The following is a 55,421-nucleotide window of genomic DNA, read 5'->3' on the forward strand; positions in this document are numbered from 1 at the left end:
GCGCGTTGGTGGCGAGCGTCGTGCCGTGGATGACGATCCCGATGTCGGACGCGGCGATCTTGGCGTCGCGGACGACGATCTCGATGCCGTCGAGGATCGCCTGTTCGGGCGCGGTGTAGTTGGTGAGGACCTTCGTCGAGAAGACCGTGCCGCGCACGTCGAGCGCGATGTCGGTGAAGGTGCCGCCGATGTCGGCGCCAAGGCGGATGTCGTCCGATCCTGCGGTCATGCGTCGGCCTTCCGGGCGTTGAGCGCTGCGGTGCGCATTTGGGTGAGGGTCTGGCGGGGCGTGATCGCCTCCGGCGAGACCACGAGTTCGAGAACGGCGCCGGTCGGGGAGGCGAGGGCGCGGCGGAAGGCTGCGGCGAAGCCTTCCGTGGCCTCGACCTTCTCGGCATGGAAGCCGTAGGACCTGGCGAGGCCCACGAAGTCCGGGTTCTCAAGCGTCGTCCCCGATACGCGCTCGGGGTAGTGACGCTCCTGGTGGGCGCGGATCGTCCCGTAGATCCCGTTGTTCAGGATCAGGACGATCGGCTGGGCTCCGGCTTGCATGGCGGTGCCGAGCTCCTGGCAGTTCATCTGGAAGTCGCCGTCCCCGGCGAAGCAGACCACGGTGCGCGAGGGCATAGCTGCCTTGGCGGCGATCGCGGCCGGCACGCCGTAGCCCATCGCTCCGGACTGGGGCGCCAGGAGCCGTGCCTTGCTTCCGAAGCGGAAGAACTTGTTCGGCCAGACGGTGAAGTTGCCCGCGCCGTTCGTGAGGATGACGTCCTCGGGAAGGGTCTCGCGCAGCCACGCGGTGACCGCGACCATGTCGACCGGCCCCGGCTGGGCGGGAGCGTCGAAGCTCGCCTCGTAGGCGGCCCGCGCGTCCTCGCGCCATCCTGCCCAATCACCCTGGACGGGTTCGAGCGTCTCCGCGAAGGCGTTGGGTCCTGCCTGGATGCCGAGCGCAGGCACGTAGACCTTCCCGATCTCGCGGTCGGACGGGTGGACATGGATCAGCGTCTGGCGGGGCTGCGGCACGGACAGGAGCGTATAGCCGTTCGTCGTCATCTCGCCGAAGCGCACGTTCACCGCCAGGATCGTATCGGCCTGCTCGATGAGGGCGCGGACGTGAGGCGGCATGCCCACCCCGGCCTCGCCGACGAAGACGGGAGAATGGTTGTCGAACTGATCCTGGTAGCGGAAAGCGGCCACGACGGGGATGCCGGACGTCTCGGCGAACCGCTGAAGCGCCAGGCGGCCCTTTTCGGTCCAGTTCGTCCCGCCGAGGAGGAGGACCGGGCGCTTCGAGCCGGCTAGGAGGTCGTGTGTCGCTGCAACCGCGGCGGACGACGGAGCCGCCTCGTAGAGTTTCGGGGCTGCCGCCAAGGGAGGCACGTCGGTCTCGTCGGTCAGCATGTCCTCGGGCAGGGCGACGACGACGGGCCCCGGTCGCCCGGACACGGCGGTCGTCCAGGCCCTCGCCATGATCTCGGGGATCCTGTCGACCTGATCGATCTCCACCGCCCACTTGGCGAGGGGGCCGAATACGGCGCGGTAGTCAACCTCCTGGAAGGCCTCGCGGCCCTTCATGTCGGTGCCGACCTGGCCGACGAAGAGGATCATCGGCGAGGAGTCCTGCATCGCGGTGTGGACGCCGATGGAAGCGTTGGTGGCTCCGGGGCCGCGGGTGACGAAGCAGAGGCCCGGATTGCCAGTGAGCTTGCCGTAGGCCGCCGCCATGAAGGACGCGCCGCCCTCGTTCCGGCACAGGACGTAATCGAGCCGGCCGCGCGTGTCGTGCAGGGCATCGAGCACCGCGAGGTAGCTCTCTCCCGGTACACCGAAACCCTTGTTCGCGCCGAGGGCCAGCAGGCACTCCACCAACAACTGGCCACCGTTTCGCGCCATGGTCCTGACTCCTTGAATCCGATCCGGGAAGCTCGCGCGCCCGCCGATTGCATCCTGTGTGTTTCGACGCCCAAGCCTCGATATGGATGCGCTTTGAGTGAAACCTGCCCCTTGGCCGCCGCCGGCGAAATCAAGAAATCCGGTTCATTAGAAAGTTCTGCTTTACCGCCGAGGCCCGACCAAAACGCCGGGATTGAGGACGTGCCCGGGATCCAGGGCGTCCTTGACGCTCGACATCAGCGATCGCTCCACGACGCCTCTGAAGGCTGTCGCCAGCGCGACCTTTGCCCGTCCAAGCCCGTGCTCGGCCGCGAAGCTCCCGCCCATCTCGGTCGCCAAGCCGACCAGGGCGCGGCCGAGTTCCGAGTTCATCCCGGAGAAGTCCGTGGCGCCCGGCGGGGGAGACAGATTGCAGTGAATGTTGCCGTCGGCGAGGTGCCCGAAGGCGTTCACCCTGACGCCGGGCACGAGATCCTCGCAAAGGCTCGAGCCGGCATCGACGAACTCGGCGATCCGACCCGGCGGTACCGAGATGTCGTGCTTGAGTTGGGCGCCTTCCAGCCGCTGACCTTCCGGCTGTTCCTCGCGGAGTTTCCAGAACCTGTCACGGTGAGCCTGGGACATTGCGACGGCCCCATCGACTACGAAGCCCGCCTCCATGCCCCACGTGAGTTCGTCTTCGAGGATCGCGTCGAGCGGTACGCGGCGGGAGGAAGAGGTCAACTCGACCAGGACGTAGGCCGGAGCCCGCGTCTCAAGTGGGAAACCGATGTCGGGCAGGTGGCGCAGCACGAGATCCAGCCCGATGTCGGTAAAGAACTCGAGCCCCGAGAGAAACTCGCTGGCTTCGCTGCGCACATGGTTTCCGAACGCGACAGCGGCCGAAAGATCGGCCAGGGCGACGAGGGCGGTCGAGCGTTGCTTGGGCGCCGGATGCAGTCGAAGAACCGCGCGGGTGACGACGCCCAGCGTACCCTCCGACCCACAGAACAGCTTGCGGAGCTGGTAGCCGGCGTTGTCCTTCTGCACCTCGCGAAGGCCGTTCCAGACGGTGCCGTCGGCCAGAACGACCTCGAGGCCGAGAACGAGGTCGGACATCATCCCGTATCGAAAGGCATGGCTGCCCCCGGCATTCGTTCCGATGAGGCCCCCGATCCTCGCACTGCCTTCCGCCCCGAGATGCATAGGGAAGATGAGGTCCCGGCGTGCCATTTCCTCGTGGACCGTCGCCAGGATGGCCCCGGCCTCCACGGTGACGCTTCCCCCGCCGCCGTGAGGCTCACCGATCGCCGACATGCGCGACAGGGACAGGATGACCGCTTCCTCGCGGTCGGCCACGCTGGCTCCGCAGAGGCCCGTGTTGCCCCCTTGCGGTACGACCGCGAGGCCAGCGTCGTTGCACATCCGCACCGTGGCCGCGACTTCATCGGTATTCTTCGGGCGCGCGACCCCCACAGGCTGCACACCGAAACGGTCGAGCCAATCGCGGGTATGGGCGGCAGCGTCCGGGCCCGTCAGCCAACCCGAGGGGCCAAGAAGCGTAGACAGGGCTGAAGCGATCATCGGCGTGTCCGACTGAAGAGGCCAGGCTGGCGGCGGTCGTCGACGCCGTGGCTCAGTGTCCAAGGATCTGCGACAGGAACTTCTTGGTTCGCTCGTTGCGCGGGTTCGTGAAGAAGGCCTCGGGCGGTGCGTCCTCGACGATCTCGCCCCGGTCCATGAAGATCACCCGGTCCGCCACCCGCCGGGCGAAACCCATTTCATGCGTGACGCAGATCATCGTCATGCCCTCCGCCGCGAGCGTGACCATGACGTCGAGCACCTCGGAGATCATCTCCGGGTCCAGCGCCGACGTCGGCTCGTCGAACAGCATGATGTGCGGCTGCATGCAGAGCGAACGCGCGATGGCGACTCGCTGTTGCTGGCCGCCCGAAAGCTGGCCGGGATACTTCTCCGCCTGCTCGGGGATACGGACCTTCTCGAGATAGCGCCGGGCGATCGCCTCGGCCTCGGCGCGGGGCATCTTGCGCACTCGCATCGGCGCCAGCGTGCAGTTCTCCAGGACGGTCATGTGCGGGAAGAGGTTGAAGTGCTGGAACACCATGCCGACCTCGCGGCGGATCTCGTCGATGTTGCCGATGTCGTCGTCGAGCTCGGTACCGAGTACGACGATGCGGCCGTCGTCGTGCTCCTCAAGGCGGTTGATGCAGCGGATCATCGTCGACTTGCCGGATCCGGAGGGGCCGCAAACCACGATCTTCTCACCGCGCTTCACCGTGAGGTTGATGTTGTCGAGCGCCTTGAAGTTTCCGTAGTGCTTGCCGAGCCCGATGAGCTGGACGGCCGGCGTGTCGGACGTGGTGGACTGTGTCATCTGAGGGGTCCTTACCGCTGGCCGACCGACATGCGGCGCTCGAGGAACGCGCCGTAGCGGGAAAGGCTGAAGACGAAGGCGAAGTAGATGAGGGCGATGAAGGCGTAGACCTCGACATAGGCGAAGCGCCATTCGCCGGTGCCGTAGGCGGCGTTGCCGGAGGCGAGGATCTCGAAGAAGCCGACGATGATGACGAGCGAGGTTTCCTTGAAGGAGATCACGACCTGGTTGATCGTCGCGGGCAGCGCGTTGCGCATGGCCTGGGGCAGGAGGATGCGCCCCGTGCGTTCCCAGTAGCCGAGGCCGAGGGATTTCGCGGCCTCGTCCTGGCCCGAGGCGACGCCCTGCATGCCGCCGCGCACGATCTCTGCCTGGTAGGCGGCGAAGAACAGCGCGAAGCCGACGATCACGCGGTAGAGCTTGTCGCCTTGGAGCCAGTCGGGAAGCGCGAAGGGGAGGACGATCGCGAAGGTGAAGAGAATCGAGATCAGCGGCAGCGAACGGACGGCGTCGATGATCATGCCCGTGGTGCGGGAGATCCAAGGCAGCTCCGATCGGCGCATCAGGGCCAGCACGATTGCCAGCGGAAAGCCGATGAGGCAGGTCGAGACGAAGATGAACAGGGTCAGGGCGAGGCCGCCCCACTGCTCCTCGCCGACGTGAGGAAGGCCGAGGATGCCGCCCTTCATCAGGACGTAGAAGGTGGCGACGCCGATGAGCCAGACGGCGGCGATGCGGCGCCCGGTCCAGAAGGCCGGGATGCAGCTCAGCACGACCATGATCACGACGGTCAGGCAGGCGAGGCCGGAGCGCCATTGCTCGTCGTAGGGGAACAGCCCGAAGAAGATGATGCGCCAGCGCGCCGCGATCACCGACCAGCAGGCCCCGGATGCTGCCTCGCACGCCGCCGGACCGCCGCTTGCCGTGAACACGGCGGAGAGGACCGCCCAGTCCAGGAGTTTCCAGACGACGGTGACGAGGATCGCGACGGACACGACCGACACGACAGCTTGCACAGGCGTGGAGAAGAAGCGTTTGCGAAGCGTCCGGCGGCCGCGGGGCATGGGTAGGGCTGTGGCGGTCATCTGTTACCCTCTCAACTGGTTGCCTTTGAGGGCGATGGCTTTGTTGATGCGGTTGAAGATCGCCGCGATTGACAGGTTGATGGCGAGGAAGCCGCCCATCAGGATCGCGATGGCCTCAATGGTCTGGCCGGAATGGTTGATTGTCAGCGCGACGATCATGAAGAAGTCGGTGAAGCCGACCGTGATGCCGAGCGTCGTCGCCTTGATGAGCCAGACATACTGGTTGGCGAGGATCGGCAGCATGGCGCGCATGGCGAGCGGCAGGCGGACATAGATGAAGGTCTGCCAGCCCGAGAGGCCGACCGAGCGAGCCGCCTCGACCTGTCCACGACCCACGGACTGGAAGCCGCCGCGCACGATCTCGGCAATGTAGGAGCCGCCATAGATCGCGATGGCGATCGTCAGCGCTTGGAACTCGGGCGGCACGCGCAGGCCGCCGCGGATGTTGAGGCCCTGAAGGGCGGGCACGTCGAGGAACGGGCTGTCGCCCAAGCGCCCGACGAGGAGGCACACGACGCCGACGGCGAGAAGCGCGAGGGGGCCTGCCCAGCGGGCCGTGCGCAGGGCGCGTGCGGCGTGCTTCGGAACTTCGGCAAGACTGCAGACGACGAAGAGGACGAAGGCGAGAAGGCAGGCGACGAGGAACGCTACGAAGGCCCATGTCTCGACGTTGAGCGCGGGCATGTAGAGGCCGCGGTTGGTGAGCGCCATGCCCCAGGCCTCGTGCGCCTCGCGGGGCGTCGGCAAGCGCGTGATCAGCGCGTACCAGAAGAAGACCTGAAGGATGAGCGGGATGTTGCGGAAGATGTCGACATAGGTCCGGCCGAGAAGCGCGGCGAGCTCGTTCGACGAGGTGCGCGCGAGGCCGACGACCATGCCGACCACCGTCGCGCAGACGAGGCCGATCGTGCCGAGAAACAGGGTGTTGGTGATGCCAATCAGGAAGTACCACCAGTAGGGATCGGTGGAGGAGGCGGGCAGCAGCGAGAAGTTGACGTTCCAGCCGGTGGACTTCTCCAGGAAGCCGAAGCCCGAGGTGATGCCCTGCGCGTCGAGGTTTTGCCTGGCGATCACCACCGCCGAGACGACCAGGGCGACCAGGACCCCGACGAAGGCAAACTGGAGGAGCGCGGCGCGCGTCCTGCGATTTCTCAAGAGGCGACCCATCGCGCGGCTCCCTGGTGACGGTTGGGAGGCTCCGCCGCGCAGGGCGGCGGAGCCGTTGCGACGTCAGTCGATGACCATGGGGTAGAGCACGCCGCCGGCGTTCCACAGATTGGTCAGCTCGCGCTCCATCTTGTAGGGCGAGTCCTTGCCGAGGTTCCGGTCGAAGACCTCGGCGTAGTTGCCGACGTTCTTGATCACGTTGTAGGCCCAGTCGTCCGACAGCCCGAGGCCCTTGCCCATGCCCGGCGTCTTGCCGAGGAACTTCGACATCTGCGGCGAGGTTGGGTTGTCACGCATCTGGTCGACGTTCTGCGAGGTGATGCCCGACTGCTCGGCGAAGAGCATGGTCGAAAGGGTCCAGTTGGCGATGTCGACCCAGTTGTCGTCGCCCTGTCGCATGATCATGACTTCCGGCTCGACGTCGAGTACGTCGGACAGGATGACGTGGTCGTCGACGTTGCCCTTTGCGGCGCGTGCGATGGCCAGCACCGGACCCCATTGGGCGTACAGGTCGCAGCGGCCGGAGAAGTAGGCCTGCTCCAGTTCCTCGGTCTTCTCGATGATGACGGGCTCCAGCTTGATGCCGAGCTTGGAGGCGTAGGCCGCGACCTGCGGCTCCTGCGAGGTGCCGGCGGGGATGCAGATCGTGCCGCCGTCGGCGTCCTTCAGCGAGGCGAGGTTCAGCTCCTTGTGCGCCATCACCTTGGTGGTGCCGAGGTAGTAGGAGCTGGAGAACTGAAGTCCGAGTTCCGTGTCACGGCCGAGCGTGGCGCCGGACGCCTTGATGATGATGTCGACGTCGCCGGACTGGAGCGATGGCCAACGCTGCGCCCAACTGATCGGAATAATCTTCAGCTTGGCCGGGTCGCCGAAGACGGCGGTGGCAACGGCCCGGCAGAGGTCGATGTCCATTCCCTTCCAGGCGCCCTTGTCGTCGACTTCGGCGAAGCCGAGATAGGAGCCGTCGTGTCCGGTGCAGTTGAGGACGCCGCGCGCCTTCACGTCTTCCAGCGTCTTGCCGCCGGCGGCCTGCGCCGGGGTGACGAACGGCACGAGGCCGAGGGCCAGCATGGCCATACCTGCTTTGGCAAACTTCATGTCGCTCTCCAGTTCATGTCAGGTTGATCTGCATTGCACTGCACGTCGGACCGCATGCGCGCCGAGCCCCGCCGGGGTGCCGTCAGCCGAGATACGGAGCCGATTTCGGGAGGGGCGCGACAAGGTCGGCGCGCCAGTCTTGTTCGAGGAGCCATCGATGGAGGGCCGCCAGGGCCTTCACCCTCAAGTGTCCGCGGGGCACCACGAGGTGGAAACCAGGGATTTCTTCCGGCGGCATGCCGGCCAGCGCGTCGAGGCCGAGAGGCGCCACCAGCGTGCCGAGCCTGAGGTCCTCCTCAGCGTCGATCAACGACACGAGGCCGACGCCGATGCCCTGCATCGTGGCGCGGCGCATCGTCGCCGCGTCGTCGAAGCCGACGCTGCGGTTGCCGCGCGGCAGGTCCACCCCGAGATGGCGCAGGATGTCCGACCAGAGGCGTTTCGACTTCACGAGGTCGAGCAGCGTGAAGGCGGCGAGATCGGCGGGGGTGCGGATGCGCTCGCCGATGGCCGGCGTGCAGCAGATCACCTTCGGGTCCGGGACGAGAAGTGCCGTCTCGTAGTCGCTCCAGTCGCCGTAACCCCATTGCACCGAGAGGTCGATGTCGTCTCGCGCGAAGTCGGGCAGGTCGATCATCGTCGTCAGTCGCAGGTCGAGGCTCGGCATGATGTCGCGGAACAGCGAGAGCCGAGGCAGGAGGTAGTGGGTCGCGAAGTAGGGGCTGGCGTTGAGATTGATGCGCTCGCGGCTCGCCGAGTGGGTGACGCGGCGTACGCCTTCGGCGAACTCCTCCATGCCGGCCTTGACGTAATGCGACAGTAGGATCGCCGCTTCGGTCGGCTCGATTGACCGCCCCTTGCGCTCAAACAGCGTGACCTGGAGCGTGTCCTCCAAGAGTTTGATCTGTTGGCCAACGGCCTGGGGTGTGACGAGAAGTTCGTCGGCTGCCTGTCGGATGCTGCGGTGCTGCGCCACCACGTGGAAGACACGCAGGGCGTTGAGGGACGGCAGCCGGAGCTTTCCGTTCATCGTCGAAACCTCCTTCTCGTCCACTCGCCTGCGGCGGTCGGTCAAAGGGAAGGCGAGCGGGCCGAAGGCCCGCTCGCCTGGGATCATGCGTAGATGTAGCCACCCGAGACGATGATGTTCTCGCCGGTCATGAACGTGTTCTTCGGGCCTCCGGCCATCAGTACCCATTCGGCGATCTCCGGCGGCTTGGCGCCGCGCCCGAGCGGGCTGGCCTTGGTGAGTTCGGCCAGGAAGCCCGAGGCGACCGCCTTCTCCGTGGCCATGCCCGCGGGCGCCACCGAGTTGACGAGGATGTTGTCGGGCGCCACGAGATGGGCGAAGGACCGCGTCAGGCTGACGACGGCGGCCTTCGTCGCGGCGTAGTGCATGTTCTGCGGATGCGCCTTGAAGGCATCGACGGACGTCAGGTTGACGATCCGCCCGCGAACCTCCTCCTTCGGCTCCTGCGCCTGCATGTGCCGGACCGCCGCCACCATCATATGGTAGGTACCCTTGATGTTTATGCCGTTCGAGGCGTCCCATTCCGCGTCGGTGATCTCCAGCGGAGGCCGCCGGGGGTAGATGGCCGCGCAGTTGATGACCGTGTCGACGCGTCCGAGCTTGGCGACCATCGCCTCGAAGGCCGAATGGCACTCCGGTCCGATCTGGATGTCGCAGCGCGCCGTCGCCGTCGGCAGACCCTTGGCGCGTGCCGCGCCGAGAGCGGCCTCTGCGGCCTCCGTGTTGATGTCGATGATGCCAACGGCGCTGGCGCCCTCGGCAACCACCCGCTCGGCCAGGAGCGCGCCGAGGCCGGAGCCTCCGCCGACGATGACTACGGACAAATCCTTCATTTCTTCGATCCTTGGGTGGTGCCGCTGGGCGTCGTGGGGCGGGTGGGCATGATGTCGAAGCGCGTGACGTCGGCCCGCTCGGGAAGGGCAAGCACGGCGACGATCATCGCTGCGACGTCCTCGGGCTGGAGCGCGACGCCGCCCGCGTACATCGCAGCGCGTGACTCTTCATCGAGGATGGACTTGTAGAGCTGCGTCTCGACCCGGCCCGGCACGATCTCGGTCACGCGGATGCCGAAGCCCGACACGTCGACGCGAAGGGCCTGCGCGAACCCCGCGATGGCTGCCTTCGTTGCCGAATAGACCGCAACGTTGGGGAAGGCGGCGTGGGCTGCCGACGATCCGACGAACAGCACATGGCCCGAGCCCCGGGCGCGCATGCCCCCGATCACCGCCCGCGTAAGGAGGATGGCGGAGCTGACGTTGACTTCGAGCGCCGTGTCGATGTCCGCGAGAGCCATGTCGGCGAAGTTGCCGAGCGGCGGCATGACACCCGCATTGTTGATGAGCACGTCGATCCGGAGGTCCGCGACGATCGACTCCATCGCCTCCCGATCGGAGACGTCGGCCGCCAGCGGGCGGATGGACGGGTGTTCGTCACGAAGGGCATCCAGCGACGCGGCGTTCCGGCCGGTGGCGTAGATCTCGTAGCCAGCTTGTGCGAGAGCGATGGCCGTTGCCCGACCGATGCCGCTCGTTGCGCCCGTGATGAATGCAGTCTTCACATCGGCACTCCAGATTTCCCGGCCTCACTCTTGCGCGCTGGCGGCCCATGGAAAATCAAGAAAATGCGTAAACACGAAAGTTCAGATTTCTAGTTCCCAATTGCGATATAGGCGCATGATGCAAAAACAGGCGCCGAAACATAGTCCCAGGCCCGTCCGGCGGCGGATATCCAAAAGGTTCATCTGCCAAGGCGGTAGATGCTGAAACTTTAGGCAGAAAAGCGGCGTTTTGCAGCGCGAAAGAATTTTGGCGATGCGTCAACGCGCGGCTGTGGAGAGCGGCGGGGTCGGTTGCGTGAGTTCGGCGAAGAGTAGAGCTGCCGCCGCTTTCTGTTCCTCGTCCCCTTGGTCGATCCCTGATGCCAAAGCCAGGGCCCTGACGCGCTCCAGGCTGTTCGATAGGTGCCGGCGCATGTTCATGCGGGCAGCGTCCACGTCCTGCTCGACGATGGATGTTACGATGTCGGTGTGTTCGGAGTGGATGCGGGCGTAGTAGGCATGCTTGAGCTCGGGCATGACGACGAGCGCGAGCTGGAACCGCGGAACGATGATCGGGCGCAGGTAGGTCAGGAAGCCGTGGATGAACTCGTTGCGGGTGGCTTGCGCGATCGCGAGGTGGAAGGCGTAGTCGTAGTGGATCTCGATGGAGGAAGGGTCCTCCTGTCGCGCGTCGATCTCGTCCATGATGGCGACTATGGCGCGGGCTTCCTCGTCCGTCCGTCTTTCGGCACACAGGCCCGCCGCCTCGGTCTCGACGCTGAGGCGCAGTTCGAGGAGCGAGATCGTCTCCGGCAGCGTCTTCAACGACTCCGCGGAGATCGAGAAGTTGCGGGGGGCGGGCGCCTCGCTGACGAACATGCCGCGCCCCTGCTCCGGTATGATCAATCCTTCCGAGCGCAACCGGGCCACTGCCTCGCGGATCACCGTGCGGCTGACCTCGTACGCGGCACAGAGTTCTGCCTCGGTGGGCAACTGGGCGCCGGGCGCCAACTTGCCCGACCGAATCTGCTCCAGAAGGTCCTCCGCGACGACGGTGGAAAGGGGCTTTCGCCTCGCCATGCTGTCCGCTCCCTTCCTCCGCCCGCGCGGGTTTGCCGCTAGACCGCGGCCGTCACGATCAGCTCGACCAGCATGCCCGCCTTCGCCATGCGGCCCTGGCCCGAGGAGCGCGCGGGGGCGTGCTCCTTCGGCATCCAGGCGTCCCAGACCGTGTTCACCTCGTCGAAGTCCCGTACATCATCAAGCCACATCTGGACATGGAGGATGCGGGTCTTGTCCGTGCCGGCCTTGGCGAGGAGATCGTCGATCTTGGCAAGGACCTCACGCATCTGGTCGGCCGCGGACCGGCCGGGCTGCGCCACCTGTCCCGTCAGGTAGACCGTGCCGTTGTGGATCACGCCGTGGTGGATGCGGGTGTCGAAGTCGAAGCGGTGGATGTCGCTCATGGTGTGGTCCTCAAAGCGCCGCGTCGTCGCGGATCGGGTTGCCCTGGAGATACTGGGCGTAAGGGGCCTGGACGAGCCAGCCGGCGTCCACCGGCAGCGTGACCCCGGTGATGGAGGCGGCGCGCTCGCCGCACAGGAACAGCGCGGCCTCGGCGACGTCGTTCGGCTCCACGAAGCGGCGGAGCGCCGTGGAGGCGGTGATCGCCTCCGGGTTCCGCTCGCCGCGAGCGATCTTGGCCTTGAGGCCGTCGGACAGGGTGTAGCCCGGGGCGACCGCGTTGACCCTGACCCCCTTCGGGCCGAGCTCGGCCGCGAGGATCTGCGTCAGCGCCAGCACCGCGTGCTTGCCGGGTGTGTATGCCGGCAACGAGAGCGGCGCGAACGAGGCAAGGGAGCCGACGTTCAGGATCGCTCCGCGCCCGGCCGCTGCCATGCGACGCCCGAAGACTTGGCACCCGATCAGCGTGCCGCGATAGTTGACGCGCCACAGGCGTTCGTCCTCGTCGAGGTCCTGCGCCAGCACGCGCTTGCCGCTCTGGAGGATGCCGGCGCAGTTGACGAGGACGTGCGGGGCGCCGAACGCCTCGTCGCCGGCGCGGGCGAGTCCCTCGACCGACGCTTCGTCGGCGACGTCCACTGGCACGAAGCGAGCGTCCGGTGCTCCGGCGGTGCGGCAGTCGGTGGCGGTCGCCTCACCGCGATCCCGATCCCGGCCCGCGACAACCACGCGGTCGCCCTCCTGTGCGAAGCGCAGTGCGATGGCTCGCCCGATTCCGGATGTTCCGCCGGTGACGACGACGGTGCGCGCTTCAGCCATTCGAGCGATCCTTGCGCTCGATGTCGAAGAACTCCGACATGCCCCTGACCTGGAAGTCCATCATCGGACGTCCGGCCTGGACCTTGCAGCCAACCTCGCGCGCGGCCTTCAGGAGCGGCGTCTCGGCCGGCTCCATGATGATGTCCATCACCGTCATGTCGGCGGTCAGCTTGGTGGTGTCGAGCGGCAGCGGATCGCTGGCCTTCAGTCCCATGGGCGTAGCGTTGACCACGAGTTCCATACCCGTGGGGTCTGGATCGCCGACCTGTATGGCACAGTTCGGGAAGGCCTCCGAGACCAGGTTGGCGAGGCGCTTGGCCCGTTCACGGTCAACATCTGCCAACCGGATCTGGGTCGCGCCCTCCTCGGCGAGACAATAGCAGAGGGACGCACCCGCGCCGCCCGCCCCGACGAGGAGCACACGCTTGCCGGCGATCGGGTGGCCGCTGTCCTTCAGGGCATTGACGAAGCCAACGCCGTCGAAGTTGTCGGCATACCAGGTGCCGTCGGGCAGACGACGGACCGAGTTCGCGCTCTCGACGCGCGAGGCACGTTCGTGTGCCGACGCACACTTTTGGTAGGCCGCCGCCTTGTAGGGCACCGAGACGATGACGCCTCGGACGTTTTCCGTCGCGGTGACGCCTGCCCAGAAGGCATCGAAGTCGTCCGGCTTGCAGGACACCGGGACCATGAGGCTGTCGAGGCCCTTCGCCTCAAAGATCTCGTTGAACACACCGGGGCTCTTCGCGTGGCCCACGGGATGGGCGAGCATGTAGAAGACGTCGGCCTTGCCTGATCCACGCATGTACATCATGCCTTTCCGTTGGAGAGTTCGTGATCGGCGAGGCGCTCCAGCGCCCGCACGAGCGAGGAGTGGTCGGCCTCCGCGCCGCCGTCCAGAGCGGCGCAGGCGCTCATGAGCTGCTGGGTCGAGGCGGTGTTGGGCAGCGCGACGCCGAGCGCGCGGGCGCTGTCGAGCGCCAGGGCCAGATCCTTCTGGTGAAGGCGGATGCGGAAGCCCGGCGTGAACGTGCGGTTGATCATCCGCTCGCCGTGGACCTCCAGGATCCGCGACGCCGCGAAGCCGCCCATCAGGGCCGAGCGGACCTTCGCGGGGTCGCATCCGGCCTTGGACGCGAAGACAAGAGCTTCGCCGACTGCCTCGATCGTCAGGGCGACGACGATCTGGTTGGCGATCTTGCAGGTCTGGCCTGCGCCGTTGGCCTCGCCGACGAGCGTGATGTTCTTGCCGAGCGTCTCCAATAGCGGCCGGGCGCGCTCGAACTCCTCCACCGGACCGCCGACCATGATCGTCAGCGTCGCGGCCTTGGCGCCGACCTCGCCGCCCGAGACCGGGGCGTCGAGATAGCCGGCGCCTTTCTCGCGGAAGGCTTCGGCGAAGCGCTGCGTCGCGATCGGGCTGATCGAGCTCATGTCGATGACGAGGGAGCCGGACTGTATACCCTCGATCACACCGTTCGCGCCCAGAAGAACCCGCTCGACGTCCGGGGTGTCCGGCAGCATGAGGATGACGACGTCGGATGCTGCGGCCACCGCGGCTGGCGTATCGAGAACGGTCGCCCGAAACCCATCCGGCAGGGGAGAGCGGTTCAGCACGGTCGAGATCGCGTGGCCAGCCGCCGCGAGGTGCGCCGCCATCGGCGCCCCCATCACGCCCAACCCAATGAAACCGATGTTCATGCGTTCAAATCTCCTGTCCGTTCGAACTCACTTGCGGGACATTCTACGGCGATGTTATATGACGTCGTACAAATTTCAATCCCGATGTCGGTGAGGAAGCGAATGATCGAGCGTCGGAATGCGCTTAAGGCGGCCATGGCCGAAGGGCGGCCTTCCATCGGCGTATGGTGCTCGCTGGCATCGGCGCTGACCACGGAAGTCGTCGCGGGCTCAAGTGCGGGCTGGGTGCTGATCGACGGCGAGCACAGCCCGAACGACCTGCGCACGATCATGGCGCAGCTTCAGGTGCTCGGCGGCCATTCCTGCGAAGGCGTCGTGCGTTCGCCGTCCGACGATCCCAACCTGATCAAGCAGTTGATGGATGTCGGCGCGCGGAGCCTGATGATCCCGAATGTGCGTACGGCGGAGCAGGCCCGCGAGATCGTGGCGGCGGCGACATACGCGCCGGCCGGGCGCCGGGGCTTCTCGGTGTCGCATCGCGCGAACGCCTTCGGCCGCATCGCCGACTATCATGCCAACGCCACGAGCGAGCGGTTGCTCGTCCTTCAGATCGAGTGCGAGACGGGCGTCGCCAACGCGCGGGAGATCGCCGCGGTCGAGGGCGTCGACGTCCTGTTCGTCGGGCCGGGCGACCTGTCCACGAACATGCGCGCGATGGGACGGCCGAACGATTCGGCCGTCCAAACCGCGATTGCCTCGGTGCTGCGCGATACGTCGGCCGCGGGCAAGGCTTCGGGCATCCTTGCCCCGGCGAAGGCCGACGCCGACCGCTATCTCGATGATGGCTTCACCATGGTCGCCGTCGGTTCCGACCTCGGGCTGCTGGCGCGCGGCTCCGACGCACTTGTCGCATCCTTCCAACGCTGACCCGCGAGGCCAAGGCCATGCCCATTCCCGCCTACAAGGCCCCGTCCAGGGATCGCTACGACATCGTCATCGTCGGCGGCGCCGCGGTCGGCTCCTCCGTCGCCTACTGGCTCTCCCGGGCGCTCGGCGACACCGCCTCGATCCTCGTGGTGGAACGCGACAGCTCCTACGCCTTCTCGTCGACGGCTCTCTCGACCAGCGCCATCCGCCAGCAGTACTCCAACCCGATCAACGTCAAGATCAGCCAGTTCGGCGTCGAGATCATCCGCTCCTTCGCCGAGCGCATGAAACCCTTCTATCCCGACGAGCCGTCGCCCGATCTCGGCTTCAAGGAATACGGCTACCTCTACTGCTTCTCGCCGGACGGCGTCGATGCCGCCAGGGCACGCGTCGAACTCCAGCGACGCCTCGGCGCGCACACCGTGTTCCTGGATCAGGATGCGATCCGGGAGCGCTTTCCCTACGTGAACGTCGAGGATCTCGGTGGTGCGTCGTGGGGAGCGGAAGCCGAGGGCTGGTTCGACTCGATGGGCCTCCTCAACGGCTTTCGCCGGGCGGCGCGCCGCTCGGGAGTCGAGTACATCGACAACGCCGTTACGGGGTTGACCGTTGAAAACGGTCGCGTGGTCTCTGCGTCGCTCAGCACGGGCGAGACGGTGTCCTGCGGCACGCTCGTCAACGCGGCGGGGCCGCGCGCGCAGATGATCGCCGGCATGGCAGGGCTGTCGATCCCGGTCGAGCCGCGCAAGCGCCACAGCTTCGTCTTTTCCAGCGCAACGCCGATCCCCGGCCGCATGCCCAATGTCATCGACCTCACCGGCACCTTCGTACGCCCCGAGGGCGAGCTATTCCTCACCGGCAACACGCCGAGCGACGACGGACCCGCCGCTTACGAGGACTTCGAGACGCTGCATGCCGAGTTCGAAGACTATATCTGGCCCGCGCTCTGGCACCGCATCCCGTCCTTCGACGCGCTGAAGGTGCAGCAAAGCTGGACGGGGCACTACGAGTACAACACGCTCGACCACAACGGCATCGTCGGCTTCCACCCGGAGGTGACGAACTTCATGTTCGCCAACGGCTTCTCCGGCCATGGCCTGCAACAGTCGCCGGCCGTCGGGCGCGCCGTGTCCGAGCTGATCATCCACGGCGCGTTCCAGACGCTGGACCTCACGCCGTTCCAGTACGAGCGGATCCCGCGAAACGAGCCGTTCATGGAGGAGGCGGTCATCTGATCGCCTTCGCCATCATCCGTCCCTCCATGTCCCGATTTTGAGCTGAGTCCATGAAGATCCTCGTCTGCGTGAAGCGTGTCGTCGATTACAACGTGAAGGTCCGAGTGAAGGCGGACGGGACGGGCGTCGAGCTCGCCAACGTGAAGATGTCGATGAACCCGTTCGACGAGATCGCGGTGGAGGAGGCGCTGCGGCTGAAGGAGAAGGGCGGGGCCACCGAGATCGTGGTCGTGTCGGCCGGTCCGGCCCAAGCGCAGGAGACGATCCGCACCGCGCTCGCCATGGGCGCCGACCGAGGCATCCTCGTCAAGGCCGAAGGGCGCCTGGAGCCGCTGGCCGTCGCCAAGCTCCTGAAAGGCGTCGTCGAGGCCGAGACGCCCGACCTCGTCATCCTCGGCAAGCAGGCGATCGACGACGACTGCAACCAGACCGGCCAGATGCTGGCGGGGCTTCTGGGCTGGGCGCAAGGGACCTTCGCCTCCAAGGTCGAGGTGGCGGACGGCGCGCTGAACGTTACTCGCGAGGTGGACGGCGGCCTGCAGACGGTGGGTCTCACCCTGCCGGCGATCGTCACCACGGACCTTCGCCTCAACGAGCCGCGCTATGCGTCGCTCCCCAACATCATGAAGGCGAAGAAGAAGCCGCTGGAGGAGCGGGACGCGGCGGAGTTCGGCGTCGACCTGAAGCCCCGCCTCGAGGTCGTGAAGGTCGCCGAGCCGAAGGGCCGTCAGGCGGGCGTCAAGGTCGGCTCGGTGGACGAGCTGGTCTCCGCCCTCAAGGGTGCCGGGCTCGTCTGAGCCGGATCACCCGAGCCATCCCGTTTCATTCCGTTCGCGAGACCCATTCCATGACCACGCTTCTGATCGCCGAGCATGACAACACGACGCTCTCGGGTGAGACCGCGAAGGCGCTGACTGCAGCATCCCAGATTGGCGGCGAGGTGCATGTCCTCGTCGCGGGCGAGAGCTCCGCTTCTGTCGCCGAGGCCGCCGCCAAGCTGTCGGGCGTCGCCAAGGTGCTGCATGCCGACGCTGCCGGCCTCGGCCATCACCTCGCCGAGCCGCTGGCCGCCCTCGTTGTGCAGCTTGCCCCCTCCTATGACGCGATCGTCGCGCCCGCGACGGCCTCCCTGAAGAACGCCCTGCCGCGCGCGGCAGCGCTTCTCGACGTGATGCAGGTGTCGGACGTCATCGCGGTGCACGGCACGGATACGTTCGAGCGCCCGATCTATGCCGGCAACGCGGTGGAGACGGTGCGCTCGGGTGACCGGATCAAGGTGCTCACCATCCGCACGGCGGCCTTCGCGGCGGCAGACGCGGCGGGCGGCTCGGCCTCCGTCGAGAGCGTTGGTGCCGCCGCCGATCCGGCCGTCTCGAAGTTCGTCTCCGAGGCGGTCGTCCATTCCGAGCGCCCCGAACTGTCGGGCGCCAAGATCATCGTCTCAGGCGGCCGGGCGCTCGGCTCCAAGGAGAAGTTCGAGGAGGTCATGCTGCCGCTGGCCGACAAGCTCGGTGCGGCGGTGGGCGCATCCCGCGCGGCGGTGGACGCGGGCTATGCGCCCAACGACTGGCAGGTCGGCCAGACGGGCAAGGTGGTGGCGCCGGACCTTTATGTGGCCTGCGGCATCTCGGGGGCGATCCAGCATCTCGCCGGCATGAAGGATTCGAAGGTCATCGTCGCCATCAACAAGGACGAGGACGCCCCCATCTTCCAGGTCGCCGACCACGGCCTCGTCGGCGACATCTTCCAGGTTATTCCCGAGATCACCTCCAAGATATGAACCAACTCGCCGGCGGTGCCCGCGCCAGCCGCCGTTCCTTGCCGGACCGCACGGTACATCCCGATCCGGCGCTGCCACATCCCGGAACAGTCATGACCGCCACGACCGAGCTGCCCGAACGCGAATCCATGGAGTTCGACGTCGTCATTGTCGGCGCGGGGCCGGCGGGCCTAGCCGCGGCGATCCGCCTGAAGCAGCTCGACCCGGACCTTTCGGTCGTCGTCCTGGAGAAAGGCTCGGAGGTCGGCGCGCACATCCTGTCCGGCAACGTGCTGGACCCGTCCGCCCTCGACGCGCTCCTGCCTGAGTGGCGCGGCGAGGAGACGCCGATCAAGCAGCCCGTCCTAGACGACCGCTTCTACCTGCTCGGTGCCTCCGGTTCGGTCCGCCTGCCGAACGCGCTCATGCCGAAGCTCATGGGCAACCACGGCAACTTCATCGTCTCGCTTGGGCTCGTCTGCAAGTACCTCGCCGGAAAGGCCGAGGCGCTGGGCGTCGAGATCTATCCCGGTTTCTCCGCCGCCCATCTCATCCGCGACGACGCAAACCGCGTCGTCGGCGTGGCGACCGGCGACATGGGCATCACGCGGGAAGGGGTTCCCGGCCCGGTGCACCAGCGTGGCATGGCGCTCATGGGCAAGTACGTCCTCTTCGGCGAGGGCGTCCGCGGGTCGCTCGCCAAGGAGCTGATCCGCGACTACGACCTTTCGCGGGACCGTGAGCCGGGGAAGTTCGGACTCGGCATGAAAGAGCTGTGGGAGTTGCCGGAAGGGCGCGCCCAGCCCGGCCTCGTGCAGCATTCCTTCGGCTGGCCCCTGAAGGGCAACACGGGCGGCGGGTCGTTCATTTACCATCTCGGCGGCAACCAGGTCTTCGTCGGCTTCGTCGTCCACCTCAACTACAAGAAACCGCACCTGTCGCCCTTTGGCGAGTTCCAGCGCTTCAAGACGCATCCGGACGTGGCCGCGCTTCTCGATGGAGGCAAGCGCATCGCCTACGGTGCCCGCGCCATCACCGAGGGTGGCTTCCAGTCGGTGCCGAAGCTCGTCTTCCCCGGCGGGGCGCTCATCGGATGCTCGGCCGGCTTCGTGAACGTCCCACGCATCAAGGGCGCGCACAACGCAATGTGGTCCGGCATGCTTGCGGCACAAGCGACCATCGACGCCTTGGCGGCGGGCCGCCGGCACGACACCCTCGACACCTACGAAGCGGCATGGCGGGATTCGCCGATCGGAAGGGACCTCGAGCCCGTCCGGAACGTCAAGCCGCTCTGGTCGAAGTTCGGGCTTCTCGGCATCGGCCTCGGAGGACTCGACATGTGGACGCAGCAGCTATTCCGCGGCTTCTCGTTCTTCGGCACACGGCGCCATGGGAAGCCGGATCACGCCTGCCTTCAGCCCGCCGCCACGCAGCCGGCGATCGACTACCCCAAACCCGACGGGGTGCTCACCTTCGACAAGGTGTCCTCGGTCTACCTGTCGAACACGAACCATGAGGAGGACCAGCCGGTCCACCTTCGCGTCAGGGACCCAGCGCTCCAGCACGCGTCCGAGTTTAAGGTCTACGGCGGCCCTTCCGAGCGCTACTGTCCGGCGGGCGTGTACGAGTGGGTGGTCGGTGAGAGAGGCAAGGAGCGGTACGTCATCAACGGCCAGAACTGCGTCCACTGCAAGACCTGCGACATCAAGGACCCGAACCAAAACATCGACTGGACGCCGCCGCAGGGCGGCGAGGGACCCGTCTACCAGGTCATGTGAGATGTCCGCGGACTCGGGCGTCCCAATTGCGAGACTGCACGCTGCCAGCGGCGACCGAGGGGTGCCTGGACCGAGCCAATACCTTGATGCTGGCCCAAGTCCCCCGCGTCGCAAAGGCTCGTACGCTGCAAGGGTCCATTGGCCGTCCGTGGTCGCTGGCGCTTGCCAGGCGTCCCGGTCCGGCCGGACGGGATGGATCTGGATCCCGTCACGGCCGATCTCGGTTGGCCATCGTTCAGGCGGCCAGGGAGTTCCTAGGCATGCGATCTTCGGCAGCTTCGATCAAACCCCGCAGCCCCTCACGCTCGGACGGCGTGAGTTCGGTGAGTGGCGTGCGCACCGGGCCACCGCGACGCCCGACGGCATCGACGCCAGCCTTGACGATGGAGACGGCGTAGCCCTTCCCGCGGTCCCGGAGGGCGATGTAGGGCAGAACGAACTCCTTCAGTTCGCGGGCGACGAAGTCGCGGTCACGGGCGCGAACGGCCTTGTAGAAGTGCAAGGCCCATTCCGGCATGAAGTTGAAGATTGCCGAGGAGTAGGTCGTCACGCCCATCTCGAGATACGGCATGGCGAAGGTCTCTGCGGTCGGCAGTCCGCCGATATAGGTCAGGCGGTCGCCCAGCTTCGAGGCGACGCGGGCCATCAGCTCGAGGTCGCCAACACCGTCCTTGAAGCCGACGAGGTTCGGGCAGCGCTCGCAAAGCTGGGCGAGGGAGTTCTCGTCGAGGACGGCGTTGGCGCGGTTGTATACGATCACCCCGATGCCGACCGAGCGGCAGACCGCCTCGACATGGGCGACGAGACCCTCTTGTTTGGAGCCGATGAGGTAGGGCGGCAGGAGCAGGAGGCCGTCGGCGCCGGCCATTTCAGCGGCCTGCGCGATCTCGATGGCGAGCGCGGTGCCATAGCCGCATCCAGCGATCACGGGCACCCGCCCGTTCGTTTCTACGGTGGCGGCGCGCACGACCGACTCCACCTCGCGTGGGGTCAACGAGAAGAACTCGCCGGTGCCGCCCGCAGCGAAGAGGGCGGCGACGTCATAGCCGAGGAGCCAGGCGCAATGGTCACGGAAAGCGGTCTCGTCGAACCGGTTCGCGGTATCGAACTGGGTGATCGGGAAAGTCAGGAGGCCGGATCCGACAGCGTTGGCCATCGCGATGGGGGAAAGGTTGGTCATGGTTTGTTTCTCCGATTCTGGCGCGGCCGGTCGGGATCTTTGACCCGGGGGAGGGCGATCGAACTGGTCTGCCATGCGGGTCGGCAGCGTGCGTGCACGGTTCCCGAGGTGATGCGTACGGAGAAGCTAAGAAGCGGTCCAACACAAAGGGAGCATCGGGCGATGCTGGATTTGCATCCATGTTCGAGTTGAGTCACCTCAGGTGCTTTGTGGCGGTGGCTGAGGAGCTGCATTTCGGGCGCGCCGCGGCGCGGCTGAACATGACCCAGCCTCCGCTCAGCCGTCAGATCCAGCTCCTGGAGCATGCGCTGGAGTCCCGCCTTCTTGAACGTTCAAGCCGCATCGTCAGCTTGACGCCCGCTGGGCGCGCCTTCCTGCCGGAAGCGCGCCGCATCGTGCACCTGTCCGAAAGTGCCGCCAGTTGGACTCGCAGGGTCTGGCGAGGCGAGGTGGGCACACTGCGGCTCGGCTACACTGCCGCATCCGGGTACAGCCGGGTGCCTGCGCTTCTTGCCCTCGTTCGGCGGGAGTTGCCGGGACTCGACGTAGTGTTGCGCGAGATGGTTACCCACGCCCAGCTTGAAGAACTCGACTGCGGCACGATCGACGCTGGTCTCCTGCGTGCCCTTCCCCCGGGCTCAAGGACGGCAAGCCTGCCCCTTGCGTCGGAAGGGCTTGCGGTCGCGATCGCGGTGGGCGATCCATTGCTCCAACGGGCCTCCCTCTCGCCGGCTGACCTCGATGGCCGGGATCTCGTCGGATACTCGCCGAACGCCTCGAAGTACCTGTTCGAACTCACGATGGGCTTTCTCGATCAATCAGGTGCAAGGCCGAACCTCACCCAGCAGGTCGGGCAGATCCACACGATGGTGGCGCTGGTCGCGGCGGGCTTTGGTTTGGCCCTCGTCCCTGAAAGCGCCAGGTGTCTCGGCATGCCCGGAGTTGAGTTCCGCCGCTTCGAGACCAGCCCATGCAAGCCAGTCGAGTTGATGATCGTTTGGCTTCGGGGAAACGAGAACCCTGCGCTCACGACCTTCATCGAGACCTATCGCGGCGATCAAGTCCTCGCCTAGTGGGCACGCCGTCGGCGGTAGCCTATCCGGCTGCGCGTGGTCGGGTTGTCGCGGACATGGGACTGCGGATCGTCGACTTGGGCGGAGGCCTGTAGGCTCAGAACCGGACAGGTGCGCCGTGCCGCCAGGCAAGCGCGCGGTGATCGGTGTCCGGCCGCGCTCCGCCCCCCTTGCTCTGCCCGTTCCCGTCGAACCTGAGAAGCCGGACATCCGCGGGATTGCGAAGCAGTCGCCCTACGCACGCGGATCCTTTCGTGCTAGGGAGTCCTAGGGGATGCCCGCTTGAACCTGCGACTCCAATGGTTCTACACAATGACGAACCTGCCGACGTCGCTCGGCTTGGTGGAGGCGGGGCTTGGTGTTTCCGTTATGCCAAAGCTCGCGACGCCTCAAGACGACCAGCCCTACCTCACGACCCGCCTGCCCATCGCGCCTGATATGTCGCGCTCGATCGGTTTGGTGCGTCGTCGCCAATTCCGCCTGTCGCCGGCGGCCGGGCATTTTGTGGAGATGCTCCTAGGCGAGTGGCGTGAGGTCCCCCACAAAGCGATACCTCTCGCGTGATCCGAACTCAAACTGCACACCAACACCATCACCGGACGCACACCAGCAACGTGGCGCACGAACTCGACGTGGTGGTGGCTAAACCGCAAAGCTCATCTTCGCGTTGAACCAGTCGCTGGACGGCTATGTCGGCCACGTGGCGTTCGCTCCCGATCCCGTGCTCTTCCGACACCTCATCGACGACGTTCGCGGCTTGGCTGACACCATCTACGGCCGTCGCATGACGAGGTCATGCGATATTGGGACGAGGACCGTCCGGAATGGGACGGGGCGAGGCGCGACTATGCGGCGGCATGGCGGAACCAGCCGAAGTGGACGGTGTCGCGCTCATCGCCGTCGATGGGACCGAACGCCGCCCTGGTCGGGACTGACCTCGAAACGGCTATGGGGAACCTGAAGACTCGGCACGACGGCGAGTTCCAGGTGTCGGGCCCGGAGCTCGCGGGAGCGTTGACGGACCTCAACCTGATCGATGAGTACCGGATCTACCTGCATCCCGTCGTACGCGGCGGCTGCAAGCCGTTCTTCGCTGCAGCCCGGCCCCCGCTGCGCCTCATCGCGAGCGAGCACATCGGCGACACCGTGATCCGATTGAGTTACGTTCCGGCGTGGCCAACGCGATCACTTTCGCCTCTGCCGGAGCGAACCTCCTTCGGGCACCACCCGGACGCAGCCGGAAACGGGACGTGGGGCCAGTGATGTCTCAGCCATACAGGACCTGGGCGAGAAGGCGATCGAACGCCGCTTTACCTTGTAATCCGTCGCACAACCGCAAGAGGTTGCCTTGACGGAAGCGCAGGTCGCCAGTCACCTCCGGCCCGAGCCAAGGGGGACTGTCGAAGGCTTCGTCCTCGTTCTCCAGTTCCACTTCCGCCCACATGACCCCCTTGAAGGGGCCCTTGAAGACGTCCACCTCCCAGACGCACGACCCGAACGGCACGAGATGGCGGTCCTTTTCGATGACATCGCCGACGCAAACGTCCGCAAGCAGGCGCTCCGCGTCCCCGAGGGGGATCTTGTACTCGAACTCGGCTCTCGTGATCCCCTGCCTTGCCCCCTTCACTGCCAACCTGGCCCGTGCGCCGTCCAGTCGAACCCGCACCTTGCCGCGCTCGCCCTGGCTGACAAGTCCGTCCCTCAACGTCCGGCAACCCGTCGCCGCGGCCCGCCACGTGTCGTCGGCGACCGGGAGCTTCCGCTCGATCTCCAGTTGCATGCTACCTCCCGCGTCCTGAAGGATCCAGCGGCCGCGCCTCCCGAGGTCCATTGCGAGTCCTGAGGATACCCCTCCGGATCGTCCTGAGGTTCAGGACGGCGCCGACAGCGAGGGCGGCTTCCCGATGACCGGGGGCGGCGTCCATTCAGCCCCGAACCCAAGGACCGACATGTCGTCAGGGTCGGCCGCGGACCCGGGGCGGTCAAGCCGGATGTCATTGTCCCGCGCCAGCCTTTCCCGTACGCACCATGACGCCGGAGGAGACACGGTCACAAGCTTCGGGTCAACCGCCGGCTGCAGGTTGCGGCGTGCGCAGTGGACGACGCGCCGTACGGTGCCGGCCTTCTGCGGAGGGACGGACGACGCCGGTCCCAAGCTGCGTGACGGAGACCGTTGCTCATGGGAGCGTTGGCAATCTTCGAACCCTGCGAAACAGTCACGACACGACGGCGACAACGAGCGCCGCTATGCCCTTCCGGCCCGAAACAACACGGTCGTTGCCATGCACACTCCCCATCCGGTCTTCGGTGACCTCGTCACCGCCAACAGGCTGATCCGCGGCGGGCGCTGGGTCTTCCGTGGGACGATCGTGCTCCTCGACGAAGTCTTCGCCGATCTCGACGCCGGGATGAGCTTGCACGACGTCTGGGAGAAGCACGGAACGCTCGAGCGGGCCGATCTCCAAGAGGTTGCCGCTCGCGCGTCCCGAAACCGGGCCACAACCGCCACCGTCCACCCCGAGGCGTGGCGCCGGGCGTCTTGAAGCGTTGGGCCGTTGGGCTTCACCGACGAGCAAGCGACGCCCGAGTGCCCGGATGCCGGGGACGGTTTGCGCTGGCTCGCTATCGTCCCCTGCCCAATGAGAACGGCGAATGCATCGGCGTTCGTCTCTCGAGCGCCCCGGAAGCGCGTGCAGAACCGTTTTCGCTTGCAGGTCCCAGCGGTCGACCTCTCGTTCTCGAACGGCTCCCAGTCACGATCGGGGCGGACCTGGGGATACACTTGACCGGACCAAGCCGGCGATGAAGCGCTCGATGGCCATGTCGGCCCAGCCGTCCGGTGCCCCTCCGCCGACCTCCCGCTCCACCACCCGGTCGATCGTCAAGACGGTGAAGCCGTGGACTAGCGACCAAGCGGCAAGGACCGCCGCCGTCACCTCGGTCGCATCCTCGGGGTCAACGGTGAAAGCGCCTGTGCGGGCACCCCAGAGGATGACGTCCCGCAAGCGCTGCCGTGCCCCGTCCATCGCCGCCCGCAACTCCGCCGGCAGTCCGTCCGCGCTCGGAAGTCCCTGACCCAACATCAGTCGGTAGAGCGCCGGGTTGGCGAGACCAAAGCGGACATAGGCCTTACCAAACGCCCGGACCACGGCTACCGGGTCCGCAAGCCCGTCCGCGGACCTGCCCGTGTCCGTGTTCAACGCGTCGAACCCGGACACCCCGATCGCCGACAGAAGGGCTTCCTTGTCAGCGAAGTGTCGGTAGGGGGCGTTGTGGCTGACGCCAGCGCGGCGGGCGACCTCTCGCAACGAGCAGTCCCATCGTCCTGTCTCAGCAAGGATGGCGTTCGCCGCCTCCAGCAGGGCGCGGCGCAGATCGCCGTGATGATACGGATTGTCGGCGGCTTCGACCGTTCGGATGCTCGTCGAGCTCATGCGGAGAATGTTGGCATGGCTATGTTGACAGTGTCAACTCGCTTGTAGCTGTTGTCACTATCAACATTTGCTTTGACCTTAGGCGACAGGGCATACGGTGGAGAATGGATTACGGGCGTGAAGCAGATCAATGAGGACGCCTGGTTGCTCTCGCCCGGCAATGCCAACGCCGTGCTCTTGGCTAAAGGGAACGAACTCACGTTGGTCGACGCTGGGTTTGCAGGGAAAGAGAGGGTGGTGCTCGACGCCATCGCCGCGCTCGGACGCCGGCCCTCCAACCTCAAGCACCTCGTCTTCACCCATTCCCATCCCGACCACATCGGATCCTCGGCAGCGATCGTCGAGGCCGCGGGGGCGCGGACCTACATGCACGCCTTGGACGCGCCGTTTGCGGAGACAGGCGGCAGGTTCCGTCCGATGACCGCGGCGCCCGGCCTGCTTCACGGGATCATGTACCGCCTCGTGTGGCACCCGAACGTGCGCATGCGGCCCTTCCGGATCGACCAGCACGTGGCCGACGGCGAGACGCTCCCGTTAGCGGGCGGCCTTCGCGCCGTCCATGTGCCGGGCCATGCTGCCGGACAGCTTGCCTACCTATGGCGAGGCGACCGCCTTCTGATCGGCGGCGACGTGTTCATGAACATCTTCGGGCTTGCCGATCCCGTGGGTTTCGAGGACGAAGCGCAAGCTCGCCGCTCCCAGCGCAAGCTCGCCGCGCTCCAGTTCGACAAGGCCGTGTTCGGCCATGGCGGCGCGATCCTATCCGGCGCCTCGGACAAGGTCCGACGCAAGGTGCACTGACGGGGCTTCACCGAGACGCCGGGAAGACAATGCCGGAGGCGATCCGCGGCAACCGGGTGTGGCAATCGGCAAACGCGATCTCACACGGAAGGTGGATGGGCCGCTCCCCGAACGACGAACATGGCGGGGTCAGATCCCGCGCGGGCTTGGGCCAGTACGGACCTTGTCGCAACGGACTGGGTTCACTTGGACATCTTGAGCATCGCCGTGCCGACGAGGGTGACGGCAACCGACGCCAACCGCGCAAGGTCGAGGCGCTCCTTCAGGAAGAACACGCCGAACAGCACGGCGAACACCATGCTGGTCTCCCGGACTGCGGACACAAGGGCGAGCGGCGCCTGCGTCATCGCCCAGGTCACGATCCAGTAGGCCAGCAAGGAGACGAGACCCCCGAGCACGCCGACCTTCCAGCACTTGCGCACCGAGGCCGACACCTGCCCCCGTCGGAGGTATGCCGCCAACAGCGCGATCGGGACGCCGTTGAGGAGGTGCGACCAGAACGTGTAGCTCTCGGCGCTCGCGGCCAAGCGTGCGCCCAACCCGTCCACGACCGTGTATCCGGCTATGAACACCCCCGTGCCCGCCGCGTACAGCATCGCTTTCGGTTCGCGGAAGCCCGACGCCCCGCGCGTCAGGGCGAGGCTCATGATGCCGAGCGCGATCACGAACACCGACAGGCCCGACTGCGCCGTCAGCTTCTCGCCGACGACCCCAACGGAGACGAAGGCTACGATCAGCGGCGCGCAGCCCCTCGAGATGGGGTAGACGTGGCTGAGGTCGCCGTACTCGTAGGCTTTGACCAGGAAGAGGCAGTAGGCCGTGTTCAACGCTGTCGAGGCCCAGACGTAAGGCCAGCTTTCGGGTGTCGGGAACGCCACGAACGGAACGACCGCCAAACCGACGGCGGCGTGGGTCGCCATCATGACGGCGACCATGACCAGCCTGTCGGCGTCTACCTTGACCATGGCGTTCCACGCCGCGTGCAGGACGGCGGCACCGAACACGATCGCAAACACTTCAGTCGTCAAGGCGTGGTCTCCCGGCACTCTGTTATCCGGCCGCTTCTACAGGATCGGGCGAAGGAACGGATGACGACTGGATGACGATACGGGTCCGCACTCATCCGAAGTGGATGCCGCTCGGGATCCGGTCCAGGGTATCGTGAAAAGGAGCGGTCGTCGCGGTCCGCTCGGCCGGACTTGGGCATGAGGGGCATCCACAATCCCAACGGTCTCTGGGGTCGCAATCACGTAGAAGGCTAGGGATACGACCCTCGGCTCCCGGGTGTGGCCAGCAAACCTCCACTATCCTTCGGAAGGGGAGTGACCCCGCACCTGCACGAGAACAATGACAAGAGCGAGCTGCTTCCCGAACTCGACCATCCCGAGGTGTGCCGCGCCTGGAAGTGAACGGATTGCTCGCTGCCGCAAGGCGGAGCTGCCCACCCGCCGAGGTCCGGCGGATGCAGCACCTTGCCGGGGTTCGCTCGAGGCGCTCGCTTTCCATGCGGCGCCGGATCGTTCTGTGGAAGCCGTCGAGCGGAGACGCGGCGGAAGGCCTTTGATGTTCGTCCCCGCCTGAGACCGCCCGGTGCCGGCTACGCGGGAGCCTCCGCCGCTTGGAGCACTCAGCTAGGCGGGACTTCCTTTCGCGGACGGCGTATGCGCCGCCCGCCACAGGAGCGGCACGAGGATCAGGGCGACGGCGGGCAGCACCAGCCAGTTGATGGTCTCCCAGCCCGACGTGTTCAGGAGCGAGCCCGAGAAGAACGAGGCTGCGGCGACCGTCCCGAACACCAGGAAGTCGTTGGCGCCCTGCACCTTCGTGCGCTCCTCGGGCGTGTGGCAGTCCGCCACCATGGCGGTCGCGCCGATGAACCCGAAGTTCCAGCCGACCCCGAGAAGCACGAGCGAGATCCAGAAGTGGCCGAGGTCGAAGCCGCCGAGCGCGACGATGGCCGAGACGCCGATCAGGAACAGGCCGACGGCGGCAACCCGCTCCTTGCCGAAGCGCGCCATCAGATGGCCCGTCACGAAGCTTGGACCGAACATGGCAAGGACGTGCCACTGGATGCCGAGCGCCGCGTGGTCGACGGAGTGGCCGTGCCCGACCATGGCGATGGGCGCGGCCGTCATGACGAAGGTCATCAGCCCGTAGGAGACGATGCCGGTCGCGACGGCCAGCAGGTAGCGCGGCGTCGCGAGGATCTCACGGAGCCCGCGGCCCGCGTCGACGCCTGCTGCCGCCCGGGCCGGCGGGCGTGGGGACCGCAGGGTCACGAGGATCGGGATCGCGAGGAGGGCGAGGGCAGCATGGCCGAGGAAGCTTCCCGCGAACGGCGTGCCGGGCACCGCGTCGCGGGTCCAGATCACGAGCTGCGGCCCGATGACCGCCGCAATCAGGCCGCCGATCATGACGCGGGCGATGGCCTTGTCCCGAAGCGAGCCGGTCGCGCCGTCGGTGGCGGCGAAGCGGTAGGTCTGCACATAGGCAGAGTAGAAGCCGGCGGCGAAGGTGCCAAGGCAGAACACGGCGAAGGCAGCGAGAGCGATGCCGAGCGCTGCGGTCAGACCCGCCGCCATGCCGACGGTCGCGCCGATGACGTAGCCGGTCCGGCGGCCGAGGTGCCGCATGACGAAGGCGGCCGGGAGGGTGCCGACGGCAAGGCCGAGGTTGAACAGGCTGACGGGAAGCGTGACCAGTGCGGGCTCGGGGGAGAACTGCTGGCCGACGAGACCGCCGAGCGAGATGACGATCGGTCCCGTCGCGCCGCCGAGCGCCTGCGCTGCCATCAGGACGCGGATGTTGCGTTTGGCCGTGCCCTCGTCGACGGACATGGGGGCGAGCGCGAGGGAACTGTCCGCGCTCATGCCGCGGCAGCCGCAGCGGGTGCCGACGCAGCGTCGAACAGCGCTTGGTCGCCGAGGACGCTCGCGACGAGCATCGAGCCTTCCAGCATGGCAAGGAAGCGGAGTGCTTCCTCTTTGCCGAGGCCACCTGCCTCCAATCCTTCCAGCCCGCTCCGGAAGAACCGTCGCACCTCGGCGGCGACCTGTTCCGAAAGCCCATGAGCGCTCGCCCCAAGGATCCCGCACAGGCACATGCGCCCGTCTTCGGCCAGCGACCGCCTGAACACGTCCCGCCAAGCCACGTCCACCTTGGTCCCCGCCGCGATCTTGTTGGCGACGGCCTGCGTGAAGCGGTCGGTGTAGCGACGGGCGACCGCGGCGGCGAGGTCGTCCTTGGTCGGGAAGTGGTAGTGGACACTGGCGCTCTTCACGCCGATGTCCGCCGCGACCTCCCGGAAGCTGAACCCGCCATAGCCGCCGACGCGAATGCGGCGTTCGGCGGCGTCCATGATCGCGTCGGCTGTTCTCGTCACTGCCCAATCCTTTTGTCTATCGATCGATAGATAACTCTTGCGCTGCGTACGGGCAAGGCGTATGTCGGTCTCATCGTAGCTATCTATCGATAGATAAGGGAAGCGTCATGAACAGGTTCGAAGGCAAGGTCGTCGCGGTCACCGGTGGTGGGTCCGGCATTGGCAAGGAAGCGGCGGCGCGGTTCGTCGCCGAAGGCGCGAGCGTCGCGATCAACGGACGCGACGCGGCGAAGCTCGAAGCTGCCGCCCGGGACATCGATCCCTCGGGCGAGAGGGTTGTCGTCTCCGCCGGCAACATCGCGGATCCCGCGACCGGTGCGGCCCTCGTCGACGCGGCCGTGTCGCGTTTCGGCAAGCTGGACGTGCTCGTCAACAACGCGGGTGTCTTCAACCCGAAGCCCTTCCTCGAACTCACCGAGGGGGACTACGACTGGTACCTCGACACGATCCTGAAGGGGAAGTTCTTCACCGCCCAGGCTGCGGCCAAGGCCATGAAGGACACGGGCGGCGCGATCGTCCAGACGGGATCGATGTGGGCGATCCAGGCGATCGGCGCGACGCCGTCGGCCGCCTACTCGGCCGCGAACGCGGGCGTCCACGCCATGGTGCGCAACCTCGCGATCGAGCTGGCGCCCCTGAAGATCCGGATCAACGCCGTCGCCCCCGCCGTCGTCGAGACCCCGGTCTACAACACCTTCCTGTCGGACGAGCAGGTGAAGGACGTGCTTCCGACCTTCAACGCCTTCCACCCCCTCGGCCGCAACGGGCAGCCGCGGGACGTAGCCGAGGCGATCCTGTTCCTTGCGTCCGAGCAGGCGTCCTGGATCACGGGGACGGTCCTTCCGGTCGACGGCGGCGTCACCGCCGGGCGCCAGTGAACCACCGTCCATTCGTCTGACCCCGTGGGAGCCGCGCGTCGCGGCTCCCGTTCCCATTCGGGAGACCGACCATTAGCAATCCCGTCGTGATCGTGGGAGGTGGCCTTGCCGGCCTGACGGCCGCACGGCTCCTCCATGCGAAGGGCATCGACTTCGTCCTCTTGGAAGCCCGCGACCGCCTGGGCGGAAGGATCCTCTCGGTGGACGCGTCCGGCGAGCCGTCGGCCGACGGGTTCGACCTTGGGCCGTCCTGGTTCTGGCCCGGCATGCACGCGGGCTTCGGCGCGTTCGTCGACGAGCTTGGTCTTGGCTCGTTCGGGCAGCACGACGAGGGGGAGATCGTGTTCGAGCGCTCGCCGCACGAGGCGCGACGGCGCTTCCGCGGCATGCGCCAGGAACCGCAATCCATGCGCCTTACCGGCGGGACGGCCTCCATCGTGAGAACGCTCGAAGCGGGCCTGCCGTCGTCGCGCGTGTCGCTGCGCACGCGGGTGCGGGCTATCGAGGCCGCCGGACCCGAGATCGTCCTCACCGTTGAGAACGCCGACGGGCGCGAGGCCCGGCTCGAGGCGTCCCACGTCATTCTCGCGCTGCCGCCGCGCCTCCTTGAGGCGACCGTCGCTTTCTCGCCCACCCTCGATCCGGGAACGGCGCGGCGCTGGCGGGAGACGCCGACGTGGATGGCACCGCACGCGAAGTTCGTCGCGGTCTACGACCGTGCGTTCTGGCGCGACGACGGCCTGTCCGGCACCGCTCAGAGCATGGTCGGACCGCTCGGCGAGATCCACGACGCCACCTCCGCGTCGGGCGCTGCCGCCCTGTTCGGGTTCCTTGGCGTCGCGGCCGACGCGCGGGTCGCGGCCGGGGACGAGGCGATCGTCGCGGCCTGCCTTCGCCAGCTCGTCCGCCTGTTCGGCCCGGAGGCGGCAACGCCGCGCGCGACCGTCCTGAAGGACTGGGCCGCCGATCCCCTGACCGCGACCGCCGCCGATCGCATCCCAGGCGGACATCCCGTCCCCGACAGGCGTCCCTGGGTCGCCGGGACCTGGGAGGACCGCATCTCGCTCGCGGGCAGCGAGACCAGCGCCAGCGATCCCGGCTACCTCGCCGGGGCGGTGGACGCCGCCGAGCGGGCGGTCGCCGAACTCTTCCACCGACATCCATCACTCAGAGCCACGGGGGCACAGGCATGCTGAAGAACAAGACTGCCCTCGTGACGGGCGGCTCGAGCGGGATCGGACTTGCCACCGCACAGCGCCTGCGCGCCGAGGGCGCCCGCGTCGCGATCACGGGAACCGATGGCGACAAGCTCGAGGCGGCGCGGCACGCCATTGGGGGAGACACCGTGGCGATCCGGGCGGACGTGCGCTCGGTCGCCGAGCTGAAGGCGATGGCGGACACGCTCGGTCGCGAGTTCGGTCGGCTCGACATCCTCTTCGCGAACGCCGGGATCGCCTACGGCACGCCGATCGCGACGACCGACGAGGAGAGGTTCGACCGCCTCATGGACGTCAACGTGAAGGGCGTGTTCTTCACCGTCCAGGCGGTCCTGCCGATCATGAACGACGGCGGCTCCATCATCCTCAACACGTCCTGGCTCGGCCATGTCGGCACGCCCGGCCGTGCCGCGCTCTCGGCCTCGAAGGCGGCTGTCCGGTCCATGACGCGCGTGCTCGCGGCCGAGCTTGCCGACCGGCGCATCCGCGTGAACGCCGTCAGCCCCGGCCCGATCGAGACGCCGATCCATCGCAGCCCCGACCAGAGCGAGGACGAGTTCCGTGCCTATGCCGAGAAGGTCGGGGCCAAGGTCCCGGCCGGCCGGATGGGGCTGCCCGAGGAGGTGGCCGCGGCCGTCGCGTTCCTCGCCAGCGACCAGTCGCACTTCATGTTGGGTAGTGAGATGGCCGTCGACGGCGGCCTCGGGGAGATCTGAACCATGCGCATCAACGACGACCTGTCGAAGACCGTGCTTGTAAACGCCGCCGAACTTGACTGGGTGCCGAGCCCGGCCGCCGGCGTCGACCGCCGCATGCTCTTCCGCATCGGCAAGGAGCGGGCGCGGGCGACCTCCATCGTCCGCTACGCCCCGGGCAGCGCCTTCCCGCGGCACACGCACGGGGGCGGCGAGGAGTTCGTGGTGCTCGACGGCGTGTTCCAGGACGAGCACGGCGATTATCCCGCGGGGTCCTACATCCGCAACCCGCCGGGGACTTCCCATGTCCCGGCGTCGGAGAGCGGGTGCACCATCTTCGTGCGGCTCTGGCAGTTCCGCGAGTCCGACCGGACGCAGATCGCCATCCGCCCCGGCGAGGGGCGCGACGTCGCCACCCGCCCGGGTTCCGAGAGCGCCAGGGTCCTGTTCGATGACGGCGCCGAGGAGGTGCGGATCGAGACGTGGTCGGCAGGGACGACCGTTCGCGTCGAGAACGAACGGGGCATCGAATTCATCGTCCTCACCGGCTCGCTGACGGTGGACGGCACGGCGCTTGGGGCGCAGAGCTGGGGCAGGCTGCCGGGCGGTGTTCCGTTCAACGCCGAGATCAGCGAAGACGGGACGACGGTCTGGATGAAGCAGGGCGCGCTGATCCACCCGGACGTCTGCGATATTGGCGAGTCAGACCCCCGCTAGGAGCGACACGGCCGACGCCGGGTTGCGGTTGCATCGCCGTCCGTCGCGCGGTCTCACACGAAGAGTTGCGCCCGAGAAGGGTTTCGCGCTGCGGCGGCGCACTTAGGTTGGCGATGTCGAGACGGTCGCAGGAATGCGAGGCGACCGCATTGCGACGAAGATTGGACCGATCCGCTTCAACGCGAGGAGCGCCGGATAAGCATGGCGGGACGTCGCGAATTTCCGGGCAGCGGTGCGGCGACGCTGGCTACCGCGTCCTTCCCTAAGCCCCGCCGGGCGTGGGCGCAGGCGGGGCTAAGGGAGCGGAGACGGAGGCGGCGAGGTGATGCTAGCCTCCGGCCATGTGGTCAGCCTCGATCCGGCGATCGGCGACCTGCCGGTCGGCGACGTCCATGTGCGCAGCGGTGCGATCGTCGCCGTCGCGCGCTTGCTCGGGGCGCCGGGCGTCGCGCGCCGTTACATGCGTGGTTGCCTCGTGATGCCGAGCTTCGTTGACGCGCACTGGCACTTGGGGAACACGCTGGCGTGCAGGCTTCCGAACAGCCGGCTCGGCCCCTTCGTCAAAACGATGGGACTGCTCGCGCGCGTCTGGACGCCGGAGCCGAGCGCGCTCGGCGTGCGCCTTGCGGCGGCCGAGGCCGTCCATGCCGGCATCACAACAGTCCACAACTGGCGCACAACGTGAAGGGTCCGGCCTACGCGGACGCTTCGCCTTTGGCTATCTGCAGTCTCTGGGGCCCGACGAGGTCATGGACTTCGACGCCATCGCGGCTATGAAGGCGCGGCACTTCGCGGGTGGACCCTCCGGACTCCTGTCGCTCAGCGTGTCGGCGCGCGGTCCCGACCGCTCGGTCGGGCCGGTCTGGCGCGCGTAATGGCGCTGGGCGCGCGAGCTCGGCCTGCCTGTCACGGCGCATGTTGCCTCGGACCGCGCGGCGGCTGCCACGGGCAACATCACGGTGATGGCGCGCGAAGGGCTGCTCGGGCCCGACGTCCAGCTCGTCCACGCCACCCATGCGACGGCCGACGACTTTCACCTGATGTGGGAAGCCGGATCGCCCCTGTCGATCAGCCCCTGGACGAAGCTCAAGGTTGGCTACGGCCTGCCGTTGGTGGGTAAGATGGCCGCTTCCGGCGTCGAGATGGGACTGTCGGTCGACAACATGGTGCTAGCCGGACATGCCGACATGTTCGGCGTCATGCGCGTCACCGCCGCTCTGGCCGCCGGCATGGCGGAGGCGCAGTTCGCGCTGTCCGACCGCCGGGTTCTGGAATGGGCGACGATCGGCGGCGCCCGGAGCCTCGGGCTCGGCGATCTCGTCGGCTCGCTGACGCCCGGCAGGCGGGCCGACGTGATCGCGGTGCGCGCCGATCCGGTGACCACGGCGCCGGTCGGCACCGTCGACTTCATGCTGACGCATGCGGCGCAACCCGCGAACGTGGACCTCGTGATGATCGACGGGACGATCCGCAAGGAGGCCGGATCGCTGACCGGGATCGACCTTCCCGCTCTCCTCGCCGAGGCGCGTGAGACGATCGCGGACCTGCGTCGGCAAGCCGACGTATGACGAGCTGCGCCGCCCTCCCTCATGGCGCCTCCCGGGTCCGCGGCTTGCACCCCGCGCCTCACCCCGCGTCGCGGTGGTCCGTCTCCCCGCGCTTCCAGTATCCGCTGACGTCGAGACGCGCGGTCCGGTCCTGTTCCTTCAGCCACGACCGGATCGCTGCGACCTCGCCGGACTCCGCCGCGACGAAGACCGCGCAACCAGGTGTCAGGTCGACGCCGCGCAGGGCGTCGGCCAGGCCGTAATAGTCGCTCGCCTCACGATGCAACCATCGGATGTCTACCTCCGCGCGGGATTGGACCGGCTGCCGGCAGGTCTTGTCGGCGACCTCGCTCAAGACCACCGCCCCGACGCCCGCCGGCAGCGCCTCGAGGATGGCGGCGATCGCAGGGAAGCCGGTCTCGTCGCCGACCAGGACGTAGCGCGAGATCGAGGGATCGATCGCGAAGCCGCTGCGCGAATGCGGCGCGCTGACCTCGAACCGGTCCCCCGCTTCGGCGCGATCGGCCCAGGCCGAGACGTGCCCCTCGTCTCCGTGCAGGACGAAGTCGATGTCGATCGACCCGTCCTCGTCGCGCAGGCGCCGCACCGTGTAGGCGCGGCCCGGCAGGCGCCGGCCCTCGCCGTTGCGAACGAAGACCTTGAGCCATTGCCCGGGGAGATCGGCACGCAGGCCCGGCACGGCCTGCGCACGCACCGTGAGCCGCTTCAGATGCGGGGCGACCAGCGCCGCCCTCGTCACCTCCGCGCCGTAGAGTGCATAGGGCGGCGTCGCGTCGGTCGCGCTCACCGCGCGTCCCCCGTGCCCGCGTTCGTGCGATCGACCACCGTGCCGGCCAGGGCCGCGACGATCAGCATCAGCACGGCCAACGCGCCGAACGAGAGCGGCAGGGTGATAGCTTGCGCGACGTGACCGATCATCGCCGGTCCCAGGAAGACGCCGAGATAGCCGAGCGTGCTTACGGCCGAGATGGCGTATCCGCTCGGCATCGCCTTCTGGCGGCCGGCCAGCGTGAACAGCACCGGAACGATGTTGGCGGCGCCGACGCCGCTCACGGCGAAGCCCGCGACCGACACCCAGCTGTTGTCGGCCCATGCGGCCAGCGCGACGCCGAGCGCGGTGACCACCGATCCCAGCCCCAGCGTCATCCTGTCGCCCATCCGCGCGACGAAGCTGTCGCCCACGATGCGCGTGACCGTCATGGCCAGTGCGAAGGCCGTGTAGCCGACGCCGGCGCTGCCGACGGGCATCTGCTTGGAGTCCGCCAGCATGATCGCGCCCCAGTCCAGCACTGCGCCTTCCACGAGGAAGGTCAAGCCGGTCAAGACGCCGATCAGGACGACGATGCCGTGCGGCACGACGAAGACCGAATGGGGCTCGCCCGTCGTGGCATGCGCCAGGAAGCGCGAGAAGGCGACCAGGAGGCAGACGATCACTATCGCGCTCGCCGCCGCCGCCGTGACGACGACGTTCAGGCCGAAGGACAGGGCGAGCGTCACCGCGCCCGCACCAGCCAGGCCACCCACGCTGTAGAGACCGTGGAAGCCCGACATGAGCGGCTTGCCGGCGCGCGACTGCACCTCCGTCCCGTGCATGTTGGCCGCGACGTCGACCGCGCCGAGCGAGGCGCCGAAGACGAGAAGGGCCGCGGCCAGCTCGACGGCCTGCGAGGCGAAGGCGAGGGAGGGCAGGGCGATCGCCAGCCCGACAGCCCCGCCCGCGACCACTAGGCGCTGGCCGAGGCGGGCCGCGAGCATGCCGGCCAGCGGCATGCCGATGACGCTGCCGATGCCGAGGAAGAGGAGAATGCTGCCGAGCTCGGCGTCGCTCGCCCCGATCCGCTCCTTCGCGTAAGGAACGAAGGGTGCCCAGCATGCCAGGCCGAAGCCCGCGATGAAGAACGCGAGCCGCGTGGCTAGCTTGGCGCTGCCCAGTCCGGACGCTGCGTCGGTTGCGCGCCAAGGCGCGCCGATCGTTGACTGAGACATGTTGTTCTACCTTGCTTGGGTGCCGAAATTCGCAGGTCCGAGGAAGTCCGTGCCCTCGGGACGAGGGCCGAGGCTTCCCGAAATGATCCGACCGAGCGCCGTTTGCTCGATCATCTTCAGGGCGTAGAAGGTACGGATTCCCAACCGCGTGGAGGGTTGCTCCATGCGGATCGTCCAGGGGCGCATGGCCTGGGCCCGCTCGGCGTAGGGTCGCATTCTCGCTTCGTATCGCGCGAAGGCTACGCGATGGTCCGTGTGCTCCGCCAGCGCGCTCGCCAGGACGTAGGCGCCGACGATCGCGAGCGTCGTGCCCATTCCGCTCACCGGCGTCGCGCAGTAGGCCGCATCGCCCAGAAGCGCCACGCGTCCCTTGGACCACGCCCCCATCCGGACCTGTGCGAGATCCTCGAAGAAGAAGTCGCCGGCCCCGTCGAGCTCCCGCAGGATGCGCGGGGCCTCCCATCCGTCGTCCTTGAACGTGTCCCGGATGAAGTCGACGATGCGCTCGCGCCCGGCGAGGTCGATGCCGCGCCGATCGCTGCGGATGTAGAGATAGGCGCGCGAGGACCGTCCGCGATCCGGCCGGAGCAGGATCGACTTGCCGCCTTCGCAGTTGTGCCACCGCACCCAGGTCCCGTCCTGCGGTTCGTAGGGAATCGCAAAATAGGCCGTGTAGAGCCCGATATGCTTAAGCGGCACGTTCCCGAAGACCATCGACCGCGTTCTGGACCGCATGCCTTCGGCGACGATCATGAGATCGAACTCCCGACAACCGGCCTTGGCGAAGTCGACCTCGAGGGAGGTCTCGCCCTCGTGGATCCCGGCGATCGAATCGCCGTAGCGGTATTCCACGTCGTCCTTCGTGATCTGCTGGAGGAGGTTGGACAGGTCGGCCCGAAGGATCTCGATGTCCGTCACGAAGGACTTCTTGCCGCCCGCGCGGGGATGCTCCGCCCGGATCCGGTTGTCGTCGTCGACGAAGCGCAGACCGTCCTCGTTTGTCATGAGCTCCTCGACGCGCGGGAGGATGCCCATTCGCGAGATCACGTCGCGGCCCTCGTCGCGGATGTCCACCGTCTGGCCGGACAAGCGCAGCGTCGGCGCCCGCTCCAGAAGCGTCACCCGATGACCGAGCCGGCTTAGGCAATAGCCCAGCGTCGGCCCTGCGATGCCGGCGCCCGTGATGAGGATTCGCTTGCGGAACATTTCACCCATGACCCATGTCGATCCCGGGACCCGGGCGAGCGTCGCGTCCTCCCGGCCGCCGGCGTTGCGCGGTGCGGCGAGCGGGATGCGACGATCGCGGGATCCAGGGACGAGCCGATCGGTCTCGAACGGCTTCGTCGTGATCGCAGAGATAGATGAAACCCGTTCGTCCCGCTTTTCATTTCGGGTCAAACGCTATCGAGACTGGGACAGTCGGTGCCGGACAACGATCCCATGAGCGAAGAAGACTTGCCACGTACCGTGATCGGCGTGAGCAGCGACCACACTTCGACCTTCGAACTGGCGGAGCATTCCCATCGCCGCGGGCAGCTCCTGTACGCGGCCAAGGGCGTCGTCACCGTCAGCACGCCGCAGGGCGCCTGGGTCGCGCCGCCCGAACGCGGCGTCTGGATCCCCGGCGGCGTCCCGCATTCCATCAAGACTGCGGGCGCGGTGCAGTTTCGCTGCGTCCTGATCGAGCCCGCCGCGATCACCGCCTTCGGCCCCGCCTGCCGGGTAATCCGGGTCTCGCTCCTGCTCCGGCAGCTCCTTGTGGAATCGGCGGATATCCCGGCCCGATACGACGAGCGGGGACGCGACGGCCTCGTCATGCGGCTGCTGGTGGCGGAAGTGAACGCCGCGCAGACGATCCCGATCGCCGTGCCGTTTCCGCGCAACGGGGCGCTGGCGACGCGCTGCCGCGCGTTCCTCAAGCATCCCGACATCTCAGAGACGATCGACATGTGGGCCGAGGCGATGTCCATGGATCGGCGCCGCTTCACGCGGCTCTTCCGCCGCGAGACGGGGATGAGCTTCATGGAGTGGAAGCGGCAGGCGTGCCTGTCCTGGGCGCTTCCGCGGCTGGCCGAGGGCGATCCGATCACCACGATCGCCCTCGACCTCGGCTACGGCAACACGGCCGGCTTCTCAGCGATGTTCAGGCGGGCGCTCGGCTCCGCGCCGAGCACGCACCGGACCGAGCTGGCCTGAGCGTCGGCGCCCGAGTGCCATGGTCGCCTCACGCCGATGCGCCGGTTGCGGCGCTGTCCACGCCGGCCGTTCGACGATGGGGAATGATGTGAGGGTGACCGAGAAGCGGATCGGCCACGATGGTGCAGTCGACGCCGAACGTGGCGCGGATCAGGTCCACGGTCGCGACCGCGGCGGGCGGTCCCTGAGCGACGATCCGCCTGTCGTGCATGACGATCAGATGGGTGGCGTAGCGGCATGCCAGGTTCAGGTCGTGCAGAACGGCGACGACGGTGCGCGCACGCGTCTCGTGCAGCGAGCGGCAGATGTCCAGGACGTGGATCTGGTGGGCGATGTCGAGATAGGTCGTCGGCTCGTCGAGAAGGACGACCTCGGTGCGCTGGGCGAGAACGAGGGCCAGCCAGGCCCGCTGCCGCTGCCCGCCCGAGAGCTCGTTCAGCGCGCAGGTCGCCAGCGCCTCCATGCCGGCCTCGGCGATGGCATCCCGCACCACCGTCTCGTCGTCCCTCGACCACCTGCCGAACGGCTTCCGGTAGGGGTTGCGTCCGCGCCCGACGAGTTCCTCGACCGTCAGCCCGTCGGGCGGCAGCGGGGACTGCGGCAGGAAGGCGAGCCTGCGCGCCCGTTCCGCGACCCGATAGGACGACAGCATTCGGCCGGCAAGAAGGACCTCGCCGCGCAGCGCCGGCAGGATGCCCGCCAAGCCCCGCAACAGCGTCGATTTTCCGCAGCCGTTCGGACCGACGATCACGGTGACGGAGTTGGCGGGGATCTCGACGTCCAGCGCTTCGATGATCGTGTCCGGTCCGTAGCCGAGCGACAGGCCGCGCGCCTCGAGGATGGTCATCGGGTGCTCCGGGGCAACGCGGCGGTGAGCCAGAGGGTCAGGTAGAGGCCGCCCAGGGCGCCGGTGACGACGCCCACGGGCACCGAGACGTCGACAGGAAGGCGCTGCGCCAGGAGATCGCTCGCCGACAGGAGAAGCGCCCCGACCAGCCCGGCGGTCGAGACGCGCAGCGCGGACCCAGCGGCCAGCCCGCGCGCGATGTGGGGCGCGGCGAGCGCGACGAAGGGAATTGGCCCGGCCGACGACGTCGCCACCGCCGCGAGCAGGACGCCGGCCGCGATCGACAGGCACCGGATGGCCTCGACGCGCACGCCGAGCGAGAAGGCGAGGTCGTCCCCCATCTCGATGATCTCGAGCTGCCGGCGCAGGCCGAGCGTCAGCGCGATCAGCGCGAGCAACGCCGCGAACACGGGAAGCACGTCCTCCCAGCCGGCGCCGTTGAGGCTGCCCACGAGCCAGAAGGCCGCCTCCTGCGCCTTGTTCACGTTGGCTCGGCTCAGGATGAAGCTGTTGACCGCAGCCAGCACCGGGCCGATGCCGATGCCCACCAGAACGAAGCGGTATCCCCGGATGCCCCCCCGGTAGGCCAAGGCATAGACGAGCGTCGCAGTGCCAAGGCCCCCCAGCATCGAGCCGAGCACCATTCCGAGCCCGATCGCGTCGAACGCGAAAAGGGCGACCAGCGCGCCCGTGGCCGCACCTGCGCCGAGTCCCATTATGTCGGGGCTGCCGAGCGGGTTGCGCGACAGGCTCTGGAAGATCGCGCCCGAGATCGCCAGCGCCGCGCCCACCAGCAGCGCCGTCAGGAGACGCGGCAGCCGGACCGTCAGGAGGACGAAGTCGTCGGCGGGCCGGCCAGCACCCGCCAGCGAACCCCAGAGGCGGTCCAGCGGAATGTGCGGCGGGCCGGCGGTCAGCGTCGCGACCGACACCACGAGGATCAGCGCCGCCAGCGCGAGGTCGATCCCCACCCGCCGTCGCGGGACGGTACGGGATGCGACTGCTGGCCTTGCGGGAGGCGCCGGGGTGGCCTCGGAGATGGGCGTCATAGGTCGATGAGGTTTCGTCGGCGCACGAGATGAACGAAGAACGGCCCGCCGACTACGACCACGACCAACCCCACCTCCAGCTCGCCGGGCGGCGCCACGAGGCGGCCGAATATGTCGGCCCACAGGAGAAGGATGGGCGCGAGCACCGCGGACAGGACCAGAAGCCTGCGCTGGTCGTTTCCGGCGAGCGTCCTCACCACATGGGGTATCACCAGCCCAACGAAGCCGATCGGCCCGGCCGTCGCGGTGGCGGCTGCGCTGAGAAGGACGGTCGAGACGACGGCGACGGCTCTTACCCGTGCGACGCGCAGCCCGAGCGAGGCGCCGAGCTCCTCGCCGAGATTCAGGACGTTCAGAGAGGGGCCGAGCGACAGGGCGACCGCCAGGCCGGCCAGAAAGAGGGGACTGGTCTCGGCGAGAACCGCCAGGGGGCGTCCGGCGATCGCGCCGATCGACCAGAAGCGGAAGCTTTCCATGGTGGACTGGTCGAGAAGCAGCGTGCCGGACACGACCGAGATCATCACCGCGTTGACCGCCACGCCCGCGAGCGTCATGCGCATGATGCGCCCGGAGGGCGGACCGCCGGTGCCCACGGCCTGCACCACGAGGGTCGTGAGGGCCGCGCCGGCAATCGCGGCCCAGACGTAGCCCGTCGCCGAGGCGTAGCCGAGCTGCAGCGCCAGCACGACGCCGGCGGCGGCGCCCGCGTTGATGCCCAGCAGCCCCGGATCGGCAAGGGGATTGCGCGTGACGGACTGCATGATCGCCCCCGCAAGCCCGAGCGCCGCGCCCACGCACAGGCCGACGAGCGTGCGGGGAATGCGCGTCGACCAGACGATCGTGCTCGCATAGGAGTCGGACGGGTCGCGCAGCGCGGCGGCGATCTCGCCGATCGTCAGGGTCTTGGCCCCGATGGCGACGCTTGCGGCCGCGGTCGCCAGAAGCAGGCACAGCGCGACGGGCAGCCAGGCACGGATCGACCGGGCCGGGCGCGCCGCCGGCCGCGCGCCGCGCGCCGCGCCGCCGGAGCGCGCTCGCGCGCCCGCGGCTTCGGGCAGCGTCGGCGACGTCATTTCCCGATGGCCTGCTCGATCTTGGTTGTGAGCGCGTCCAGCACGTAGGGGATGGACAGGACCGTCGAGCCCGACATGGCCATGGTGAGGTTCCGGTCGTCGAGATAAACGACGTGGCCGCTCTTCACCGGGGCGAGCCGACGGAACACGGCGGACTGCTCGAAGAAGCTACGCCCCGCCGCGTCGTTGGTGAGGACCACGATGAGGTCGAGCTGGTCGAGAAGGTCCAGCCGCTCCTCGCTGATCGGCACGTTGAAGCGGTTTCCGGCGAGCTGCGCGAGGTCGGCGGGCATGCCGAAGCCGATCGCCCGGAGGAACTCGCCGCGATTGTCGCTCGCCGCGTACATCAGCATCTGCCCGTTCCAGTTGATCAGCGTCGCGGCGGTTCTGCCCGACCAGGACGGGTGCGCCTCGCGAACCGCCCGGAAGAGCGCTTGCACGCGCTCCACCAGGGCTTCGGCCGCTTCCGGGCGCCCCAAGGCCTCCCCGACCGCCAGCGTCTGGACGTCCCAGGTCGTCGCGTAAGGGTCGGGATGGTCCGCCATGGGCGCCGTGGTGGGCGCGAGAAGGCTCAGCTTGTCGTAGGTCGTTCGGTCGAGAAGACTCCCGGAACCGACGATCAGGTCGGGCTCCGCCATCGCCACGCGTTCGAGGTCGATCTCGCGCGACTTGAACATCAAGGGTGTCGTCCCGCCCAGAAGCGGCTCCGCCCAGGGGCCGACTCCATGCGCCCATTCGGGGATCCACCGGTTCACCAGAACCGGGACGTAGCCCAGCGCCAGGACGGCGTCGACGTCGGTCACGCCAAGAACGGCGACGCGCTGGGGCCGCTTCCCGATCACCGTTCGACCGAGGCTGTGTTCGATCGCGATGGGAAAACGTCCCGCGTCGGGCGCATCCTGCGCCGAGGCGGGACCGGCGAGAAGGCAGGAAACCAGCGCCGCGAGTTGGCGCAGGCCGACATGGCGGCACGGGATCATTCAAACGCTCCAGGTTCCGGCGTCGCGATCGCTCGCGGATCGAAGGCCGCCGATCCACTCCGAAGAGCGGCTGCAAGGTCCCACTGCTGCGACCGGCGATGTTCCGCGACACGGGGCGCAAGGCCGCACAGAGCGACATCTGCTTCGCACGCCATTGCGTCCTCCGATCGACGACGATGCTCCGGAGCGTGTGCACCGAACCCAGGTTCGCCGGACGCGCTCCATCTCCTTGTTTCGACGCGTTGTGCGACGCGAGAGCCGATCCGGCCTTCGTTGAAAGCGCTCTAATACTTGTAGCTCAGCGAGGCGATGACGCTGCGGCCTGGACCGAAGCCGACATAGCTCCCGAAGCCGAGCTGGCTGTAGTATCGCCGGTCGAACAAGTTGGACAGGTTGACCTGCCCGGTGACGTTCTCGACGAATTCGTACTTGGCGAATAGGTCCACCACGGCGTAGCCGTCCTCCTCGACCCGCCGCGTGCCGGTCGGGCTGGCGACGTCGGCGTAGATCCGGCTCTGCAACCGCGCGCCGCCGCCCAGCGTCAACTTGTCGTCCAAAATCTGTGGGTTGTAGGAGGTGAAGAGGTTGACCGTGGTACGGGGGATGTAGGTGTTGACCGCCGCGCCGTCCTCCGCCTTCAAATCGTAGTGGGCCAGGCCCCCCGTGATGTTCCAGCGATCCGTTACCGCGCCGGACAGCTCGATCTCGAAGCCCTGGCTTCGCGTCCCGGAAGCGGCGACGTAGGCCTGCGCGCCGGTTCCCGGCACGATGTTGCTGCCGTCCGCGACGCCCAAGTTGTCCTGTTCGGTACGGAACACGGCGAAGGTGACGTCCAGGCTGTCGTCGAACAGGGCGCTCTTCACCCCGAACTCGTAGCTCTTGCCGTCCAGCGGCTTCAGGTAGGCGCCGGTGGTGTCGCGAAGGGTCTGCGGGTTGAAGATGCCGGTATAGCTCCCGTACACGGAGACCGTGTCGGTGAGGTCGTACACTACACCCGTATAGGGCACGAAAGCGGTCTCGCTTGCGCCGGCGCTGCCGCTCGTCTCCCACGCCGCGAGGCGTCCGCCCAGGATGAGCTTGAGATCGTCCCTGACGTTCCACCGGCTGGTGGCATAGACGCCCTGCTGGTCGATGTCGGTAGTGCCGGAGTTGGTCAGCGGCCCCCAGTTCGGCTCGGCGACGTCGCCGTCGAAGGTGAAGATGTTGTCGACGAAGAAGGTGGGGCGCGCGGCGCCCAGGCTGCCGGTGGTCTGTCGGCTGGCGCTCACGCCGACCACGAAGTCGTGCTCGCGGCCGAACAGCTCCACCGGCCCGGTGGCGTAGCCGTCGAAGGAGTCGACGTCCCGGTTCTCGATGAACCGGCCGCCCTGGTAGCGCAGCCGGCCCGTCCGCGCGTCGGGGAAGCCCGAAACCGAGCCGAGCTTCTCGTCGGCCTCGGTTTCGGCATGGGCGGCGACGGCGCGCGCGGTCCAGCCGTTGTCGAAGCGGTGCTCCAGATCGGCCGTGACGCCCTTGTTGGTGGTGTACCAGTGCGACCAGTCCGGGGCAGGGCTGAACGAGCGGCTCCATCTGATCGGGTTGCCGTTCGAGTCCCAGATCGGCAGGCCGCCCCAGGTGTTCCCCTCCGGGCGGGACTCCTGATAGTCGAGCGCGACGCTCAGGGTCGTGTTCTCCGACAGGTCGGCATCCACGGTCCCGTAGAAGAGCTGCTTCCCGTTTTCGTACCGGTCGAGCTGCGATTCCGTATCGCGCAGCGACGTCACGAACCGCCCGCGAACCGTTCCCTCCCGCGTCAGGGGCGTGCTGACGTCCGCCAGCCCGCGCCAGTCGTTCCACGAGCCGGCGGAGCCGGTCACGGTCGCCGTGAAGACGTCGCTCGTGGCGCGCTTGCGCACGAGGTTCACCGAGGCCGAGGGGTCGCCGACGCCCGTCATCAGGCCGGTGGCGCCGCGCACCACTTCGATGCGCTCGTAGATCGCGGTGTCGAGCGTTCCCTCGGAATAGGAACCGGTGCTGCCGAGCGTCGTCGGCAGGCCGTCGAACAGGTAGCTGTTGATGCGGTAGCCGCGCGAGAAATACGACAGGCGCTCGCTGTCGAAGCTCCTTTGCGAGACGCCGGTCGTGTTGACGAGGACCTCGCCCACCGTCCTGAGGTTCTGGTCCTCGATGCGCTGCCGGTTTACCACGGTCACGGATTGCGGGGTCTCGCGCGGCGTCAGGTCGAGCTTGGTGGCGGAACCGGTGGAGACCACCGAATAGCCCTTCTCGGACCCGGCCCCCCCGTCGCCCGTTACCACGACCGTATCGAGGACGACCATATCGGCATCCGCCTCGACCGACTGCGCGAACGCGCTCGACGACAACAGGGCGATCGCGGAGCCAATAGCCAGTGACCTGCGAGAACAAGCGAAGCTATGGCGGCCGTCGGTCGCCGCGGCGCAAGGCTCGAAGATGTCGGAGATCGGGGGGCGCACGGCCTTGCAAGGCATCCGAAGGTATTTTAGAACCGTTACAAAGTACAACGCGGCACCCGGATGCTTTGAGCTCATTCGTCACGACGAGCGTTTCGATGGGAAACTACTCATGAAGGGTGCGTGCGGGTAGCGAGAAGCGGACGTTCCATTTCGCGTTTCGGACATAGGCCGCAGCCGAACTGGCGGTCCGCGCGCGCAGGTCCGGGTCGGATCCGTCAGGCCCGGGGCGCGGCGCTCAGGTCGTTTCCTCCCGCCGCGCGCCAGCCTTGGGAGACAGGTCGGCGAGGTAACGGGCGGGGGGCTTGCCGACGATCTTGCGGAACATCGTGATGAAGCCGCTGGCGTTGTCGTAGCCAAGGTCGAGGGCGACGTCCTGGACGCGCTCGCCCGCGATCAGGCGCTGCGAGGCGTGCATCACGTGCAGACGGCGGCGCCAACTGCCGAAGCTCATGCCGATATCTGCCTGGAAGAGCCGGCGCAGGTTCCTCTCGCTTAGACCGGCCCGCTTGCTCCACATGCGGGCGCTCGCCGCGTCGCAGGGGTCGCTAACGATGCGCTCGGCGAGCCTGCGCAGCCGCTCCTCGCGCGGCATCGGGAGCTGCAGATCCGTTGTCGGAGCGAGCGCCAGCTGGTCGAGCATCGTGGCCATCAGCCGCCCAGGCGCGCCGTTTTCGTCATAGGCGTCGCTTTGCTTCGCCGCCTCGATCATCAGCTCGCGAAGAAGCGGGGAGACTTTGACCGTTCGGTGGCCGTTCAGCGACGCGGGGATGCGGCTCGGATCGAGGTAGAGGAGGCAGCATTCCGCCAAGCCTGCCCCCTTTACCGTGTGTCGCAATCCGCCGGGTATCCAGACGGCGCAATCGGCGGGAACGATACCGAAGCTGTCCCCGACCGTGCAGTCGACCACGCCGTTCATGGTGAAGAGGAGCTGCGATCTCGTGTGGGAATGGGACGGGAAGCGCCAAACGCGTCTGTCCATCCGCGAGATCGAGAGGGAAACGGGTCGTGGATTGTCGTCCGGGTTCGAGGTCAGGGGGATCAATTCACCCGCAGGATCGGCACGATGCTCGTCCTCGAGCCTGTTGCTGTCAGAAGCCAAGGAAAGACTCGCGTATCGTGAATGGTTCACGTGTTCGTCGCGCGATCGACGCCGCGGCCGATCGCCAGGGGTGCATCACACCGGAATCTCCGACGGAAGCGGGTTGCTTATAAGTCCTGCGGGGGGGACTCGTCACGGGGGAGCGTGACGTTTCGATATGGCCGTCAGGGCGCCGAGCCTCGTCGCCTCGGCAATAGGTGGGCCGGGATCGGGGAAATCGTCACGGACATTATCGGCCATCCGACTTCGCGTCCGGGAAACGCGCTCTATGTCACCACGCCCAAGACGAGCGGAATCGAGCCCGCTCCATTGTTCGATAAGGGACGTTCCAATGCCTGCACTGCGCAACATCATGCTCGCCGCCGCTCTCCTGTCCTCCGCCGCCGTGTCAACTCCCGCGCTTGCCCAGGCCAAGAACGTCGTTCTCGTTCACGGCGCGTTCGCCGACGGTTCGGGCTGGCGCGGCGTCTATGACATCCTCACCCGCGACGGCTACAAGGTTTCGATCGTTCAGCAGCCCTTGACGGGCCTTGATCAGGACGTCGCCGCCACGAAGCGCGTTCTTGACCAGCAGGACGGCGATACGGTGCTGGTCGGACATTCCTACGGCGGCACCGTGATCACGACGGCCGGCACCGACCCCAAGGTCAAGGCATTGGTCTATGTCGCCGCTCTCCAGCCGGAGAAGGGCGAGACGACCGCCGGACTGATCGGCACGATGCCCTCTCCGTCCAACGACATCAAGGCGACTGACGACGGCTTCCTCTACCTGGATCCTGCGAAGTTCGCGGCGGATTTCGCCGCCGACCTGCCGAAGGACATCGCAGAGTTCATGGCGCGCTCGCAGGTGCCGGCGGCTGTCGCGGCCTTCCAGGCCAAGGTGCCGGCGGCCGCTTGGCACGACAAGCCGAGCTACGGCATCCTCACCACGCAGGACAAGGCCCTGAGCCCGGATCTCCAGCGCTTCATGTACAAGCGCTCGGGCACCGAGATGACCGAGATCGACGCAAGCCATGCCGTCTTCATCTCGCAGGCCCAGATGGTCTCGGAGGTGATCGAGAAGGCAGCTCAAGCCGTTAGGTGATCGTCCGGGATGGGCGGCCTGCAGCGGACGTCCATCCCGATGTCGGGCGCTGCCGCGGCGAGGCGACGCAAGCAACTCCGCGCCGGTCGCAGGGGGGATCTCTTCGCATCGGCTTCAGGGTGGACCGGCTATCCCTGGCGCCACGGCACCGGCTTCAGCGCCTGCTTCAGGATGTCGGCGAAGCACGCCATCCGCGGCGGCCGTCCCTCGCGCGGTCCCGGGATGGCGAGGATGTCCGCATCGGGCATCCGCGATGCCGGAAGGATCTCGACGAGCCGGCCGGCGCGAAGCTCGTCCACGACGTCCCCATTCCGATCTTTGGAAGATGCACAGACCCGCACGCGCCATTCCCTTCACTACGCCGCCGTCGTTGCTGGCCAGTTCCGGGCGTAACCGCACGGCGACCACCTCGCCGCGCGCCTCCATGAGGCTCCGGCGCGTCACATCTGCTTGGTCCTCCCTGATCATCCGCAGATATGCCGGACGAGGTCCTGCGGATGGGTGGGATGCCCGTGGATCGCCAGGTAGCTCAGTGCCGCGCAGACGATGCGGCGGTTCGGGGCCAGGCGCCACATCGAAAGCGCGCTGTCGGCCAGTGGTCCGATGCGCACGATAACGTCCCAGCGGTCCGACCGGATGCCGCCCGCTGGGTCGTCGAGGAGCGTCAGGCTGAATTCCACCTTCAGATGAACGCCGCGAACGGATCCCCGACATTAGCGAACGTGCAAACCGTTCGCTTGGCCGCCGCACCTCAAGCCGCGAATCCGATCTGCGGTCCCGCGCGCGCGGGCTGCGGCGTCTTGGATCCACCGATCGCCGCACGACGTCGCGCAGGGCACTGCCCAGTCATCACGGGACTTCGCAGGCCTCGCGATGGAGCGTCGCCCGACCGCGGACGCGCGGTGCCCAATCAGGTATCGCAAACGCGGTGCCCGTCTTACGGTGGTGTGCCGATCACGTCGCGGCGGCGGAGAAAAATATTCGTCACGGCCAGCTTCGGATCCTCTCGGTGCAAAGGCAGCGCGGAACCTGTTCGTTCGTTGGTCCGTGGTCCGCTCAACGGAATCAAGCCGCCGCATGACAGATCGTATCGATCAATCCTTGGTGCAGGTGCGAGACTTTGTGCCGGTCGGCTCAAGGCGATGCCGGTAGCCGCCGTCGTACGATGCCGGCATGGTAACGGGCGCCATGAATCAAACCGCCGTCGTCGAAGTCGTAGGCGGCGTTGTGCAGCGGCGCGGACTCCAAGCCGTTGCCCAGGAACGCGAAGCATCCCGGCACGTGCGCGAGGAAGCGTGCGAAGTCCTCCGATGCCGTCATCGGATCCGCCGGCTCTGACACGGCGTCGTCCCCGAACAGGAACCTGGCGGTCGCGAGAGCCTCGTCGGCCAGAACGGCGTCGTTGACGAGCGGCACGAACTCCCTTGCGTAGGCGACCTCGGCCGACACGTTGTGCGCGAGCGCCGTTCCCTCCGCGATGGCTCGCATCTGCCTTTCGATCTCCACGCTGACGTCCATTCGGAAGGAGCGAGTGTCGCCGCTGATCCTCGCTTCGCCCGGGAGGACGTTGCGCGTTCCGTCGGTCAGCAGCTCCGTCACCGACACCACGGCTACGTCGGAAGGACTTAGGCGCCGGGACACGATGGTCTGGAGATTGGTGACGAGCGCGCAGGCCGCCACCAGGGTCTCCCTGCCCCAGTGCGGGCGCGCTGCATGCCCGCCGACACCCCGCAGGACGATCTCGAAGACGTCCTCTGCCGACATGAACGGTCCGGCCCGCGTCTGGAAATGGCCGACGGGCAGGCCCGGCATGTTGTGGAGCCCATGGATCTCCTCGAACGGAAACCGCTCCAGCAGGCCGTCCGCCAACATCGCCATGGCGCCCTTGCCCCACTCCTCGGCGGGCTGGAACACGAAGCGCACGGTGCCGTTGAAGCCGCCGTCCTCCGCAAGACACTTCGCGGCGCCCAGCAGCATGGCGGTGTGCCCGTCATGGCCGCAGGCATGCATGGTGCCGGAGTTCGTCGACCGGTGCGGCCGCTCGCCCTGCTCGGTGATGCGCAGCGCGTCCATGTCGGCGCGCAACGCGATCGAGCGGATAGCAGAGCCGCGCGTCAGCGTTCCCACGACCCCGGTGCCGCCGACCCCCTCGACGACGTCGTCGAGGCCGAACTCGCGCAGCTTGGTCGCGACGAAGGCCCCCGTCCGGCTCTCCTCGAAGCCGAACTCTGGATGGGCGTGGAGGTCGCGCCGCCAGGCCGTCATCTCCTCGACGAGGACGCTCTCCGGGGACTTCGTCATATCAGGCTGCCCTCGGGGTCGCGTTCGAGCCAAGCACCTCCGCGACGTCCATGCCGACGAGCCGACGGTAGAGTTCCGGATCCGTCGCCCCCTCGGTGTTAATGACGAGAACACGGGACGAGGCGCCGAGCCTAATCGAGGCGCGAGCCTGCTCGTCGCGGAGCGCCACGACGACCCCGGCAAAGCCTGCCCCACCGCTCTCGCCCGCCACGATCGCGGGATCACCTCCGACCGGGCGCGCCAGACGGTTCATGGCCGCGAGAGCGTCGTCCTCGTCGACCGTCATGAACGCGTCGGCGACGCGGGACAGGATCCGCCAGGCGACGAGCGAGGGCTCGTAGCACTCGAGCATCGCCATCACCGTCGCCTCGCTCTGGTCGACCTTGACGGGACGGCCCGCCCGGGCGCTCTCGACGAGGCAGGCGGCGCGGGCGGGGTCGACGACGACCACCGTCGGGCAGCGGTCGCCGAGAACAAGGGCCATGTGTCCCGCCACGGACGCGGCGAAGCCGCCGACCCCGGACTGGAGGAACACGTGGGTGGGCGGCTCGGGGAGGCGGCGGAGGGTCTCGCGCACCAGCGCCGTATAGCCTTGCATCACGAGACGTGGAATGCGCTCATAGCCCGGCCAGGAGGTGTCGGACACGATGATCCAGCCGCGCTCGGCCGCGACCTTCGAAGCCCGCGCGACGGAATCGTCGTAGTTGCCCTCGACGCGGATCATCTCGGCGCCGAAACGGCCGATCGCCGCGACGCGCTCGTCGCTGACTCCTGAGTGGACGAAGATGGCGGCCTTGGCGCCCGCGACCTGCGCTCCCTGCGCGACGGAGCGGCCATGGTTGCCGTCGGTGGCGCAGGCGAGCGTCATGGTAGCGGCCACGGCGCGGACCTCCGGCGCGGCGAGGTCGCCGACGTCGACCTGCCGGCCAAGACGGCGCGAGGCTTCCTCGAGGACGAGCCGCGTCACCGCGTAGGCGCCGCCGAGCGCCTTGAAGGAGCCGAGACCGAGGCGCGAGCCTTCGTCCTTCACATGAACGGACGCGAGGCCAAGTTCCGCGGCCAGCGCGGGCAAGGCGTGAAGGGGCGTCTCGTGGTTGTCGGCCCGGAACGACATCCACCGCTCCACCGCATCCGTGCCGGCATCGCCGAGGATGTCGACATCCGACGCATCGAGCGGGAGGTCGTGGTCGGGCAACATGTTGGGGACGAACATGGGAAAGCCTCCTCGATCAGCCGCCTATTTCTTATTGCGCCGAGCGAGAGTTTTGCGCTCTAAAATCAGACCTACCGTGCAATCTTGCTTCGTAAGCCGCATGCCATCAACCCGCGTACGACCCGTCGAACTGGATGCCAGCGATCTCAAGATCCTGGCCATCCTCCAGCGTGACAACCACACCCCCCAGCGCACGATCGGCGAGAAGATCAACCTCTCCGCGCCCGCCGTGCAGCGGCGCATCAAGCGTCTTCACGAAACGGGCGTCATCCGCGCCAACATCTGCGTGGTCGATCCGGAGGAAGCGGGCCAATGGCTTACCGTCCTGGTCAACGTCGACCTCGAGAGCGAGCGCGCCGAATTGATCGACGCCGCCAAAGCAACCTTTCTCGCGGAGACGGCGGTCCAGCAGTGCTACTACGTCGCCGGCGAGACCGATTTCGTCCTCGTTCTCAGCGTCCAGTCGATGGGCGAATACGAAGCCCTGACGCGCAGTCTGTTCTTCGGCAACGCCAACGTAAAGCGTTTCCGAACCTTCGTCGCCATGGATCGGGTGAAAGTCGGCCTCGTGGTACCGCTCGGCTAGTGACTGGGAATGCGAGGAGCCGAGCGCGTCGGTGCTGCGTAACGCGTACGTGAAGCTGTCCGGTGAGGTCTTCGAACAGAGCGATAGCATCGTGCCGCCGGATGTCGATCTGAACATGGCGGTTGCTTATGCGATGATCCGGCGGGCCGACACGCTCGGCACGTTCCAGATCGAGTCCCGCGCACAGATGGCGATGCTGCCGCGGATGAAGCCGCGGACGTTCTACGACCTCGTGATCGAGGTCGCGATCGTCCGCCCGGGGCCGATTCAGGGCGATATGGTCCATACATACCTTCGGCGCCGCGAGGGCAGGGAGAAGGTCGTCTTCCCGAAGCCCGAGCTCGAGCGGGTCCTCGGCAAGACGCTCGGCGTGCCGCTGTTCCAGGAGCAGGCGATGCGCGTCGCGATCGAATGCGCCGGGTCCACGCCTGGGGAGGCGGACCAGCTCCGTCGCGCCATGGCGACGTTCAAGTTCACGGGCGGCGTCTCCCACTTCCGCGACAAGCTCGTCGAGGGGATGGTGGCGAACGGCTACGAGCGCGAGTTCGCCGAGCGGACGTTTTGCCAGCTCGAGGGCTTCGGATCCTATGGCTTTCCGGAGAGCCACGCGGCAAGCTTCGCACTCATCGCCTATGCGTCATCTTGGTTGAAGTGCTGGCATCCCGACGTGTTCTGCGCGGCGCTCCTGAACGCCCAGCCGATGGGCTTCTACGCGCCGGCGCAGATCGTCCGTGACGCCCAAGAGCACGGCGTCAAGGTCCGACCTGTCTGCGTCAACGCCAGCCGCTGGGACTGCACCCTCGAGCCGCGGGAAGCGGAAGAGTTTTCCGATGCCGACGACGGGCGCTTCGCCGTCCGGCTCGGGCTACGGATGGTACGCGGACTGGGGAACGCGGACGCTGCCCGCCTCGTCGCTACACGAGGCGACATGCGGTTCGCCTCCGTCGACGACCTGTGGCGCCGGGCGCGTGTCCCGCACGCCGCCCTAACCGAGCTCGCCGAAGCGGAGGCCTTCCGTCCCACCATGGGTGTGAGCCGCAGGGACGCTTTGTGGGCCATCAAGGCGCTGCGCGACGAGCCACTCCCGCTGTTCGCCGCAGCCGCCGACCGGGAGGCGGCCACCGTGTCCGAGCAGGTCGAGCCGGTCGTTTGGCTACGGGCGACGCCGGAGGGCGGCGAGGTGGTCGAGGACTACGGCCATGTCGGCCTGACGCTCCGCCAGCATCCGGTCTCGTTCCTCCGCGCCGAACTCGGCCTTCGTCGACACATCACCTGCGCTGAAGCCATGGCGTCGCGGGACCGACGTTGGGTCGAGGTTGCGGGGCTCGTCCTCGTCCGCCAGCGGCCGGGCTCGGCGAAGGGCGTCATGTTCATCACAATCGCGGACGAGACAGGCGTCGCCAACCTGGTAGGCTGGACGAAGGTGTTCGAGGCGAACCGCCGGACGGTGCTGGGTGCCGGGATGATGGGCGTGCGGGGGCGCATCCAGCGGGAAGGGGAGGTCGTGCATCTCGTGGCCCATTCGTTGACGGACTTGTCGCGGGAGTTCGCGAGCGTCGGGCGACGGGGACGAACTGACGAAAGCGCCATGGACAACTCGATTGCATCCTAGCCAGCGAAGGCACGTATGCCGACCGCCAGGGTGATGGCAGATCCTTACGGACACGTGGTCGACGAGATCCGGGTGAAGATGCGCGACTTCCGCTGATGGTGGCTTTCCACCGGAACTCCACGGAATGCATTGGAAGCGTCACGCCCCGAAGCGAACGGCGCAACCGAGGATGCCAAGATAGTCCCGCGGTACACGCGGCGGTCCCTATCCCACGCTGGAGAGGCCATGCATGTGTGCTCTGGCGTCAGGCGGCTAACCGCCGTCCTTTCGCGCTTCCGTCACGACAAGCCCGTCCATGTCGCAGACAACGATACGGCCCGGCGAGAACCTGACACCGCCGTAATCGAAGCTCGCTCCGACGGCGCCGGCGGCGTCCAGCCTTCCCCGGCGCGGGGTCGCTCCTAAGGCGGCGACGCCGAGATCCATCGTAGCGAGCGTCTCCGTGTCCCGCACCGCTCCGAACACCACGACGCCGGCCCAGCCGTTTTGGACGGCGAGCGCGGCGAGCCGATCACCGAACAGGGCGACGTCCAGCGAGCCCGCGCCGTCGACGACCAGGACGCGGGAGCGGCCTTCCGACGCCAGTTCCCGCTTTACGAGTCCGGCGTCCCCATCGGTGCGGACGGTCGCGATCTCGCCGTGAAAGCGGCGACGACCGCCGTAGAGGCGTAGCGGCGACGAGCAGACCTCCACGTCATCCGGGCGGTCGTCGCAGAGGTCGGCGGTGCCGATGTCGTCCATGGTGCCTCGCTGTCGGCCAAGGGGCGCGGATGGGAGGTCGGCCAAGGGGCGCGGATGGGAGGTCGGCCCGGTCGCGGTCGCCAGCCGACAGGTGCCTTACTCGTCGAAGACCTCGTCCCGGCTTTTGCGCACCGTCGGCAGCAGGGCGAATGCGAGGAACAATGCGGCGACGAGAAGCAGCCCGGCGCTGACGGGCCGCTCGAGGAACGTCATCATGTCGCCGCGCGAGATGATCAGCGCCCGCCGGAAGTTCTCCTCCATCAGCTTGCCCAGCACGAAGCCGAGCAGGAGGGGCGCGGGCTCGAAGCCCATCTTGATCAGGACGAACCCGACGACGCCGAAGAAGGCGATGAACATGACGTCGGTCGGCAGGGCATTCACCGAGTAGATGCCGATGCAGCAGAACAGGACGATCGACGGGAAGAGCAGGCGGTAGGGAACCGCGAGGAGGCGCACCCAGAGGCCGATCAGCGGCAGGTTGATGACGAGGAGCATCAGGTTGCCGACCCACATGGACGCCACCATGCCCCAGAACAGCGCCGGGTTGGTGGTCATCACCTGCGGTCCGGGAACGATGCCGTGGATCGTCATCGCGCCGACCATCAGCGCCATCACCGAGTTCGGCGGGATGCCGAGGGTCAGGAGCGGGATGAACGAGGTCTGGGCGCCTGCGTTGTTGGCGGCCTCCGGGCCGGCGACGCCCTGGATGGCGCCCCGCCCGAAGCGGCTGGGGTCGCGCGCCAGCTTCTTCTCCACGGTGTAGGAGACGAAGGGCGCGAGCACGGCGCCGTTGCCGGGCAGGATGCCGAGGATCGAACCGATGATCGTCCCGCGGATGACGGGCTTGTAGGATTCGCGGAAGTCGTCGCGGTTGGGCATGAGACGGCCGATCGACTGCCGCACGACATCGCGCCGCTCCTTGTTCTCGAGGTTCCTCAGGATCTCGGCGATGCCGAAGATGCCCATCGCGAGGACGGTGAAGTCGATCCCGTCGTAGAGGATCGGCAAGCCGAAGGTCATCCGTTCCTCGCCCGTCTCCATGTCGATGCCGACCGTGGAGAGGAGGATGCCGAGGAGGATCATCGCGGTCGCCTTGAGGAGCGAACCGTGTGCCAGCACCATCGCGAAGACGAGGCCCATGACCATCAGCGAGAAGTACTCGACCGGGCTGAACACCTGTGCGAGGCGGGTGAGGGGCGTGCCCAGCGCCGCGATGACGAGCGTGCCCACGGTACCCGCGAAAAACGACCCGATCGCCGCGACGCCGAGCGCGATGCCGGCGCGTCCCTGCCTCGCCATCTGGTGGCCGTCGAGCGCCGTGACGACGGACGTGCCCTCGCCGGGAATGTTGACGAGGATGGCCGTGGTCGAGCCGCCGTACTGGGCGCCGTAGTAGATGCCCGATAGCATGATGAGGGCGCCGAC

Annotated in this window: 53 protein-coding genes and 4 pseudogenes (2 of these 57 running past the window's edge); 21 read left to right on the forward strand and 36 right to left on the reverse strand. The window is 67.5% G+C overall.

The window, feature by feature from the left end; all coding sequences use genetic code 11:
• The 15 genes from H7A85_RS02590 to H7A85_RS02660 all read right to left on the reverse strand — a co-directional run.
• Positions 1-229 carry the start of a hydantoinase/oxoprolinase family protein gene (locus tag H7A85_RS02590; RefSeq protein WP_182084309.1) on the reverse strand. It extends 1,862 nt beyond the left edge of the window, so 229 of the gene's 2,091 nt are visible here — the first part of the coding sequence; the start codon lies at positions 227-229; its stop codon lies off the left edge, out of view.
• A complete protein-coding gene (locus H7A85_RS02595) occupies positions 226-1,896 on the reverse strand; it encodes a thiamine pyrophosphate-dependent enzyme (RefSeq protein ID WP_182084310.1) in 1,671 nt (556 codons plus the stop codon). Before H7A85_RS02595 ends, H7A85_RS02590 begins: the two co-directional genes overlap by 4 nt.
• A 162-nt stretch (positions 1,897-2,058) precedes the next feature.
• On the reverse strand, positions 2,059-3,459 hold the full coding sequence (locus H7A85_RS02600; RefSeq protein ID WP_182084311.1) for an FAD-binding oxidoreductase: 1,401 nt from the start codon (positions 3,457-3,459) through the stop codon (positions 2,059-2,061).
• Between the two features lie 52 nt (positions 3,460-3,511).
• Positions 3,512-4,270 carry an amino acid ABC transporter ATP-binding protein gene (locus H7A85_RS02605; protein WP_182084312.1) on the reverse strand — a complete coding sequence of 253 codons (759 nt, stop codon included), beginning with the start codon at positions 4,268-4,270 and terminating at the stop codon, positions 3,512-3,514.
• An 11-nt stretch (positions 4,271-4,281) separates the two neighbouring features.
• The gene (locus H7A85_RS02610; RefSeq protein ID WP_182084313.1) at positions 4,282-5,355 is read right to left on the reverse strand and encodes an amino acid ABC transporter permease; all 1,074 of its coding nucleotides are present in this window, start codon (positions 5,353-5,355) and stop codon (positions 4,282-4,284) included.
• 3 nt (positions 5,356-5,358) lie between these two features.
• Entirely contained in the window at positions 5,359-6,510 is a 1,152-nt protein-coding gene (locus H7A85_RS02615) for an ABC transporter permease subunit (RefSeq protein WP_244630888.1), read from the reverse strand.
• 75 nt (positions 6,511-6,585) lie between these two features.
• Positions 6,586-7,620, reverse strand: coding sequence for an amino acid ABC transporter substrate-binding protein (locus H7A85_RS02620; RefSeq protein WP_182084315.1), 1,035 nt, complete (start codon positions 7,618-7,620; stop codon positions 6,586-6,588).
• An 82-nt stretch (positions 7,621-7,702) separates the two neighbouring features.
• Positions 7,703-8,650, reverse strand: a complete 948-nt coding sequence (locus tag H7A85_RS02625) for a LysR substrate-binding domain-containing protein (RefSeq protein ID WP_182084316.1) — start codon at positions 8,648-8,650, stop codon at positions 7,703-7,705.
• 83 nt (positions 8,651-8,733) lie between these two features.
• The gene (locus H7A85_RS02630) at positions 8,734-9,483 is read right to left on the reverse strand and encodes an SDR family oxidoreductase (protein WP_182084317.1); all 750 of its coding nucleotides are present in this window, start codon (positions 9,481-9,483) and stop codon (positions 8,734-8,736) included.
• A complete protein-coding gene (locus H7A85_RS02635) occupies positions 9,480-10,208 on the reverse strand; it encodes an SDR family oxidoreductase (protein ID WP_182084318.1) in 729 nt (242 codons plus the stop codon). The genes H7A85_RS02630 and H7A85_RS02635 overlap by 4 nt, the downstream gene beginning before the upstream one ends.
• Before the next feature lie 258 nt (positions 10,209-10,466).
• The gene (locus H7A85_RS02640; protein WP_182084319.1) at positions 10,467-11,267 is read right to left on the reverse strand and encodes a FadR/GntR family transcriptional regulator; all 801 of its coding nucleotides are present in this window, start codon (positions 11,265-11,267) and stop codon (positions 10,467-10,469) included.
• Between the two features lie 38 nt (positions 11,268-11,305).
• On the reverse strand, positions 11,306-11,653 hold the full coding sequence (locus H7A85_RS02645) for a RidA family protein (protein WP_182084320.1): 348 nt from the start codon (positions 11,651-11,653) through the stop codon (positions 11,306-11,308).
• 10 nt (positions 11,654-11,663) lie between these two features.
• The gene (locus H7A85_RS02650) at positions 11,664-12,470 is read right to left on the reverse strand and encodes an SDR family oxidoreductase (protein WP_182084321.1); all 807 of its coding nucleotides are present in this window, start codon (positions 12,468-12,470) and stop codon (positions 11,664-11,666) included.
• Positions 12,463-13,275: a shikimate dehydrogenase gene (locus tag H7A85_RS02655; protein WP_244630889.1), complete on the reverse strand. Its 813-nt coding sequence runs from the start codon at positions 13,273-13,275 to the stop codon at positions 12,463-12,465. Before H7A85_RS02655 ends, H7A85_RS02650 begins: the two co-directional genes overlap by 8 nt.
• A gap of 5 nt (positions 13,276-13,280) precedes the next feature.
• Complete coding sequence (locus tag H7A85_RS02660; protein WP_182084323.1) at positions 13,281-14,171, reverse strand: 2-hydroxy-3-oxopropionate reductase; 891 nt, start codon at positions 14,169-14,171, stop codon at positions 13,281-13,283.
• Positions 14,172-14,273: 102 nt separating this feature from the next.
• Here H7A85_RS02660 and H7A85_RS02665 point away from each other — a divergent pair, with 102 nt between their 5' ends.
• The 5 genes from H7A85_RS02665 (at position 14,274) to H7A85_RS02685 (ending at position 19,810) form a co-directional block, all read left to right on the forward strand.
• Positions 14,274-15,038, forward strand: coding sequence for an HpcH/HpaI aldolase/citrate lyase family protein (locus H7A85_RS02665; RefSeq protein ID WP_182084491.1), 765 nt, complete (start codon positions 14,274-14,276; stop codon positions 15,036-15,038).
• 17 nt (positions 15,039-15,055) lie between these two features.
• Complete coding sequence (locus tag H7A85_RS02670) at positions 15,056-16,273, forward strand: FAD-dependent oxidoreductase (protein ID WP_182084324.1); 1,218 nt, start codon at positions 15,056-15,058, stop codon at positions 16,271-16,273.
• A 50-nt stretch (positions 16,274-16,323) separates the two neighbouring features.
• The gene (locus H7A85_RS02675) at positions 16,324-17,070 is read left to right on the forward strand and encodes an electron transfer flavoprotein subunit beta/FixA family protein (protein ID WP_182084325.1); all 747 of its coding nucleotides are present in this window, start codon (positions 16,324-16,326) and stop codon (positions 17,068-17,070) included.
• Between the two features lie 50 nt (positions 17,071-17,120).
• Complete coding sequence (locus H7A85_RS02680; RefSeq protein WP_182084326.1) at positions 17,121-18,053, forward strand: FAD-binding protein; 933 nt, start codon at positions 17,121-17,123, stop codon at positions 18,051-18,053.
• A 92-nt stretch (positions 18,054-18,145) separates the two neighbouring features.
• A complete protein-coding gene (locus tag H7A85_RS02685) occupies positions 18,146-19,810 on the forward strand; it encodes an electron transfer flavoprotein-ubiquinone oxidoreductase (RefSeq protein ID WP_182084327.1) in 1,665 nt (554 codons plus the stop codon).
• A gap of 235 nt (positions 19,811-20,045) precedes the next feature.
• On the opposite strand, the gene kdgD is transcribed toward H7A85_RS02685, so the two are convergent.
• The gene (kdgD, locus tag H7A85_RS02690) at positions 20,046-20,990 is read right to left on the reverse strand and encodes a 5-dehydro-4-deoxyglucarate dehydratase (protein ID WP_182084328.1); all 945 of its coding nucleotides are present in this window, start codon (positions 20,988-20,990) and stop codon (positions 20,046-20,048) included.
• A gap of 179 nt (positions 20,991-21,169) precedes the next feature.
• On the opposite strand from kdgD, the gene H7A85_RS02695 reads away from it, so the two are divergent.
• The 3 genes and pseudogenes from H7A85_RS02695 to H7A85_RS02705 form a co-directional block, all read left to right on the forward strand.
• Positions 21,170-22,063 (forward strand): LysR family transcriptional regulator, encoded by an 894-nt coding sequence (locus H7A85_RS02695; RefSeq protein ID WP_182084329.1) that lies wholly within the window; start codon positions 21,170-21,172, stop codon positions 22,061-22,063.
• A 276-nt stretch (positions 22,064-22,339) separates the two neighbouring features.
• Positions 22,340-22,627: pseudogene (locus tag H7A85_RS02700) on the forward strand (LysR substrate-binding domain-containing protein); the annotation flags it as partial.
• A gap of 94 nt (positions 22,628-22,721) precedes the next feature.
• Positions 22,722-23,236, forward strand: a pseudogene (locus tag H7A85_RS02705) (dihydrofolate reductase family protein); the annotation flags it as partial.
• A 94-nt stretch (positions 23,237-23,330) separates the two neighbouring features.
• On the opposite strand, the gene H7A85_RS02710 reads toward H7A85_RS02705, so the two are convergent.
• Positions 23,331-23,843, reverse strand: a complete 513-nt coding sequence (locus H7A85_RS02710; protein ID WP_182084330.1) for a CYTH domain-containing protein — start codon at positions 23,841-23,843, stop codon at positions 23,331-23,333.
• 502 nt (positions 23,844-24,345) lie between these two features.
• Here H7A85_RS02710 and H7A85_RS02715 point away from each other — a divergent pair.
• A complete protein-coding gene (locus tag H7A85_RS02715; RefSeq protein WP_182084331.1) occupies positions 24,346-24,606 on the forward strand; it encodes a DUF433 domain-containing protein in 261 nt (86 codons plus the stop codon).
• A 210-nt stretch (positions 24,607-24,816) separates the two neighbouring features.
• On the opposite strand, the gene H7A85_RS02720 is transcribed toward H7A85_RS02715, so the two are convergent.
• Entirely contained in the window at positions 24,817-25,497 is a 681-nt protein-coding gene (locus tag H7A85_RS02720; protein WP_182084332.1) for a TetR/AcrR family transcriptional regulator, read from the reverse strand.
• A 117-nt stretch (positions 25,498-25,614) separates the two neighbouring features.
• On the opposite strand from H7A85_RS02720, the gene H7A85_RS02725 reads away from it, so the two are divergent.
• On the forward strand, positions 25,615-26,298 hold the full coding sequence (locus H7A85_RS02725) for an MBL fold metallo-hydrolase (protein ID WP_182084333.1): 684 nt from the start codon (positions 25,615-25,617) through the stop codon (positions 26,296-26,298).
• Between the two features lie 182 nt (positions 26,299-26,480).
• Here the strand turns inward: H7A85_RS02725 and H7A85_RS02730 are convergent, their stop codons facing one another.
• The 3 genes from H7A85_RS02730 to H7A85_RS02740 all read right to left on the reverse strand — a co-directional run bounded on the left by H7A85_RS02730 (position 26,481) and on the right by H7A85_RS02740 (position 29,680).
• A complete protein-coding gene (locus tag H7A85_RS02730; RefSeq protein ID WP_182084334.1) occupies positions 26,481-27,326 on the reverse strand; it encodes a DMT family transporter in 846 nt (281 codons plus the stop codon).
• A gap of 603 nt (positions 27,327-27,929) precedes the next feature.
• Entirely contained in the window at positions 27,930-29,168 is a 1,239-nt protein-coding gene (locus H7A85_RS02735) for an MFS transporter (protein WP_244630890.1), read from the reverse strand.
• The gene (locus tag H7A85_RS02740; protein ID WP_182084335.1) at positions 29,165-29,680 is read right to left on the reverse strand and encodes a TetR/AcrR family transcriptional regulator; all 516 of its coding nucleotides are present in this window, start codon (positions 29,678-29,680) and stop codon (positions 29,165-29,167) included. The genes H7A85_RS02735 and H7A85_RS02740 overlap by 4 nt, the downstream gene beginning before the upstream one ends.
• A gap of 107 nt (positions 29,681-29,787) precedes the next feature.
• Here H7A85_RS02740 and H7A85_RS02745 point away from each other — a divergent pair, with 107 nt between their 5' ends.
• The 7 genes and pseudogenes from H7A85_RS02745 to H7A85_RS02770 all read left to right on the forward strand — a co-directional run.
• Positions 29,788-30,558 (forward strand): SDR family NAD(P)-dependent oxidoreductase, encoded by a 771-nt coding sequence (locus H7A85_RS02745; RefSeq protein WP_182084336.1) that lies wholly within the window; start codon positions 29,788-29,790, stop codon positions 30,556-30,558.
• A gap of 86 nt (positions 30,559-30,644) precedes the next feature.
• Positions 30,645-31,754 carry an FAD-dependent oxidoreductase gene (locus tag H7A85_RS02750; RefSeq protein ID WP_244630891.1) on the forward strand — a complete coding sequence of 370 codons (1,110 nt, stop codon included), beginning with the start codon at positions 30,645-30,647 and terminating at the stop codon, positions 31,752-31,754.
• Positions 31,748-32,491 carry an SDR family oxidoreductase gene (locus H7A85_RS02755; RefSeq protein WP_182084337.1) on the forward strand — a complete coding sequence of 248 codons (744 nt, stop codon included), beginning with the start codon at positions 31,748-31,750 and terminating at the stop codon, positions 32,489-32,491. The genes H7A85_RS02750 and H7A85_RS02755 overlap by 7 nt, the downstream gene beginning before the upstream one ends.
• A gap of 3 nt (positions 32,492-32,494) precedes the next feature.
• A complete protein-coding gene (locus H7A85_RS02760) occupies positions 32,495-33,187 on the forward strand; it encodes a cupin domain-containing protein (RefSeq protein WP_182084338.1) in 693 nt (230 codons plus the stop codon).
• A gap of 322 nt (positions 33,188-33,509) precedes the next feature.
• The gene (locus H7A85_RS02765) at positions 33,510-33,872 is read left to right on the forward strand and encodes an amidohydrolase family protein (RefSeq protein WP_182084339.1); all 363 of its coding nucleotides are present in this window, start codon (positions 33,510-33,512) and stop codon (positions 33,870-33,872) included.
• 64 nt (positions 33,873-33,936) lie between these two features.
• A complete protein-coding gene (locus tag H7A85_RS20980; RefSeq protein ID WP_280514898.1) occupies positions 33,937-34,062 on the forward strand; it encodes a hypothetical protein in 126 nt (41 codons plus the stop codon).
• A gap of 21 nt (positions 34,063-34,083) precedes the next feature.
• Positions 34,084-34,755, forward strand: a pseudogene (locus H7A85_RS02770) (amidohydrolase family protein); the annotation flags it as partial.
• A gap of 58 nt (positions 34,756-34,813) precedes the next feature.
• On the opposite strand, the gene H7A85_RS02775 reads toward H7A85_RS02770, so the two are convergent.
• From H7A85_RS02775 to H7A85_RS02785, 3 genes are read right to left on the reverse strand one after another with little or no spacing between them, the layout of a single operon-like run.
• Positions 34,814-35,542 (reverse strand): siderophore-interacting protein, encoded by a 729-nt coding sequence (locus H7A85_RS02775; RefSeq protein WP_182084340.1) that lies wholly within the window; start codon positions 35,540-35,542, stop codon positions 34,814-34,816.
• Positions 35,539-36,741 carry an MFS transporter gene (locus H7A85_RS02780; protein WP_182084341.1) on the reverse strand — a complete coding sequence of 401 codons (1,203 nt, stop codon included), beginning with the start codon at positions 36,739-36,741 and terminating at the stop codon, positions 35,539-35,541. Before H7A85_RS02780 ends, H7A85_RS02775 begins: the two co-directional genes overlap by 4 nt.
• Positions 36,742-36,747: 6 nt before the next feature.
• Positions 36,748-37,956 (reverse strand): FAD-dependent monooxygenase, encoded by a 1,209-nt coding sequence (locus tag H7A85_RS02785; protein WP_182084342.1) that lies wholly within the window; start codon positions 37,954-37,956, stop codon positions 36,748-36,750.
• Between the two features lie 225 nt (positions 37,957-38,181).
• On the opposite strand from H7A85_RS02785, the gene H7A85_RS02790 reads away from it, so the two are divergent.
• Complete coding sequence (locus H7A85_RS02790) at positions 38,182-38,937, forward strand: helix-turn-helix transcriptional regulator (protein ID WP_182084343.1); 756 nt, start codon at positions 38,182-38,184, stop codon at positions 38,935-38,937.
• A gap of 28 nt (positions 38,938-38,965) precedes the next feature.
• Here the strand turns inward: H7A85_RS02790 and H7A85_RS02795 are convergent, their stop codons facing one another.
• The 6 genes from H7A85_RS02795 to H7A85_RS02820 all read right to left on the reverse strand — a co-directional run bounded on the left by H7A85_RS02795 (position 38,966) and on the right by H7A85_RS02820 (position 46,339).
• Positions 38,966-39,784 carry an ABC transporter ATP-binding protein gene (locus H7A85_RS02795; protein ID WP_182084344.1) on the reverse strand — a complete coding sequence of 273 codons (819 nt, stop codon included), beginning with the start codon at positions 39,782-39,784 and terminating at the stop codon, positions 38,966-38,968.
• Positions 39,781-40,755, reverse strand: coding sequence for an iron chelate uptake ABC transporter family permease subunit (locus H7A85_RS02800; protein WP_210270207.1), 975 nt, complete (start codon positions 40,753-40,755; stop codon positions 39,781-39,783). Before H7A85_RS02800 ends, H7A85_RS02795 begins: the two co-directional genes overlap by 4 nt.
• A 74-nt stretch (positions 40,756-40,829) precedes the next feature.
• The gene (locus H7A85_RS02805) at positions 40,830-41,906 is read right to left on the reverse strand and encodes an iron ABC transporter permease (protein ID WP_182084346.1); all 1,077 of its coding nucleotides are present in this window, start codon (positions 41,904-41,906) and stop codon (positions 40,830-40,832) included.
• Complete coding sequence (locus H7A85_RS02810; protein WP_182084347.1) at positions 41,903-42,886, reverse strand: ABC transporter substrate-binding protein; 984 nt, start codon at positions 42,884-42,886, stop codon at positions 41,903-41,905. Before H7A85_RS02810 ends, H7A85_RS02805 begins: the two co-directional genes overlap by 4 nt.
• Positions 42,887-43,170: 284 nt before the next feature.
• The gene (gene fhuE, locus H7A85_RS02815) at positions 43,171-45,435 is read right to left on the reverse strand and encodes a ferric-rhodotorulic acid/ferric-coprogen receptor FhuE (protein ID WP_348519690.1); all 2,265 of its coding nucleotides are present in this window, start codon (positions 45,433-45,435) and stop codon (positions 43,171-43,173) included.
• Between the two features lie 160 nt (positions 45,436-45,595).
• Positions 45,596-46,339, reverse strand: a complete 744-nt coding sequence (locus H7A85_RS02820) for a helix-turn-helix transcriptional regulator (protein WP_182084349.1) — start codon at positions 46,337-46,339, stop codon at positions 45,596-45,598.
• Positions 46,340-46,790: 451 nt separating this feature from the next.
• Between H7A85_RS02820 and H7A85_RS02825 the strand changes: the two genes are divergently transcribed.
• Positions 46,791-47,543 (forward strand): alpha/beta hydrolase, encoded by a 753-nt coding sequence (locus H7A85_RS02825; RefSeq protein WP_182084350.1) that lies wholly within the window; start codon positions 46,791-46,793, stop codon positions 47,541-47,543.
• Between the two features lie 128 nt (positions 47,544-47,671).
• On the opposite strand, the gene H7A85_RS02830 is transcribed toward H7A85_RS02825, so the two are convergent.
• The 4 genes from H7A85_RS02830 to H7A85_RS02845 all read right to left on the reverse strand — a co-directional run bounded on the left by H7A85_RS02830 (position 47,672) and on the right by H7A85_RS02845 (position 51,057).
• The gene (locus H7A85_RS02830) at positions 47,672-47,842 is read right to left on the reverse strand and encodes a hypothetical protein (RefSeq protein WP_182084351.1); all 171 of its coding nucleotides are present in this window, start codon (positions 47,840-47,842) and stop codon (positions 47,672-47,674) included.
• A gap of 165 nt (positions 47,843-48,007) precedes the next feature.
• Entirely contained in the window at positions 48,008-48,223 is a 216-nt protein-coding gene (locus H7A85_RS02835) for a LysR substrate-binding domain-containing protein (RefSeq protein WP_182084352.1), read from the reverse strand.
• Positions 48,224-48,677: 454 nt separating this feature from the next.
• A complete protein-coding gene (locus tag H7A85_RS02840) occupies positions 48,678-49,844 on the reverse strand; it encodes an amidohydrolase (RefSeq protein ID WP_182084353.1) in 1,167 nt (388 codons plus the stop codon).
• 1 nt (position 49,845) lies between these two features.
• Positions 49,846-51,057 carry a diaminopropionate ammonia-lyase gene (locus H7A85_RS02845; RefSeq protein WP_182084354.1) on the reverse strand — a complete coding sequence of 404 codons (1,212 nt, stop codon included), beginning with the start codon at positions 51,055-51,057 and terminating at the stop codon, positions 49,846-49,848.
• Positions 51,058-51,157: 100 nt separating this feature from the next.
• On the opposite strand from H7A85_RS02845, the gene H7A85_RS02850 reads away from it, so the two are divergent.
• Both H7A85_RS02850 and dnaE2 read left to right on the forward strand, forming a co-directional pair.
• Positions 51,158-51,643, forward strand: coding sequence for an Lrp/AsnC family transcriptional regulator (locus tag H7A85_RS02850; protein WP_182084355.1), 486 nt, complete (start codon positions 51,158-51,160; stop codon positions 51,641-51,643).
• Positions 51,644-51,677: 34 nt separating this feature from the next.
• Positions 51,678-53,351: pseudogene (gene dnaE2 / locus H7A85_RS20790) on the forward strand (error-prone DNA polymerase); the annotation flags it as partial.
• 156 nt (positions 53,352-53,507) lie between these two features.
• Here the strand turns inward: dnaE2 and rraA are convergent.
• Both rraA and H7A85_RS02870 read right to left on the reverse strand, forming a co-directional pair.
• Entirely contained in the window at positions 53,508-53,996 is a 489-nt protein-coding gene (gene rraA, locus H7A85_RS02865) for a ribonuclease E activity regulator RraA (RefSeq protein ID WP_182084356.1), read from the reverse strand.
• Between the two features lie 96 nt (positions 53,997-54,092).
• Positions 54,093-55,421 carry the 3' portion of a tripartite tricarboxylate transporter permease gene (locus H7A85_RS02870; RefSeq protein ID WP_182084357.1) on the reverse strand. It continues 174 nt past the right edge of the window, so 1,329 of the gene's 1,503 nt are visible here — the last part of the coding sequence; its start codon lies beyond the right edge, outside the window — the gene reads right to left on this strand; the stop codon is at positions 54,093-54,095.

This window comes from Aureimonas sp. ME7 (assembly GCF_903970965.1).
In the GTDB taxonomy this organism is placed as follows: Bacteria; Pseudomonadota; Alphaproteobacteria; order Rhizobiales; family Rhizobiaceae; genus Aureimonas.

Excerpts from the sequence above, each read along its gene's own strand:
- H7A85_RS02595 (WP_182084310.1), bottom strand. The coding sequence starts at position 1,896 with ATGGCGCGAAACGGTGGCCAGTTGTTGGTGGAGTGCCTGCTGGCCCTC.
- H7A85_RS02600 (WP_182084311.1), bottom strand. The coding sequence starts at position 3,459 with ATGATCGCTTCAGCCCTGTCTACGCTTCTTGGCCCCTCGGGTTGGCTG.
- H7A85_RS02605 (WP_182084312.1), bottom strand. The coding sequence starts at position 4,270 with ATGACACAGTCCACCACGTCCGACACGCCGGCCGTCCAGCTCATCGGG.
- H7A85_RS02610 (WP_182084313.1), bottom strand. The coding sequence starts at position 5,355 with ATGACCGCCACAGCCCTACCCATGCCCCGCGGCCGCCGGACGCTTCGC.
- H7A85_RS02620 (WP_182084315.1), bottom strand. The coding sequence starts at position 7,620 with ATGAAGTTTGCCAAAGCAGGTATGGCCATGCTGGCCCTCGGCCTCGTG.
- H7A85_RS02625 (WP_182084316.1), bottom strand. The coding sequence starts at position 8,650 with ATGAACGGAAAGCTCCGGCTGCCGTCCCTCAACGCCCTGCGTGTCTTC.
- H7A85_RS02630 (WP_182084317.1), bottom strand. The coding sequence starts at position 9,483 with ATGAAGGATTTGTCCGTAGTCATCGTCGGCGGAGGCTCCGGCCTCGGC.
- H7A85_RS02640 (WP_182084319.1), bottom strand. The coding sequence starts at position 11,267 with ATGGCGAGGCGAAAGCCCCTTTCCACCGTCGTCGCGGAGGACCTTCTG.
- H7A85_RS02645 (WP_182084320.1), bottom strand. The coding sequence starts at position 11,653 with ATGAGCGACATCCACCGCTTCGACTTCGACACCCGCATCCACCACGGC.
- H7A85_RS02650 (WP_182084321.1), bottom strand. The coding sequence starts at position 12,470 with ATGGCTGAAGCGCGCACCGTCGTCGTCACCGGCGGAACATCCGGAATC.
- H7A85_RS02655 (WP_244630889.1), bottom strand. The coding sequence starts at position 13,275 with ATGCGTGGATCAGGCAAGGCCGACGTCTTCTACATGCTCGCCCATCCC.
- H7A85_RS02660 (WP_182084323.1), bottom strand. The coding sequence starts at position 14,171 with ATGAACATCGGTTTCATTGGGTTGGGCGTGATGGGGGCGCCGATGGCG.
- H7A85_RS02665 (WP_182084491.1), top strand. The coding sequence starts at position 14,274 with ATGATCGAGCGTCGGAATGCGCTTAAGGCGGCCATGGCCGAAGGGCGG.
- H7A85_RS02670 (WP_182084324.1), top strand. The coding sequence starts at position 15,056 with ATGCCCATTCCCGCCTACAAGGCCCCGTCCAGGGATCGCTACGACATC.
- H7A85_RS02675 (WP_182084325.1), top strand. The coding sequence starts at position 16,324 with ATGAAGATCCTCGTCTGCGTGAAGCGTGTCGTCGATTACAACGTGAAG.
- H7A85_RS02680 (WP_182084326.1), top strand. The coding sequence starts at position 17,121 with ATGACCACGCTTCTGATCGCCGAGCATGACAACACGACGCTCTCGGGT.
- H7A85_RS02685 (WP_182084327.1), top strand. The coding sequence starts at position 18,146 with ATGACCGCCACGACCGAGCTGCCCGAACGCGAATCCATGGAGTTCGAC.
- kdgD (WP_182084328.1), bottom strand. The coding sequence starts at position 20,990 with ATGACCAACCTTTCCCCCATCGCGATGGCCAACGCTGTCGGATCCGGC.
- H7A85_RS02695 (WP_182084329.1), top strand. The coding sequence starts at position 21,170 with ATGTTCGAGTTGAGTCACCTCAGGTGCTTTGTGGCGGTGGCTGAGGAG.
- H7A85_RS02710 (WP_182084330.1), bottom strand. The coding sequence starts at position 23,843 with ATGCAACTGGAGATCGAGCGGAAGCTCCCGGTCGCCGACGACACGTGG.
- H7A85_RS02715 (WP_182084331.1), top strand. The coding sequence starts at position 24,346 with ATGCACACTCCCCATCCGGTCTTCGGTGACCTCGTCACCGCCAACAGG.
- H7A85_RS02720 (WP_182084332.1), bottom strand. The coding sequence starts at position 25,497 with ATGAGCTCGACGAGCATCCGAACGGTCGAAGCCGCCGACAATCCGTAT.
- H7A85_RS02735 (WP_244630890.1), bottom strand. The coding sequence starts at position 29,168 with ATGAGCGCGGACAGTTCCCTCGCGCTCGCCCCCATGTCCGTCGACGAG.
- H7A85_RS02745 (WP_182084336.1), top strand. The coding sequence starts at position 29,788 with ATGAACAGGTTCGAAGGCAAGGTCGTCGCGGTCACCGGTGGTGGGTCC.
- H7A85_RS02755 (WP_182084337.1), top strand. The coding sequence starts at position 31,748 with ATGCTGAAGAACAAGACTGCCCTCGTGACGGGCGGCTCGAGCGGGATC.
- H7A85_RS02760 (WP_182084338.1), top strand. The coding sequence starts at position 32,495 with ATGCGCATCAACGACGACCTGTCGAAGACCGTGCTTGTAAACGCCGCC.
- H7A85_RS20980 (WP_280514898.1), top strand. The coding sequence starts at position 33,937 with ATGGACTTCGACGCCATCGCGGCTATGAAGGCGCGGCACTTCGCGGGT.
- H7A85_RS02780 (WP_182084341.1), bottom strand. The coding sequence starts at position 36,741 with ATGTCTCAGTCAACGATCGGCGCGCCTTGGCGCGCAACCGACGCAGCG.
- H7A85_RS02785 (WP_182084342.1), bottom strand. The coding sequence starts at position 37,956 with ATGGGTGAAATGTTCCGCAAGCGAATCCTCATCACGGGCGCCGGCATC.
- H7A85_RS02790 (WP_182084343.1), top strand. The coding sequence starts at position 38,182 with ATGAGCGAAGAAGACTTGCCACGTACCGTGATCGGCGTGAGCAGCGAC.
- H7A85_RS02795 (WP_182084344.1), bottom strand. The coding sequence starts at position 39,784 with ATGACCATCCTCGAGGCGCGCGGCCTGTCGCTCGGCTACGGACCGGAC.
- H7A85_RS02805 (WP_182084346.1), bottom strand. The coding sequence starts at position 41,906 with ATGACGTCGCCGACGCTGCCCGAAGCCGCGGGCGCGCGAGCGCGCTCC.
- H7A85_RS02810 (WP_182084347.1), bottom strand. The coding sequence starts at position 42,886 with ATGATCCCGTGCCGCCATGTCGGCCTGCGCCAACTCGCGGCGCTGGTT.
- fhuE (WP_348519690.1), bottom strand. The coding sequence starts at position 45,435 with ATGAGCTCAAAGCATCCGGGTGCCGCGTTGTACTTTGTAACGGTTCTA.
- H7A85_RS02820 (WP_182084349.1), bottom strand. The coding sequence starts at position 46,339 with ATGGACAGACGCGTTTGGCGCTTCCCGTCCCATTCCCACACGAGATCG.
- H7A85_RS02825 (WP_182084350.1), top strand. The coding sequence starts at position 46,791 with ATGCCTGCACTGCGCAACATCATGCTCGCCGCCGCTCTCCTGTCCTCC.
- H7A85_RS02840 (WP_182084353.1), bottom strand. The coding sequence starts at position 49,844 with ATGACGAAGTCCCCGGAGAGCGTCCTCGTCGAGGAGATGACGGCCTGG.
- H7A85_RS02845 (WP_182084354.1), bottom strand. The coding sequence starts at position 51,057 with ATGTTCGTCCCCAACATGTTGCCCGACCACGACCTCCCGCTCGATGCG.
- H7A85_RS02850 (WP_182084355.1), top strand. The coding sequence starts at position 51,158 with ATGCCATCAACCCGCGTACGACCCGTCGAACTGGATGCCAGCGATCTC.
- rraA (WP_182084356.1), bottom strand. The coding sequence starts at position 53,996 with ATGGACGACATCGGCACCGCCGACCTCTGCGACGACCGCCCGGATGAC.